Source organism: Kushneria sinocarnis (assembly GCF_003633775.1).
Lineage (GTDB): Bacteria > Pseudomonadota > Gammaproteobacteria > Pseudomonadales > Halomonadaceae > Kushneria > Kushneria sinocarnis.
Map to the genome: position 1 here is coordinate 229,117 of NZ_RBIN01000004.1, position 57,671 is coordinate 286,787.

Genomic DNA, 57,671 nt, shown 5'->3' on the forward strand with positions numbered 1-57,671 from the left:
CGTCAGCCTGCTGGACGCCGAGGAGTTCATCACTTCCAGTCCGGTGGACGGTATCCACTGGGAGGCCGGCATGCATCGCCGGCTGGGCGAGGCGGTAGCCCGGTGGATCAGGGAGGGAGCCTGAGGCCGCAGCGATGACCCCGGCAGCGCCGGGGCCATCGCCCGATCGGTCAGGTACTGTTTCAGCCCTTCAGCCGGCTCAGGGCAAGGCCGGCGATGGCGGTATCCTGAACCCCGGTACCGGTCAGGTCACAAACGGTGATCTGATCGGGCGAGGTGCGCGGCCCCTGATCGGAGGCGATCACCCGGCCCAGCTCGAAGATTTCGAAGGGCGGGGCATGGCCGGCATAGGCCTTGAGCTCGCCGTTGTGCTCGCTCTGGGCGCGGGTATCGGCGACGAAGGCATCGGCCCGCTCCATCACCGAGCTATCCAGCTCGCGCTTGTCAGGGCTGTCCGAGCCCATGGCGGTCACATGAACGCCATTGGGCAGATGGGCACCATCCAGGATCGGCTGTTTCGCCGGCGTGGTGGTCACGATGATGTCGGCATCACGACAGGCCGCAGCGATATCGTCGTGCACATTGACGTTCAGGCCGTAGTCGCGTCGCATGCGCTCGGCGTAGCCCTGTGCCCTGTCACGATCCCGCGCCCAGACATCGAGGGTGTCGATGTCACGCACCAGCTGCAGTGCTGCAACCTGCAGCTCGGCCTGAACGCCGGCCCCCAGCACGGTGACGCGGCGACTGTCGGGCCTGGCGAGATGCTTCGCGGCAATGGCACCCGCCAGTGCGGTACGCACATCGGTCAGATACCCCTCATCGAACAGCACGGCCTCGACCAGTCCGGTCTTCGCCGAGAAGACGATCATCAGGCCGTTGAGGCTGGGCAGCCCCAGCTTCGGGTTGTCGAAGAACCCGGGACTGACCTTGATGGCGAAACTGTCGTTGCCACGGATATGCGCCGTCTTGACATCGACCTCACCGTTGGACTCTTCGATCGGCATCGACAGGATCGGGGGCTGGACCACACTGCCCTCCCCGAGCGCCCGGAAACCGGCCTCGACCGCTGCCAGGGCGTCCTGATCGAGCCGTACCACAGCGCTGATCTGTTCGCGATTGTAGAGTTCCACACTGCCTCCCTGCTGTTCGACGAAAAATGTCAGCCGGCGACCATGGCACGGGCACGCATGAAGGTCTCGGCATCGATGCCGTTGCCGGAAACGATCAGCGCCACCCGCTGGCCGCGAATATCGAGCTGGTGCTCGTCGAGCGCCGCCACGCCGACCGCCGCCGCGCCCTCCACCAGCATCTTCTCCTGTTCGAAAAAGTGCACCATGGCCCGGGCAATGGCCGATTCGGACACCTGAAAGTGGCGGTCCATGACCTCGCGGACCAGCGCAAAGGTCACCCGGTTGTCGAGCCCGATGCCGCCCCCCAGCGAATCCGCCAGACTCTCCTGCTCCTCGACGGCCACCGGATGCCCGACCGCCAGACTCTCGATCATCGCCGCCCCGGCCATCATGCTGATGCCGTTGACCTGCACGCCGGGGTTGATCCCCCGGACCGCCCGGCCGATGCCCCCCAGCAGGCCGCCGCCGGAGAGGCCGATCAGCACCTGATCCAGCTCGGGCAGATCCTCCATCAGCTCCAGCCCGATGGTGCCCTGGCCGGCCGTGATCAGGGGGTCGTCGAACGGCTCGATCAGGGCCATGCCCTCCTCGTCCACCAGGCGCCTCGCCTCGACGAAGGCATCGTCCTGGGAGCGCCCGATCACGCGCGCCTCGGCTCCCAGGGCCTCGATCGCCGCGACCTTGTTGGGCGGTACCAGCTCGGAAACGCAGATGATCGCCCTGGCGCCCAGCCGGGCCGCCGCCCAGGCCACGGCCCGGCCGTGATTGCCGGTCGAGGCGGTAGTGACGCCACGCCCCAGCTGGGCCTGATCGAGCGACGCGATGCAGTTGAGCGCCCCGCGCAGCTTGAAGGCACCGGTGGGCTGCAGCGTCTCGAGCTTGAGATACACCTCGGCCTCGAAGCGCGCCGACAGCGACTGCGAACGGATCAGCGGCGTTCGCGCGGCCTGACCGGCAATCCGGGCACGGGCGAGATAGATATCGTGAAGGGAAACGGGTTCGGACCGCGACATGAGACTCCCCGAACGGTGTCAGATCGGATGGCCACGGGCAGGACAACGGCGCGGAGCCCCGCGATGGCCCGTGCCACCGCGGGGCCCGGATACCCCCTTGCGCCGGCAGCGTCAGCTGCCGCTGCACCCGGGCATGTTGCCCAGACAGTAGTACTTGGTATCCAGATACTCCTCGAGACCGGCATGGCCGCCCTCCCGGCCCAGGCCGGACTGCTTGATGCCGCCGAACGGAATCGGGGCACCGGTCATCTTCATGGTATTGACGCTGACCATGCCATAGTCGAGTCCGCGCATCATCTTCCAGATCCGGCGCACATCGTTGCTGTAGACATAGGCCGCCAGGCCGTATTCGGTATCGTTGGCGGAGCGGATCACCTCATCGTCATCATCGAAGAGGCAGACGCCGGCGACCGGCGAGAAGTTCTCCTCGCGAAAGACCCGCATGTCGGGGATGACGTCGGCCACCAGGGTCGGCATGAAGAAGTTGGCCCCCGGCGCCATGGACTGATCGCCGGCGATCAGCCGGGCGCCCTTGTCCAGCGCATCCTCGACCAGCTCGTTGGCGGTATCCACGGCACGCTTGTGAATCAGCGGGCCGATGTCGACCTCCATCATCCCGTTGCCCACCTTGAGCGCCTTCATGTGCGCTGCAAAGCGTTCGAGGAACCGGTCATGGATGCGCCGGTGAACAAAGATCCGGTTGGCGGCGAGACAGTCCTGCCCGGCCGTCTGGAACTTGGCCGCCACGGCATGGGCCGCCGCCTCGTCGATATCGACATCATCGCAGACGATGAAGGGGGCATTGCCGCCCAGTTCGAGCGAGGTCCGCTTGACGCTGGAAGCGCTCTGGCGCAGCAGCAGCTTGCCGACCCGGGTCGAGCCGGTCAGCGAGATCGAGCGGATGCGGGTGTCGTTGCAGAGAATCTCGGAGACGGTCGCCGGTTCACCGGTGACCACGTTGAAGATCCCGGCGGGAATGCCGGCGCGCTCGGCCAGTTCGGCCAGCGCCAGCGCCGAGAACGGCGTCTCGTTGGCCGGCTTGACGATCACCGGGCAGCCGGCCGCCAGCGCCGCCCCCGCCTTGCGGGTAATCATTGCCAGCGGAAAGTTCCATGGCGTGAACATCACCGACACCCCCACCGGCTCCTTGATGGTGCCCAGCGCCGCATTGGGGATGTGGCTCGGAATGGTCGTGCCATAGGCGCGGCGCGCCTCCTCGGCAAACCACTGGATGAAGCTGGCACCGTAATCGACCTCGCCGCGCGCATCACCGAGCGGCTTGCCCTGCTCGAGCGTCATCAGCTGCGCGAGATCCTCCTTGTGCTCGTGCAGCAGGCGATACCACTCGTTCAGACAGCCGGCCCGCTGATCGACCGTCATCGCCCGCCAGCCGGCGAAGGCGTTATCCGCCGCCGTCACGGCCTCGGTGATCTGTTCCGACTCCAGCAGCGTGCAGTGGCCGATCACCTCGCCGTTGGCGGGATCAAGCACCGGCTCGTCGCTGCCCTGGTGGCCGGCAGTCCACTTGCCGCCCACGTAGGCCAGCTGACGAAACAGACGCGGATCATTGAGCTGCATGATTACCCTCCCGGAGGCAGATTGCCTGATGACCGAATGACTCTCTGCCTCAAGGATGGCGCATCAACGCCACGATTTCTTTTCGAACCTGGCGTGCTGCGGATGCCCTTTTTTTCCTGCAGCGCGGTGCAACCTGGCATTTTTTCGGCTCATGATGGGGCATGGCGCGAGGCGCTGGCCGGCGCCCGAGACGAAAACGGCGCTGCCGGGGATCGGCAACGCCGCAGGGAGGGCCGCCATCCGAAGCCCGACGGCTACCGGTCGTTGGCCTCGGCATGGAAGTGATCATCGAACCACTGCTGCGCCACGCTGGCCGGGTCCGCCTTGTCGACCTCGACCTGACGGTTCATGGCCTGCAGCTCTTCGGTGGTCAGGCGCGCGGAAACCTCATTGAGTGCCTTTCGGATCTCCGGGGTCAGCGCCTCTTCACGCACGATCGGCACGACATTCTGGGCCGGCACTAGGTCCCGGTCATCCTCCAGGATCACCCAGTCGTTCTGTTCAATGGCCCCCTGCGAGGAGAACATCCGCGCCACGTCGATGTCGCCATTGGCGAGCGCTCCGCGGGTCAGCGGGCCACCGGCATCGAGCGAGCGGAAATTGCCGAACGCCACGTCATAGACCCGCTTGAGCCCGGGCATGCCGGCGTCACGGGTGCGGGTCTCGGGCGGCCCGCCCAGCGTCATCTCGCCGGCTACCGGAGCAAGATCGCCGATCGTCTGCAGGTTGTACTTCGAGGCCGTATCACCGGTCACCACCAGCACATCCCGGTCCTGGGCGGGAGAATACTCCAGTGCCGTCAGGGTATCGGGCAACGCCTTGTCGAGCGCGGCACCGACCTCGTCACTGTGTCTGGCATCGCTGTACTGCCCCTGCCGATCGAGATAGGCCAGTACCGCGCCGGTGTACTCCGGCAGCACGTCCACCTCGCCGTTCTGCAGGGCCGGAAAGACCACTTCACGCGACCCCAGATTGAGGCGGGTATTGACGTTCACCCCGCGGTCCTGCAGTACATCAGCATAGATGTTGGCCAGGATCAGCTGTTCGGAGAAATTGGTCGAGCCGATGGTCACGGTGGGCCCACCACCGCTGCCCTGCTCTCCCTGCGTCTGTTGCTGCGGCTCGTCATCTCCGCCGGAGCAGCCTGCCAGAACTGCCATGAGCAGCGTGCCGAGGCCCAGCCCCCGCAGCAGCCGGATGCCTGCCGTTTGACCTGTTCGCATTGCGTTTTTCCCTTGCTCGTTGACTGCATGACCGCCGTTCGCAAACCGGGTTCATTCCTGCCGATTCGCGTTCAATCGTGACGCAAACCCCGGGCCGTGACCAGTCGCTGCAGCCCGGCAAACAGCAGTTCGGTGGCCACCGCCAGGATCGCCACCAGCACCGCCCCCACCAGCACCTGCACCAGATCGCGCACCGCCAGACCATCGATCAGATAGCGCCCCAGGCCGCCGAGCCCGACATAGGCCGCCAGCGTGGCCGTCGACATCACCTGGACCGCGGAAGTCCGCACCCCGGCCATGATCAGCGGCATGGCGATCGGCAGCTCGACCTGCAAAAGCCGCTGCCACGGGGTCATGCCCACTGCCGTGGCCGCCTGGCGGATGGCCGGATCGACCCCCCGCATGCCGACAAAGCTGTTGGTCACCATCGGCGGGATCGCCAGCGCCACCAGCGCCACGATCACCGGAATGACGCCGTAGCCGACCAGCAGGAACACGAAGATGATCACGCCGAACGACGGGACGGCGCGGCCGATGTTGGTCAGGTTGATGGCCAGCAGTCCGCCGCGACCGCTGTGCCCCAGCCCGATCCCGATGGGCAGGGCAATCGCGGCGCCGATCAGGGTCGAGACCATCATGTAGAAGATGTGTTCGAGGCCGCGTTCGAGGACACCGTTGCTGCCCTGCCAGTGTGCCGGGTCGGCCAGCCAGCCGATCAGCCCCTGCAGCAGGGCCGGAAGGGAGTCGTTCATGATGTCCTCCCGCGCTGCCAGGGGGTGAGCCACCAGAGCAGACCGACCAGGGCCAGGTCGACCGCCACCGCCAGCAGTACCGACAGCACGAAGCCGACCACCAGCGGGGTGGTGAAACTCAGCGTGAAGCCGGTAATGAAGAGCTGGCCCAGTCCGCCCTGGCCGATCAGGGCGGTCACCGTGATCAGCCCGATCACGGTGACCGCGGCGATCCGGATGCCGGCCATGATGACCGGCAGAGCGATCGGCAGCTCCACCTGCAAAAGCCGCCGCACGCGCGAATAGCCCAGTGCCCGGGCGGCTTCACACACCACCGGCGAGACACCGCGCAGTCCCTCGACGATGTTGCGAAACAGGATCAGCAGGGTATAGAGCGTCAGGCCGATCAGCGAGGTGGCCATCGACAGCCCGGTCAGCGGCATCAGCAGGATGAACAGCGCCAGCGACGGAATCGAAAACATGACCCCGGTGATCGCCAGTGACGGCGCGTACAGGCGCGGCCAGCGGATTGCCAGCAGCGCGAGCGGGAAGGCGATCAGCAGTCCGAACAGCAGCGACAGCCCCAGCAGCTGCACGTGCTGAATCAGTGCCGCCAGGATGTCATCGGTATGCGAGGCGATCCACTCCGGATTCATGACAGTCGTCTCGTCAGCTGCACCTGGCTGATCACGCCCAGATAGCGGCCATCATCGTCGACCACCGGCATGACATCGCCCGGCGCACTGATCAGGGCATTGAGGGCGCTGCGCAGGTTGGTACGCTCGTGCAGCCGGTGGCGCCAGGGCGTCAGCTCGAGCTGCTCGATCCGGCTGAGGCCATCGGCCTGCCTGAGGCGCTCCCAGTCGAGCCAGCCGAGCGGCCGGTGCGCCTCGTCCAGCACCACCACCCCGCTGCTGCCGGCCTGCTGCAGGCGGGTGCGCGCATCCCCCACGGTCGCACTGCCGGCCACGTGGACGCCGGGGTCGATCTCTTCGGGATCGAGCTGCTGCAGCGCCAGCCGTCGCAGTTCCCGATCGGCACCGATGAAATCGACCACGAATTCATCGGCCGGAGCCGCCAGCAGCCGGGTCGGAGTGTCGAACTGGGCGATGCGGCCGTTCTGATTGAAGATGGCGATCCGGTCGCCCAGTTTCATCGCCTCGTCGATATCATGAGTCACCAGCACGATGGTCTTGCCCATGCGCGCCTGCAACCGCAGCAGCTCATCCTGCAGATGGGTGCGCACGATGGGGTCCACCGCCGCGAAGGGCTCATCCATCAGCAGGATCGGCGGATCGGCGGCCAGCGCCCGGGCCAGTCCGACCCGCTGCTGCTGTCCCCCCGAAAGCTGATGGGGATAGCGCCGGATCAGCCCGGCATCGAGGCCGACCAGTTCCACCAGCTCCTCGACCCGGGCGGTAATGCGTGACTTCGGCCACTTCAGCAGCCGCGGCACGGTGGCAATGTTGTCGGCGATGGTCTGGTGGGGAAACAGCCCCGAGTGCTGCATCACATAGCCGATGTGACGCCGCAGCTGAGTGGCATCGCTTTCCATGACATCCCGGTCACCGATACGGATGCAGCCGCTGCTGAGGGTCTCGAGGCGATTGATCATGCGCAGGGTGGTGGTCTTGCCACAGCCCGAGGGGCCGACCAGCACGGTCAGTTCTCCGGCCGGCAGGGTCAGATCCAGCGCCTCGACGGCGACAGTGCCATCCGGATAACGCTTGGAGACCGTGTCAAAGACAATGGCGTGGCTGTCCTGGGCAGCATGCTGAGTACGCTGGCGAGCGGCGGCAGTCGTCAACGAGCATTCCTCTACGGGTCAGATGGGTCGATACAGCCGGCCGTGAGCGGGCTACTGCTTTACAGTCACGGACCGGCAGGGTGGCCGACCCGAGCCCTCAAGCCTGGCGGAAGCCGGGCGCGGAAACAATCACTACCGCTCAGCGCCAGTACTGCGGCAGGGCGCCCTCCCGCCCCAGCAGCGGATCGGCGGCAGGCCGGCCGACAAAACCGATACGCTGGCGCGCTGCTGCAATGTCATCCTCGCCGCTGCGACACAGGTCCCAGTCCTGCTGATCGGGTGGATAACCCGCGGTCAGGGTGAAATCGCGACTCGCCTCGAGCCGGCAGTGGCCGACCCCGGCCGGCAGCACGATGACATCGCCCGCCTGAACCGTCACCCTTTCTCCGGACTCGCCGCCCAGCATCAGGGTTGCCGAACCCCGGAAGATGCCCAGCACCTCATGGGAGACACTGTGATAGTGGTGAAACCCGAAAACGCCGCCACGCCACTGCACCGGCCACTCGTTGGCGTGAAACAGGGCTTCCAGCTGCTGCGCCAGCGCCTCGCCCTCCTCGAGTGACTGCCCCGGGCGATAGTGCAGCACCGGCAGTACGCTGTTGGGCGTGCGTCCATCGTCGTCGAACTGCCGGGTGGCAGGCGCCTGCGCCTGCCATGGCGTCGCATCGGCCTGAACTGGCATGGCATGCTCCGTTGCTCTTGCCTGTATGCCCGGAGCATAGCAGGCCGGCGGGCTTTCGACCGTACGGCCTAGCGTCCGGCCCCGCCTCGCAGGGCATGCACGGCATACTGAATGCCCTCGAGGTAATCATCCTCGATGCCGAGATCGCGCAGATGCGCGACGGTATTGTCGAGATACTCCTGACAGCTGCCCAGCACTCCCTCACCGGTACTCAGGCGATGGACGATATCGTGCTCCGCGAGCCCTTCGATGTAACGATCGTGCTCGGGATTGGCGACAAAGGCGATGCCGGGGAAACGGCCCTCCGACGTGGTCAGGGTGACCCAGTGCGGCACATAGGCACCAGTCAGCATCTCGCGTCGCCAGACCAGCAGCAATTCGGAGTCGAGATCACGCTCGGCTACCCGCAGCGCGACCCCCTCGCTGAAGCCGCCGGGCTGTAGTGACAGCATCAGGCCGGGCGCCTCCGGCGATCCCCGGCCCTGCTCCATGCTGAGACAGAAGTCGCGATGATAGCCTTCCAGGCGTACGGTCCGGCGTTCGGCCACCTCGATGCACGGATTCCACACCAGTGAGCCATAGCCAAACAGATAGACGCCATCGATGTGCTCGCTGCCCGCCGGCCGCTCGTTCAGCAGCTTCGCAATCGACTCGCGAAAGTCGTCGTTGGTCAACAGGGCCACTTCCGGATGCGTCTTTTCAAAGTGCGTACGGATGCGATCCTGCTTGAGTGCTTCACGGGTCATGGCCACGGGCTGCGGCTCCCGGGCGGTATGGTCACTCATGATGGCGGTCGTCCTGTTGTAATGTGTCTGCGGCAGGCGCCGGTCCCGCCATGGCCGGACCGGAAGCCGCGCTCGCTACTCCCTAGTGGACGACAGCTGATGCCCGCGCCGCAACAGGGCATTCAACAGGAGGGCGGCAAAGGTGGCCGTGCCGATGCCATCGAGCGTGAAGCCGCCCAGGTTCAGCGAAAAGTTGCCGGCCCCCAGCACCAGGGTCACCGCCACCACGATCAGATTGGTGTTATCGCTCAGATCGACGCCGTTCTGCACCCAGATCCGTGCCCCGGCGGCGGCAATCAGGCCGAACACGACAATCGAGGTGCCGCCCAGTACCGGACCGGGAATGGTATGAATCAAAGCGCCGAACTTGGGTGAAAACCCCAGCACCAGTGCCATGATGGCGGCAATCACGAAGATCAGCGTGGAGAAGACCCGGGTAACGGCCATCACGCCGATGTTTTCGGCATAGGTGGTAACCCCGGTGCCGCCCACGCTGCCGGACACGATGGTGGCAAGGCCATCTCCCAGAAAGGCCCGGCCGATCCAGGGGTCCAGGTGACGCCCGCTCATGGCACTGACGGCCTTGACGTGTCCCAGGTTCTCGGCGACCAGAATGACCGCCACCGGCGCGATCAGCACCATCGCATGGGGGCTGAAGGCAGGCGCGGTAAAGGCCGGCACCCCGAACCAGGCCGCCTGCGCCACCGGCGCGAAATCGATCGGCGCGCCCAGCCCGAGGCCATTGGTCAGCAGCATGTAGATCAGATAGGCCGCCAGCAGGCCGAGCAGGATCAGCAGACGCTGCAGCAGCCCCCGGGTCAGAACGGCCGCGCCGCCGATGCAGAGCACCGTCAGCAGTGCCATCCAGCTGTCGAAGCCCGAGGCCGAGACGCTTTCGACCGCCACCGGCGCCAGATTGAGGCCGATCATGGTGACGATGGCCCCGGTCACGACCGGCGGCATCAGCGCCTCGATCCAGCGGGTACCGACAGCCATCACCACCAGACCGATCAGCGCATACACCACGCCGCAGGCAATGATCCCCCCCAGCGCCAGTGCGATATCGGAGTTGGCGCCGCTGCCACCGTAACCGGTGGCCGCGATCACCACGCCGATGAAGGCAAAGCTCGAGCCCAGATAGCTGGGAATGCGCCCGCCGGTAATCACGAAGAACAGCAGGGTACCGATCCCCGACATGAAGATGGCCAGATTGGCATCGAACCCCATCAGCAGGGGGGCCAGCACCGTTGAGCCGAACATGGCCACCACATGCTGGGCCCCCATGGCCAGCATCTGACCGGCTGGCAGACGCTCATCCGGGGCGATGACCTCCCCCGGAACGCCGCTTTTCTTCCGCCACCGGGGAAACCAGGGCTCGGCCATGTCACTCTCCATGCAACGCTTCAATCGGATCGCGCGCATTCTACGCTGTTCACGTCCGGGTCTTCACGTCCCGATTCATCTCACCTCGCCCATCGTCGGGCGGCCATTATCTTCTACCCTGACGGAATCAGCGGTCCATTCGCGACCGAAATCGCATCAGCCAGGGAGGCGTCAATGCGCTACGACTATGATTATCTGATCGTGGGGGCCGGCATGGTATCCGCCAATGCCACGGCCGGCATTCGCGAGCGCGACGAGCGCGGCAGCATCGGCATCGTCGGCAGCGAGCCGAACGGACCGGTCACCCGTCCGGCCCTTTCCAAGAAGCTCTGGACCGACCCCGAATTCGGCTTTGACAAGATCTGGATGAAGCCCGAAGACAAGGGCGCCACCCTGCATGCCGACACCCGGATCGTGTCGCTGGATCGTGACCACCGCACGGTGACCGCCGACAACGGCGATGTCTTCGGCTACGGCCGGCTCTTGATTGCCACCGGCGGTGAGCCGAAGAAGCTCGATCTCGCCCCGAGCGAGCGCGTGCTCTACTTTCGCACCGTCGAGGACTATCGCCGGCTGCGCGAACTGGCGGGTAGCCAGCGCCATATCGCCGTGGTCGGTGGCAGCTACATCGGTACCGAACTGGCCGCAGCGCTGGCCCTGAACGATACCCGGGTCACCCTGATTCACCCCGAACAGGTGCTGGGCGACAGGGTCTTTCCGCCGGATCTGGCCCGGCGCTTCCAGGAGATGTATCACGCACACGGCGTCACCCTGATGGGCGGTCGTCGCCTGGCATCCGGCCGGCAGGATGACGACACGGTCACGCTGACGCTCGACAGCGGTGAAACCGTCGCCGCCGATGCCGTGGCTCTCGGACTGGGCGTCGAGCCGGTCTGCGATTTCGCCGCAGCCGCCGGCCTGGCCGTCGATGACGGCATCATGGTCGACGAGATGCTGCGCACCAGCGACCCGAACATCTTCGCCGCCGGCGACGTGGCCTCCTATCCGGACAATCTGCTGGGCCGCCAGCGCGCCGAGCATGTCGACAACGCCAACCGGATGGGTCAGCAGGCCGGTGCCATCATGGCGGGCAGCGAGGCGCCCTATACTCATACACCCTATTTCTATTCGAACGTCTTCGAGCTGGGCTATCAGGCCGTCGGCACCCTCGACAGTTCACTAAGGACCATCGAGGACTGGCAGGAACCCCAGTCCAGGGGCGTGGTGTACTATCTCGAGGAAGACGTGGTGAAGGGCGTACTGCTGGTCAACCTCAAGGAGCGGCTGGACGCCGCCCGGGAGGTCATCAAGGAGCGTACCCCGGGCGACCGCGAAGCGCTGATCGGCCGGATACGCTGAACCCGACTGCCGGGGGCCTCGGTGGGTCTTCCGGCAGATCTGCAGAGGTACTATCGAACGGCACTCGAGGCTTTCTCGTCATACTGCGCTTGCAGCTCCCCATGAATATGACGATAAAGCCCCCTCAATGCCGGAGACATGTTTTCCACGGCCTGGCGCTGATCAATATAATAGGCTGCCCGTCGTCCACAGATATCGAACATCTCGCTGGCCTGGCGGAAAATCAGCCCGGAACGCGCCAGCAGCCGGGGAAACTTGGGCTCCATGAAGGCCAGCACATGATGTCGTCCTGTCAGACCTACCATGGCAGTTGATGCCAGAAACAGGCTGACACCGATCATCCGATCACCGACCTCGCCGTCCGGATCATGAGGCACCTCTCCGGTGGTTTCCCCGGTTACCTTTCTGCTCCTGAAGCGACGGTGAATGGCCAGCCGGGAAACCTCACACAGGTAACGCCGTGAGAGGTTGCCAATGGAGGAAAGGGAATCCAGCAGGCCGTTACCGCAATGATGCTCGATCGGCAAGTGTTCGAAGCCCTCGCCTTTCTCTTCATCGGGCACGACCAGTCGTACACAACCTACCATGGTGCGAGTCCGGATATGCTCGATAAAGCACAGGTCCGCCACCTCATCATGCTCGTCCTTTTCCAGCTGACGCACCCGATCTTCCGATAACCGATACTCCAGCTCACGATTGAACACCTCGTAGCGCAACGCAAAGACCCTGTCCCGATCCTCTTGCGTGCGAGCCAGTCTGAATCTGTACTCCCGGACAACCCTCTCTATTCCGCTCATGCCACTCCCCGCCTTGCGACGCTGTATCAATGTTGTTATTGGCCCGATTCGAAGCGCCCATCAAGTATCCGTGCAGCTCTCTCGGGCCGCCCCAGATAGTATCCCTGAACATAATCTATGCCATAGGAGGTCAGGATCGGCAGCAGTGCTTCGCGATCGACGAATTCGGCAATGGTGCGCTTGCCGAAGCCCCGGGCAATGTCGGCGATGGCCCTGACGATCAGTCGATTCTCCTCGCTTTCGGGCAGTGAGCGAATGAACGAGCCATCGATCTTGATGTAGTCGGCCGGCAGCTGCCCCAGATAGTGGAAGCTGCTGAAACCGACACCGAAGTCATCAAGGGCAATCCCGCAGCCCAGCGCCCGGATGCCTTCCAGTACCCCGCGAGCCGTGGCGAAATCGGTAACGGCGGCGGTTTCGGTGACCTCGATGATCAACCGACGCGGATCGGCGCCGCTGCGCTCCAGCTCGCCTGCCAGGAAGTCCTTCAGCCCGGCATCATGCAGTGACTGCCCGGAGAGATTGAGCGCCAGACTGACGCCCTCCCCGGCCAGCCGGCTCAACAGCTGCAGGGCGTGGCTCAGCACCCAGCGATCAAGCGCCACGATCTGGCCGCTGCGCTCGGCAACGGGAATGAAGCTGGCCGGCGCAATCAGCTCGCCGTTGTCCTCTCTCAGCCGAACCAGCGTCTCGTAGTGCTGGATACTGCCATCTGCCAGTTTCACGATGGGCTGCAGCATCAGTTCGAAACGATCCTCGATCAGGGCACTGCGCAACCGCTCGACCCAGTAGACCCGTTCCTGCAGCTCATCGCGATCAGGCTGCACCGTCGATAACAGATGCCAGCGTTGTGCGCCATCCTCCTTGGCCTTGTACATGGCGAAGTCCGCGTTGGCCATCAGCTGGTTCGGGCTCTCCCCGTGCAGCGGATAGAGTGCGATACCGATGCTGGCCATGGCCCGGTGGTGGCGCTCCTCGACGGTCAGCACGATCTGATCCAGCGCCAGAGCCAGCGTCTCCGCCATCCGACAGGCCCGGTCACCATCGGCCTCTTCCAGCAGCACGGCGAACTCGTCGCCGCCCAGCCGGGCAATGATCCCGCCCTGCCCGACCTCTTCCATGATGGCCCGGGCCACCAGCCGCAACAGCTGATCGCCCGCCTGGTGTCCGCCCAGTTCGTTGACCTCCTTGAAGCGATCCAGATCCAGATAGAGCACCGCCCCGTGAGCGCCATGTACCACGGCCCGGCTCATGGCGTCCTCGAAGAAGCGCCGGTTGTAGAGCTCGGTCAGCGGATCGCGATGGGCAAGCCAGGTCAGCCGCTGTTCGGCCAGCTTGCGTTCGGTAATGTCCAGTCCGACCGAAATCATCTCCGGTTCACCGCGACCATGCGCGCCGAGAGGGGTGTGATACCAGACAATGGTGCGCGGCTGCCCATCGGCAGCATACATCACCCCCTCCTGCTGTCCGCCATGCTCGAACAGGCGTTCGCCCTGTCTGAGCTCGGGCATCATGACCTCCGTGAAACCACGCCCGAGCAGCTGATCTTCCGCAAGTCCGGTCATCATGCAGCAGTATCGGTTGACCAGTGTGATGCGATCATGACGATCGTGAGTCACGATCAGCACCTGTGCCGTATCCAGCAGGCCACTGACGAAATCGCGTTCGAATGCCAGCTCCCGAACACGCAGCTCCAGCTGCTGTCCCCGCGACTGGACCTCACCTTCCAGGGTTTCCAGCTGGTCGGTCAGATCGCGGGCAGTGCCGGCCAGCACATCGATTTCATCGTGGAACCAGCGTGCGGGCGGAGAGATGTGTCGGCGCACCATGCTGAACTCGCCGCGCGCCAGCCGCGGCAGGATTCGGCTCAACTGACGCAGCCGGGCCATGGGCTGCCACAGGATGCACAGCAGCAGCATTTCGGCGGTCAGCCAGCCGGCCAGCGCAATCAGCAGCACCATGCCCGTGGTCCGGTTGATGCGTACCAGCTGATCGGTGATATCGGAAATCAGCAGGAAATGCGTGCTGTTGGGTACGGCACCATCAACCGCACGGTCCTCCAGCGGGACCGCCGTCAGTTCGTAGTGGCGCCCCCGAAAGGCCAGTCGTTTCGGTTGTTGCCAGTGTGCAACGGGGTCGAGTTCCTGACAGGCAGCCTGTAGTACCGGTAGTACCTTGCGCTCGTGCGTCACCGCCAGCAATGAGGTCTGCCAGTCGGCCAGAAAGCGGGCAGCCCCCGGCGCGCCACCGTGCTGCTCCACCAGCAGGGCAATCTCGCTGCCGGTGCTGAGCTGAATATAGCGGGTCACATCGGCCAGCGAGCGCGACACCATGACCACCCCGACGTTGCTGCCTTCGCCCAGCACCGGTACGGCTGCATACTGGCGGCACTCCTGTCGGCAAAGCAGCACGGTGCGCGGGCGCTCGTTCTGCATGGTGGCCCGTATCCATGCCCTGTCGGGCATCACGGTTCCGCCCGCCTGCAGCTGGCCGTGATGTGCCAGCCGCTCGCCGCTGGCATCGAACACCGTGACATCATCGATTCCGGCATCCAGCTGCAGGGTCGGCCACTGCGGCGCCAGTACCCGATCGGCCGAGACGGCATCATCTGCCTGCAGGGCACTGCCAAGGTTTCCGGACGCCGCCACCACACTGGCCAGCTGCTTGAGGGCATCGGCCGAACGCTGCATGGCCAGCTCGATCTCCTGCTGCTGACGCTCATGCATCATCTGCCGTGAGTGCTGGAACTGCTCGGTCAGGCTGCGGTTGCTGTTCCATGTAATCAGCAGGGCCAGGCCCAGCAGTACCAGACTGGTCAGGGCCAGGGCGCGCCATTTCAGACTCAGTCGCCGGGAGTTGCCAGATCGGGCCATAGCGTTACCGAGTCTCAGAACAGGAAGGAAGTCTGCAGCAGCAGCATGTTCCAGTAGCGGTCGGTATCGTCACGCTCCAGATTGTCCCGCAGTGGCAGCCAGCCGGTGCCATCGACATGGTGCCACTCCGCCTCGAGCAGCCAGCCGGAGCTGATGCGCCACCGGAGGCCGGTCGTGATGTCCCGCGCAAACCGGGAGTGCGCAGGCCCCAGACCGGCTGCTTCATATGTCCGGCCGGAAGGATCGTCCCGATTACTGATCAGGGCGTCATAACGCAGCAACCACTGCCAGTTATCGAGGAAACGATAGGTATACTGCAGATACCAGCTTTCTCCCGTTACATTCGAATTCATGCCGTCCCTGTCGAAGTGATCCAGTTCCAGCCGCCGCCGGGCATACTCTGCCGTAAGACTCCAGTGCTCGCGGTTGTACTGCAGTGACAGTATCCATGGCTGAAAGGAAAAATCACCCGAGCCGGCCATCCGGGTATCAAGATCGGCATTGACCCAGGCAGCACTCAGCGCGGCGATGAAACGTCCACCTGCATGCTCGTAGCGGACCTGACCGATCCACGAAGTACGGCCATCCAGTGAAGGCTGTTTTCCCGCGGTCATCAGGGTATATTCGGCATCGCTATTGAGCCGCGGCTTGCCGACCCCCGCCTGAAAACGCAGGGTCCCACTCGACAGGCGCTCTTCTTCATAAAGCAGCAGACCATCGGATGAAAGTCCCACCGACCGGGTGCGATCGAAATAGATCGACTGCGGCAGCAGCACACCGGGACGCGTTGAGGGGATATCGCGGGTCAGATTGTAGAAACCGAACGGATTCTTGAAGCGTCCGGTCTGGATGCCCATGGTCCTGTTGCCATCAGCCAGCAGCTGATAATCCAGCACCCCATAATCGAGTTCGGGATCGGTAATACTGCTGCCCTGGCCGGCCTTGCGGGCCAGCACCTGGGCGGCCAGCAGCATGTTTTGCGAAGGCCGGGTAGAGACATTGAGTCCCAGCTCGGTATATTCCAGACTGCCGCCCTCTTCGCTGCTAGGGCCGAAGAAATCATTGTGATCGCTGACAATCAGCGCCTGACTCATGAACCCGTGCATCTGGAAGGTATCGGCGATTTCGCTGGCGCTCGCTCCCGGAACCAGCCCCAGTGCCAGTGTGATCATCAGGCCGATCCTTGCCATGTCACTGCTCAGTCTATTCAACGCCAACCACTCGAACCCGATCATTCAATGCCGATCGGTCGACATAACCGATCCCTCCGGGAGTCGCTGCCACCCGATCCACCATGGCCGACTCGTTCGCCACTTCATTCGGTGCCTGACCCGTACCGGAAAAAACCGCCCGATCCCAGGCGAGCCGCAGCTGATGCGGGTAGACGTTCAGCACTTCCTTGGCAAAACGCTCATGGATGGCATTGCTGTCCGGCAGCACAAAGACGTGTGCCGACTGGCCATTGGGAAGCGTACGCTGACGCATGGCAAAGATGGCTCTTGCCGTCTCACGATTCAGGCTGTCCAGTTCCACGCCCGGATGGGTAATGATCACCAGTGCCGAGGGCTCTGCAGCCACGCCTGGCGGCAACATCACGATCATCAGCACCATCAGGGCAATCAGGCGCCGAAACATGACCCGGAGCCTCCTCTGCATGCACCTCTCATCAAATGTCCTCGCCCCGGCAGCAGCGTGGCTGACTCATGGCGAAGCAACGCGCGACGGTTGCAATCGGCAGCTCGGCAATCGTTCATGGCCGACGATACTGACAGAACATCCAGTCTGCGAAGACGGAAGAAGACCCACTTTTATCCTCTTGAACCTGTTATTGATTGTTCCTCAACTCTAATGGACATTGCCGGGCATATCGAACCGGCAGCGTTTTTGCCCATCAGCCGCGGCCGGTTCCCGAACAAAAAAAGCCCCGACACGAATGTCGGGGCATACTGTAGAAGAATGCGCGGCACTACACGTCCAGATAATCGAGAATCCCTTCCGCGGCACTGCGCCCTTCAAAGACGGCGGTCACCACCAGATCGGAGCCACGCACCATGTCACCGCCGGCGAAGACCTTCTCGTTGGAGGTCTGGAAGGCAAAATCGCCCTGCTCCGGCGCCATGATGCGGCCGCGATCGTCGATATCGATACGGTTTTCATCCAGCCAGGCAATCTCGCTGGGCTGGAAACCGAAGGCGATGATCACGGCATCGCACTCGATGACCTCTTCCGAATCCGGCACGATCTCGGCTCGCTGACGACCGGCCTCGTCGGGTTCACCCAGCCGGGTACGTACCAGCTTGACTCCCTCGACACGCTCCTCGCCAAGAATCGCCACCGGCTGGCGATTGAAGAGGAATTCCACGCCTTCCTCCCGGGCATTCTTGACCTCGCGCTTCGAGCCCGGCATGTTGGCTTCGTCACGGCGATAGGCACAGGTGACCTCATCGGCGCCCTGACGCAACGCGGTCCGGTTGCAGTCCATGGCGGTATCGCCACCGCCCAGCACCACCACGCGCTGGCCTTCCAGCGAGGTGAAATCCGAGGGCGATGCCGTATAGCCGAGGTTGTGGTTGACGTTGGCGATCAAAAAATCGAGCGCCTTGTGCACGCCTTCGAGCTGCTCGCCGGGGAAGCCGCCCTCCATGTACTTGTAGGTGCCCATGCCCATGAACACGGCATCATGGCCTTCCAGCAGCTCCTCGAAGGGCAGGTCGCGGCCGATGTCCACGCCCAGCCGGAATTCCACGCCCATCTCCTCGAGCACGCTGCGCCGCCGCTTCATGACATTCTTTTCGAGCTTGAACTCGGGAATGCCGAAGGTCAGCAGACCGCCGATCTCGGGATAGCGGTCGTAGACCACCGGGCGTACCCCGTTGCGCACCAGTACATCGGCACAGGCCAGTCCGGCCGGCCCGGCCCCGATGATCGCCACGCGCTTGTCGGTCCACTCCACGCCGGTCATGTCCGGGCGCCAGCCCATGGCAAAGGCGGTATCGGTAATGTACTTCTCGATCGAACCGATGGTGACGGCCCCGAAGCCATCATTGAGGGTGCAGTCACCCTCGCAGAGCCGATCCTGCGGGCAGACCCGGCCACACACCTCGGGCAGCGAATTGGTGCGGTGCGACAGCTCCGCGGCCTCGAGGATGTTGCCCTCGGTCACCAGCTTGAGCCAGTTGGGAATGTAATTGTGGACCGGGCACTTCCATTCACAGTACGGATTGCCGCAGTGCAGGCAGCGGTGCGCCTGACTGGCCGCCTCGCCGGGACGATACTCGGCATAGATCTCGGCGAATTCGCGCACCCGCAGATGCGCTTCCTTCTTTTCCGGATCGCGACGACCGACATCGATGAACTGGAAATCGTTGGAGAGTTGCTGTGCCATTGATGATTCTCCTCACTCGGCCGACGCCGGCTTATTCCGGCTGCCGCCGTGACTGGGCCAGCAGCCCGTTGAGACTTGCGGCCTTGGGCTTGACCAGCCAGAAGTGACGCACATAGTCGGAAAAGTCGCTGAGCAGCTCCTGGCCCCAGGCAGACCGGGTCTGGGCGACATAATCCTGCAGTATCTCGCGCAGATAGCGACGATAGGCTTCCATGTGTTCGGTACTGACGCGGTGGATCTCGACCAGCTCATGGTTGTAGCGGTCGACGAAGTCCCGTTCCAGATCAAGCACGAAGGCGAACCCGCCGGTCATGCCGGCCCCGAAATTGAGACCGGTTCTGCCCAGCACCGTGACCACCCCGCCGGTCATGTACTCGCAGCAGTGATCCCCGGCGCCCTCGATGACCGCATGGCAGCCGGAATTGCGCACCGCGAAGCGCTCCCCGGCCTGTCCGGCGGCGTAGAGCTGACCACCGGTGGCGCCATACAGGCAGGTGTTGCCGATGATCGCGGTATGGTGGCTCTCGAAGCGGCTCGCCTTCGGCGGTGTAATCACCAGCCGGCCACCGTTCATGCCCTTGCCGACATAGTCGTTGGCATCGCCTTCGAGATACATGTTGAGTCCGTGGGCATTCCACACGCCGAAGCTCTGTCCGGCGACCCCCGTCAGCCGCAGGGTGATCGGGGCCTCTTCCAGCCCGGCCTCGCCGTAGCGCCTGGCGATTGCCCCCGAGAGGGTCGCTCCGATCGAGCGGTCGCAGTTGGTGACGTCAAACGCATACTCGCCGCCACTGCGCTGTTCCAGCGCCTCACTGACCGCGGCCAGGATCTGCTGGTTCTTCGCCCCCGGGTCATGCGGCTCGTTGCGGTGCACCTGACAGAACTGCGGTGCATCCGCCGGCACCCAGTCGTTGTGCAGCAGCGAGCGGAACTCCAGCTGACGCTGGGCGCGCGTTTCACCCTCGATCTGCTCGAGCAGGTCCACCCGTCCGATCAGATCGGTCAGTCGGCGCACGCCCAGCATGGCCATGATTTCCCGCACTTCCTCGGTGATGAAGCGGAAGTAGTTCTTGACCATGTCGACGGTGCCGCGGAAGTGCTCATCCCGCAGCGACTGGTGCTGGGTCGCCACGCCGGTGGCACAGTTGTTGAGATGACAGATGCGCAGGTACTTGCAGCCCAGCGCCACCATCGGTGCGGTGCCGAAGCCGAAGCTCTCGGCACCGAAGATCGCCGCCTTGACGACATCCAGCCCGGTCTTCAAGCCGCCATCGGTCTGCAGCCGGATCTTGTCGCGCATGCCGTTGATCCGCAGCGCCTGATGCACCTCGGGCAGCCCCAGCTCCCACGGTGAGCCGGCGTGCTTGATCGAGGTCAGCGGACTCGCCGCGGTACCACCGTCATAGCCGGAGACGGTGATCAGATCGGCGTAGGCCTTGGCCACGCCGGTGGCGATGGTGCCGATGCCGGGCTCGGAAACCAGCTTGACCGATACCTGGGCCTCGGGGTTGACCTGCTTGAGATCGAAGATCAGCTGCGCCAGATCCTCGATCGAATAGATGTCATGGTGCGGCGGCGGCGAGATCAGGGTCACTCCGGGCACGGCATAGCGCAGCCGGGCGATCAGCTCGTTGACCTTGCCGCCCGGCAGCTGGCCGCCCTCACCGGGCTTGGCCCCCTGGGCGACCTTGATCTGCAGTACCTCGGCACTGGCCAGATAGGCGGGCGTCACCCCGAAGCGGCCGGAGGCAATCTGCTTGATCTTCGAGTTCTTGATCGTGCCGTAGCGCGCCGGGTCCTCGCCCCCTTCACCGGAGTTCGAGCGGCCGCCGGTCTCGTTCATCGCCTGGGCCAGCGACTCGTGTGCCTCGGGCGAGAGCGCGCCCAGACTCATGCCGGCACTGTCAAAGCGCGGCAGCAGCGACTCGACCGGTTCCACCTCACTGATATCCACCGGCTCCTCGCCTTCACGGAGCTTCAACAGATCGCGCAGGGTCGCCACCGGACGCTCGTTGACCAGCCGGGCAAACTTCTGCCACTTGCCGTAATCGCGCTCCTGCACCGACTCCTGCAGCAGCTTGATCACGTCCGGGTTGTAGGCGTGGTACTCGTGGTCGTGCACGTAGCGGTAGAGCCCGCCCTGACGAATCGGCTTGCGCCGCTTCCAGGCTTCCCGCGCCAGCAGCTCCTGCGCCATCTGCAGCTCGGCAAAGCCGGCGCCCTCGATGCGGGACGCCATGTCGGGAAAGCACATGTCCCGCACCTCGGAGGCCAGCCCCACGGCCTCGAACAGCTGCGAGCCGCGATAGGAGGCAATGTGCGAAATGCCCATCTTGGAGAGGATCTTGTAGAGCCCCTTCTGCAGCCCCCGTCGATAGTTCTCGCGCCCTTCGGCGGGATCGCCGCTCAGCTCGCCGGTGCGGTACATGTCCGCCATCACCTGATAGGCCAGCCAAGGGTAGATCGCCGTGGCTCCCACGCCGAACAGCACCGCCATCTGGTGGGCATCACGTGCCCAGGCGGTTTCGACCACCAGGTTGACCCGCGGCCGCAGGGTCAGGCGACCGAGGTGATGATGCACGGCACCGACCGCCAGTACCGGATGAATCGGCAGCTGCCCGCGTTCGAGTCCGGCATCGCTGAGCACCAGAATCACGCTGCCCCGCCGGGCGGCCTGTTCGGCACGCTGGCAGAGCTCATGCAGCGCCTGGCGCAGCGAGAGGTTCTCGCCATCGTAGTTCAGCGACAGCGTCTCGCTGACGAAGGCCGGGTCGTCCTGGCTGGTCAGCGCGGTAAACTTGCGTGGCGACAGGATCGGCGTGGTCAGGATCAGCCGATGAGCATGTTCGGGAGTCGCCCGGAAGACGTTGAGCTCGGCCCCCATGCAGGTCTCCAGCGACATCACGATCGCCTCGCGCAGCGGATCGATCGGCGGATTGGTGACCTGGGCAAACTTCTGCCGGAAGAAGTCGGTCAGCGCCCGCGGCTGACGTGACAGCACCGCCATGGGGGTATCGTCCCCCATCGAACCAACGGCCTCCTGGCCGCTTTCGGCCAGCGGGCGCAGGATCTGATCACGCTCCTCGTTGGTGACGAGGAACATCTTCTCCTGCACCGCCAGCGTCTCGGCATCCATCGGCTGGAAGCGGGCCAGCTCGGTCAGCGCCGACTCCAGATACTGGGCGTTGTCCTTCAGCCAGCGCTTGTAGGGATAGGCCGACTTGAGCTGATCATCGACATCGCTGGTATGCAGCACCTCGCCGGTATGGGTATCCACCGAGAGAATCTGGCCGGGGCCGACCCGCCCCTTGGCCACCACCGATTCCGGGGCGTAATCCCACACCCCGATTTCCGAGGAGAGCGTGATGTAGCCGTTGTCGGTGATGACCCAGCGCGCCGGGCGCAGGCCGTTGCGATCGAGCATGCACACGGCATGGCGGCCATCGGTCAGCACGATGCCGGCCGGCCCGTCCCAGGCCTCCATGTGCATCGAGTTGTACTCGTAGAAGGCGCGCAGGTCGGCATCCATGGTTTCGACGTTCTGCCACGCCGGCGGCACCATCATGCGCACGGCGCGATAGAGTTCCATGCCACCGGTCAGCAGCACTTCGAGCATGTTGTCCATGCTCGAGGAGTCGGAGCCGGTGGTATTGACGATCTCGTCGAGCTCTTCGATGTCACTCAGATGTTCGCTGGCGAAGTTCGCGCGCCGGGCATTGGCCCAGCTGCGATTGGCCTCGATGGTGTTGATCTCGCCGTTGTGCGCCAGAAAGCGAAACGGCTGCGCCAGCGGCCAGCGCGGCGCGGTGTTGGTGGAGAAGCGCTGGTGAAAGACACAGATCGAGGTTTCGAGCCGCTCGTCGCCGAGATCATCATAGAAGGTCGGCAGATCGGCGGGCATCATCAGCCCCTTGTAGGAAACCACCTTTGAGGAGAGCGAGCAGACATAGAACGCCTCGTCATCCCGCAGCTGCTGTTCGGCCAGCCGGCGTCCCATGAACAGATCGACGTTGAACGCCATGTCCTCGTGGCGGCCCTCGGCCGGCTCGACGAAGATCTGGCGAATGCGGGGCATGCACTCCCTGGCGATCGGCCCGCAGACTTCCGGATGCACCGGTACATCACGCCAGCCGCGCACGTTCAGGCCGCGCCCGGCGAGCTGCTCTTCCAGTACTGCCCGGCCATGCTGTTCACGGGCATCATCATCGGCAAAGAAGACCACGCCCACGGCGAAGTTGTCGCCCAGCTCGGCATCCAGGGCCTCGCGGGCCCTGATGCGCATGAATCCGTCAGGCATGGCAAACAGCAGACCGCAGCCATCACCGGTCTTGCCATCGGCATTGATGCCACCGCGGTGGGTCATGCAGGTCAGGGACTCGATCGCGGTCGACAGCAGGTCATGACTCGCCTGCCCTTCCATGTGGGCGATCAGGCCAAAGCCACAGTTGTCACGGTACTCTCCGGGATGGTGGAGACCTCTGGTCATGGACGTGCCTCTAACAGGAATGTGTCTGCACCGACGCCACTCGGTCAAACCGAAGGGGGTTGTCGTCGTCTTGAAAGCCGGTTATATTTTTCGGTTATTCTTGTTATGGCCGCGCCATATGGGTCCTGCTGGCGGGTTCGGGAGAGGCATCGAGCATATCGACAAGGCCAGCCCGGCGCAAATTTCACTCCTCCACTTTCGCGACAAAATCATCGCAAAATCGCGTAATTACCCACCACGGCAAACAAAATTGCACAGCTTCTCAACGAGATAAAGAAAAAACGCACGCTCCTGCGGCAGAAGCGCAGTGAATCACACTATGACTTATCTCCATGCCGATCATGCATGGGCCATGCTGTTTTGTCAGCGTGCCAGCGCTGCCGGCTGGCTCCGGCGCACGGCATTCGGACATGAAAAACCCGGGACGAACCCGGGTAGCCAGCACATCGCGTTTCGCAGGACAGCGTCAATTCAATAGAGCCCGAACAGATAACCGACCAGCATCATGATCAGGCTGAACCCCCACAGGTAGAAAAAGGCATAACGGATGTAGCGCCCCATTTCAATACCGGCCAGCCCCAGCGCCAGCCAGACCGCGGGCGAAAAGGGGCTGATGTAGGTGCCCACGATGCTGCCGATGGCCATGGCATGGGCCACCTCGAGCGGTCCCACCGCGGCACCGCCGGTGATCTGCTGAATGACCGGCAGCAGCGCGAAGTAATAGGCATCGGTACTGGTCAGCAGCTCAAGCGGTACGCCCAGCACCCCGACGAGGACATGCAGCATGCCGATCGCCTGATGCGGCAGCAGCTGGGTCACATCCAGCGCAATCGACTCCAGCATGCCGCTGCCCTCCAGCACCCCGAGGAAGGCCCCGGCAGCGGCAATGATCGCCCCCATGTTGAAGGCCTGGGGCGCATGATGGGCGATGAAGCGGGACTGTTTCGGAATGCCGGGATAGTTGAGCAGCAGGCCGACGCCCAGCGCCAGCATGAACACATAGGCAGGCGCCAGCACTCCGCTGGCCAGGGCCGCAATGGTGATCAGCGTCAGGACGGCATTGATCCAGTAGAAGCGTGGCAGACCGGCAGTACGCTCCTCCTCGCTCTCTTCCTCGCGGAGCTGCTCTGCATTGCTGCCGGCCGACGCGCGATCGGCGTTGCTGCCCGGCGGGTAATGGGCAGCAACAGCCGCCTCAACGCCCCCCAGCCGGCGGATGCGGCGGCGCTCCCGACTGCCCAGCAGCATGGCGCCGATAACGGAAAACACTACCCCGATCAGCTGAACCGGGATCAGGGCATGCCACATCTCGACGGGAGAGACATCGGTGACCGCCGCTGCCCGGCCGATGGGCCCGCCCCAGGGCACCATGTTGAGCAGGCCCATGCTGGTCGCCAGGATGGTCAGCATCAGGTAGGGGCTCATGCCCAGCCGGCGATAGAGCGGAATCAGCGCCGGAATCAGGATCAGGAAGGTCGCGGCTCCCGTACCGTCCAGGTGGACAAGGGCCGCTACCAGAGCGGTCATCGCGGCCACTGCCACCACATTGCCGCGGGTCACCCTGACCAGCCCGTTGATCAGCGGTTCGAACAGGCCGCGCTCCCGCATCAGGCTGAAGAAGAGGATCGCAAACATGAACATGAAGGCGACCCCGGCAACCTGAGTGACACCCTCCTCGAAAAAGCCGGAAATTTCCCCGACGCTGAAGCCGGCGAGCAGCGCGCCGATGAAGGGGATGGCGCTGAGCGCGATGATCGGGATCATCTTCTCGAACAGCAGCAGCACCACAATGGTCACGATGATGGCGAGGCCGATGAGGGTCAGCATGGTCATGCTCCGAATCAGGTCCGCAAGGGTCCTCGGCCGTCCCCGAAAGGGGCGATGAGCCGAACGAACCGTTGAGACTAGAGCGGGCACGGGCGTGCCATCAAAACTTACAGGACTGAAAGTCCGGGATTTTTTAACGAAGGAACCACGCTGCAATTAGACTCTGGTCGCAGCACCGGGGGCGTGAAAAAGAGTCATTCTCATCCGAACGCCGGAAACGACGACTTTCCTTGCAGATCGGAAAGATTCCGGGTCACGCTACAAGCTACCAAAGTCGTAGACACAAATTGCCCGTCAGCCTGCCTCCAGTGCCGGATGAAGACAGGCTGGGCCCCTGCCCTACTGCCGGGGCCAGCCGACCAGCAGCTCACGCACCTGGGTGTCGGCGACCTCATCGGTCACACAGGCACGCCCCAGCGCCTGCAGCAGCACCAGGCGCAGCCGATCATCCAGCACCTTCTTGTCCAGCCGCATCAGCTCCAGCAGACGTTCGGCCTCCACCCCGGCCGGCGCATGCCGCGGCAGCCCGGCGGCCGCGATGATCCGCTCGGTCCGCTGCAGGGCCGTCTCGCTGATCCAGCCCAGCCGCGCCGAGAGCGCCGCCGCCATGACCATGCCGGCGCCTACCGCTTCGCCGTGCAGCCAGCTGCCGTAGCCCATGGCCGCTTCGATGGCGTGTCCGAAGGTATGACCGAGATTGAGATGCGCCCGCACCCCCTGCTCGGTTTCATCCGCCACCACCACTTCGGCCTTGAGCTCGCAGCTGCGACGCACGGCATGACTCAGCGCCTCGTCATCCAGCGCTCGCAGGCGGCTCATGTTCGTCTCCAGCCAGCCGAGAAAGGCCTCGTCCCGGATCAGACCGTACTTGATCACTTCGGCCAGCCCGGCCGACAGCTCCCGAGCGGGCAGGGTAGCCAGCGTCGCGGTATCATTGATGACCACCTTCGGCTGCCAGAAGGCGCCGATCATGTTCTTGCCGCGGGGATGATTGACACCGGTCTTGCCGCCCACCGAGGAGTCCACCTGAGCCAGCAGCGTGGTCGGCACCTGAATGAAGGCAACCCCGCGCTGGTAGCAGGCGGCCGCATACCCGGTCATGTCGCCGATCACCCCCCCGCCGAGGGCAATCAGCGTACAGCGGCGGTTGAAACCGTGCGCCAGCAGGGCATCCCAGATCCGCTCCACCGAGGCCAGCGTCTTGGTGGCCTCGCCATCGGGCAGGATGACCTCGGCCACGGTGTAATCGGCAAGACCTGCCTTCAGTCGTTCGAGATAGCGGGGCGCCACGGTCTCGTTGGTCACGATCATCACCTGCCGCCCGGCGATGTGCGGCGTCAGCAGCTCACCGCGCTCCAGCAGCCCCGGTCCGATGTGAATGGGATACTGGCGCTCGGGCAGTTCGACACTCAGCGTTTGCATGCAATCCTGTCCTGTTGAAGGCAGCGGAAATTCGTCAGGCATCCTGCTCGAGCGGATTCTGCAGGCGCCTGACGCGGCGCTTGATCTCGCGGACCACGGCCCGGGGGCTGCGCCGATCGGTACTGACCACCAGATCCGCGGTGGACAGATAGAGCGGCTCGCGCTCGGCCATCAGCTGACGCAGCCGCTCCCGCCGATCGGTGCCCTGCAGCAGCGGCCGATTGCGATCGCGGGCGGTACGCCTGAGCTGCTGCTCGAGCGTGGTCGACAGATAGACCACCACCCCCCGCTCGCGCAGGTACTGACGGCTGGTGCTGCTGGTGACGGCGCCGCCTCCGGTGGCCAGCACGATCTCCTCGAGCGAGGTCAGGCGATCGATCACCTCGGCCTCGCGCACGCGAAAGCCGGACTCGCCCTCGACATCGAAGATCCATGGAATACCGCAGCCGCAGCGGTGTTCGATCTCGTGATCGCTGTCGTGAAACGGACGACGCAGTTCGGCCGCCAGCAGGCGGCCGATGGTACTCTTGCCGGTCCCCATCGGACCGATCAGAAAAATGTTGGGCAGGGCCTGCATCAGTTCACCGCTGGTGTATCCTCGATGATCTTCGGGGTAATGAATACCAGCAACTCTACCTTTTCATTGGAGCGTTCGGAATAGCGAAACAGTCGACCAATGCCGGGCAGATCGCCCAGAAACGGGGTTTTGGAGAGATTGTTGAGCTGCTCGGTCGACAGGATACCGCCGAGCACCACCGTTTCACCATTGCTGACCAGCACCCGGGTCTGAATCTGGTTGGTATCGATGGCCGGCTGACCGCTGTATTGCGTACTGGAGACATCATCATTGTTCACCACCAGATCCATGATGATGCGATTATCGGGGGTGATCTGTGGTGTCACCTCCAGTGACAGTACTGCTTCCTTGAACTCGATCGAGGAGCCGGTCAGTGTATCCCCCTGATTCTCCTGATAGGGAATCTCCTGGCCCTGCTTGATCAGTGCCGTATGCCGGTTGGCGGTAATCACCCGGGGCTGGGAGATGGTCTGGCTCTTGCCCTCGGATTCCAGCGCGTTGAGCTCGAGCCCCAGCAGCACATCACCGGTCAGGTAACCGATGCCGACGCTGGTGCCCGGGGCCGTGTTATCACCATAGTCCACCGCGAGCCCGCCGTAGGCGCGCCCGCTGCCGCTGGAGCTGTCGGTCACGCTGACGCTGTCCGCGTCGAGCTGATTGGTGGAGGAGAGCCCCCAGCGAACCCCGATCTGATGGGCCACCCGATCCCGGGCGATCACGATCCGGGCCTCGATCTGGACCTGACGTACCGGTACATCAAGCTGATCGACCGTGTTTCTGATCTGTTCGATGTTCTCGCGCGTATCCTGCACCAGCAGCGTATTGGTCCGCGGGTCGACCGAAATCCGGCCCCGGGAGGAGAGCAGCCCGAGGCCGTTGTCACCCCGCAGCAGGGTGGCCATGTCGGCCGCATCGGCATAGCGCATCTGCAGATACTGCGTGGTCAGGGTGGCACTGTCGCTGACACTGCGATCGGCTTCCGCCACCCGGCGGGCCATCTCGGCCAGGTCACTGCCAGGCGCCACCAGCAGCACGCTGCCGCGCCGCTGGCTGGCCAGACCCTGCGTGCGCAGGATCAGATCGAGCGCCTGATCCCAGGGGACATCGCTGAGGTTGAGGGTCACGTCGCCGCCGACACTGTCACTGACCACCAGATTGAGCCCGACCTCCTCGGCCAGGATCGACAGCACGGAGCGTACTGCAATGCTCTGGAAGTTCAGGGAGACCCGTCTGCCATCGAACGGGAAGCGCTGATCGCGCAGACGGGCAGCCCGTGAGTCCGGAGCCGACACGGTGATTGCCACATCCTGCCCCTGCTGGCTGGCGACTGCTGCCGCACCCGGCGTGATGCTCAGGGCCAACCGGGTACCTGCTGCGGTCTGCTCGGGGACCACACGCGTCACGGGCGTGGCGAAATCGCTGACATCCAGGGTCTGCCGCCAGTCCGGGGGCAGTGTCACACCGGGCAGCAGAACCTCGACCCGATCACTGCGCGTTTCGAGCTGCGGCGTGATGTCACTGCGATCAAGATGGACGCGCAACTCGCCGGCACCTTCCGGCAGCTTGTGAAAATCGAATCCGGTGATGGCCGGCGCGGCGCTCTCCGGCGATGCGGTGCTGGCAACCCGGCTCACCATACCGTCATCGGCTGCCCTGTCGGAGGCCCCTGTGGTGACGCTGTCGAGCTGATCCAGAAAGGTACCGCGCCCGGAGGCCGCGGCCTGGGTACTGCTCCCGCCCAGCAGCAGCCGCAGTTGATTGCCATGACGCTCGAGCTGCCAGCCCAGTGACCGCTGCAGCGCGATCACCAGCCGCAGCCGCTGCTCATCACTCAGCGCCGTGATACTTCGCACACCGCCGCGCGCCACGCTGAGCCGGCGTTCGGCAAGACCGCTGACGGCCTCCGGCACATCCATCACCAGCCGCGCCGGCTGATCCGTCAGCCACGCCCGGGGCTCGGCCGGGGCCGTATCGAACCCGAACTCGATGGCCAGCCTGCCATCATCCAGCAACCGGGTATCAATGCTGCCCAGCGTCGCCGCCTCGGCACGACCTGCCAGAAGGCTCAGCGCCAGCAGCAGAAGGAGAAGTCTTGCAATCATGGCATCATCCTGTCGTCCATCATGGCGTACGCTGCGCACCGGTAGCCGAAAGGGTCAGCTGGCGCCGTTCGGTAGTGAATCCCCCCCGGCCATCGGCGATCAGCTCGACAATCACCAGCCGACCGCTGTCGATCGTCTCGACCCGGCCGTCGTGCTCGCCCAGATGCTCACCGGGACGCAGACGTACCACCTCGCCATCGGGTGTCTGGATCAGCGCCATGGTGCGGCCATGGATGGTGAAGGTGCCGGCCAGACGCAGCGTATCGAGTGCAAAGCTTTCCAGCGGATCACGGGGGCGCTGTGGATCCGGCCGGATGGTGCTGTCATCGGCTCCCGCGCGGGCCGCCGGGAGCCATGGCGTGAAGGGCGCGCGTCGCTCTCCCGGCTCATAATCGATCGAGTGGTAGAGCGGCTGTTCGGGCAGGGCCTCGACATGCCCCGTCGGCCGCTCGCGCAGCGCCTGCAGGTGGGCATCCAGAGCGTCGATATCGGGATGCTGACAGCCGCCCAGCAGCAACCCCAGCAACAGTGCTGCCACCCGCACCCGGCAACCGCTCATGGCGTCCCGTCCCGGTTGTCATCCCGCGCGACATAACGATAGGTGCGTGCCTGCAGCGACAGCTTGAGCGCCCCGCCACCCTCGCTGTCGGCGACCGGCTGCAGGGTGAAATCATGCAGTGTCACGATGCGTGGCAGTGCCGCCATGCCGGCCATGAAGGCACCCAGATGGTGGTAATCGCCGCGCACCCGGATCGCCAGCGGCTGCTCGATATAGAAATCGTGCGACACGGTGGGCTCGAGCTTCAGCAGCTCGATCTCCAGCTGTGCGCGGCGGGCCAGTTCACTGATGCCATCCAGCAGTGAAGGCACTTCGGTATCGGTCGGCAGCATGGCAATCAGCTGTTCCATGCGCCGGTCGAGCGTGCCCATCTGCGCCTGCAGCAGGGGCAGATTGGCAGCCTGCCAGGCCCGGGTACCGTACTCGTCCAGCAGTCGCTGCTCCTCGTCCTGCGCATCCGCCAGCGCCTGCTGACCCGGGGTGACCAGCAACCACTGGGCAGCAGCGATACCAGCGGCCATGACCAGCGCGCAGCACAAAAGCTGCAGCGGCTTCGGCCAGCTACCGGCCTCGGCCGGATCCAGACTGCGCCACTCCACCTCGCGGAAGCGCCGCCACTCGGTGTGCCAGTCGGACCGATGCTTCAGGAATCGACGCATCATGACGACGCTTCCTCCCCTGCCCGGATGGCAGGCTCACCGGTATTGACGGGGAGCATGAGGTTGAAGCGTCGCATTCGTGGCGTCTTGTCATCGGCACGCACATCCTGCAGCTGCGGCTCGCCGAAGATATCGCTGCCGGCCAGCCGCCGCAGCTGTTCGGAAACCTGACGATTGCTGCCTGCCAGGCCACTGATCTCGAGCTGTTCCCCGTGACGCGCCACGCGATCGAAATGCACCCCGTCCACCAGGGTCGCGGTCAGCGCGTTGTAGATCATCACCGTATAGGGCCGGCTGAACTCGAGGCGGCGAATCAGCGCAATGCGACCCTGCAGCTGTTCGCGACGTGCCTGTAGCGACTGCACCGAGGCGATGTCCTGCTGCAGCCGGGTCATGCTGTCGCGAATGTGCGCCAGCCGTGCCTGCTCAAGCTGCAGCTGATGACCGACCAGTGCCGCCCTGCCCCAGCCGATGCCGCCCCCCAGCAGCGCACAGGCCACCACCACGAGCAGAAAGATGCGGTTGTGGCGTTCCCGCTGACGCGCCCGCCAGGGCAGCAGATTGATGCTGATGCCCAGCAGCTCATGCGCCGCCCCGACGTCATCGCTACGCTTCACAGTGCCACCCGCATGGCCAGACCACAGGCCGTCAGCATCGCCGGGGCATCGCGGGTCAGCGCAGCCCGATCGATGGCCCCGTTGAGCGGCATGCTGTCAAAGGGATTGGCGCCCACTACCGGCAGTCGGCTGTCGCGTGCCAGCTGCTCCTTCAGCCCCGGCAGCAGGCTGGTGCCGCCACCGAGCACGATTCGATCAATCTCGCGGGCGCCGGCCGTGGTGTAATAGAGTCGCAGCAGCCGCATGATCTGTTGCACCAGGCCGTTCCGGAACGGCCCCAGCAGTTTCGCTTCATAATCGGGCAGATCGCCGCGCTTCTTGGCCAACCCTGCTTCCTCGAAGGTCAGGCGATAGTGCTGACGGGTCTCATCGGTCAGCTGCCGGCCACCGATGTTGCTGTCGCGGGAGTGCACGATGCGGCCTTCGTGGACGATATGAAAGGCCGTCATGGTGGCGCCGATATCGATTACGGCACAGCAGGCGCCACCCTCGGGGTCCGTCTGCAGCATCAGCTGACGACAGGCTCTTTCCATGGCAAAGGATTCGACATCCACGGCCATGAGTTTCAGCCCGACCCGCTCCAGGGCGTCGGTCAAAAGCTGGGCATCCGTGCGGCGACAGGCCACCAGCAGAACATTCTCCTGATCGGCATGGCGGGCACTGACCCCAAGCCGATGGAAGTCAAAGGCCACTTCATTGAACGGAAAGGGGATGTGCCTGTCAGATTCCAGAGCGATCCGGGTTTCGATATCGTCATCGCTCATGCCACGGGGGAGTGACAGCACCTTGGTAATGGCAGCACTCGAGGGAATGGCCACGGCTGCCCGGCGCGCACGCGGCCGGGCCTGTTCGAGCGCCCGACCGAGCGCCACCACCACCGACTCCATGTCGCGAATGCGCCGTTCGACCACAGCGCCCTCTGCCAGTGGCTGCACTGCCCAGGATTCGATACGAAAACGATCTCCCTGATGCACCAGTTCCAGAAGCTTGACGGTTGCCGACGTGATATCGACCCCGATCAGCCCCCCTGTCGATATCCCCCAGGCCAGCACTCGCGGCTCTCCCGTATTGCCCCGCGTCTGCGCGGGCTGCATGATCCCGATCGCATCACGAACGGCATGTCGGCACTGGACGTCATACGGGATCAGGCGAAATACTTATCCCTTTTATGCTGGTCGCCCCAGTGTCGGCTACTTATAATGCCCGACTCGTGAACGACCCCATCCAGCGCGGCAACAGCGCCCGCCCATTCGACGGATCGCGTGTTACATGACGTTCATCAAGCGCCTTGTGTTCCATATCTTCTGGTTTCTGGTGTCATTAACGGCAGGCACTGTCATGGCTGTAGCCGGCGCCGCCATCTACTTCGGCCCCGGCCTGCCCGATGTCCACCAGTTACAGCACTATCAGCTCTCCATGCCGCTGCGGGTCTATACCAATGATCACAAGCTGATCGGTGAATTCGGTGCCCAGCGCCGCAAGCTGGTCAAGGGTCAGAACATCCCGCCCGAAATGACGCATGCGCTGATGGCCGCCGAGGATGCCAATTTCTACGACCATATCGGCGTCTCGCCCAAGGGACTGGCACGCGCCGCCGTCGAACTGGCCTCCAGCGGGGCCATCCAGTCCGGCGGCAGTACCATCACCATGCAGGTGGCGCGCAACTATCTGCTGACCCTGGATCAGACCTTCACGCGCAAGATCCGCGAAATCCTGCTGTCACTGCAGATGGAACAGATCCTCGGCAAGCAGCAGATCCTCGAGCTCTACGTCAACAAGATCTATCTCGGCCAGGGCGCCTATGGCATCGGTGCCGCCGCCGAGACCTATTTCGACAAGCCGCTCGACCAGCTCAGCCTGCCGCAGATGGCTACCCTGGCCGGCCTGCCCAAGGCGCCCTCGAGCCTCAATCCGATTGCCAACCCCGAACGCTCGCTGATCCGGCGCAACTGGGTACTGCTGCGCATGCAGCAGCTGGGCTATATCGACAACCGGACCTATCAGCAGGCGGTCCAGGCACCGATCGGCGTGCAGCGTCACCACAGCGCCCCCGAGGTGCAGGCGCCATGGGTCGCGGAGATGGCGCGCCAGTTCGCGCTCGAGCGCTTCGGTGACGAGGCCTATACCGGCAACTATCGCGTTACCACCACCATCGACAGCCAGCTGCAGCAGAATGCCCGCAGCGCCCTGGTGCAGGGGCTGATCGAATATGACACCCGGCATGGCTGGCGGGGACCGGAGCAGCAGGATATTCCCCCGGGGCTGGCCGAGGCGCAGGACAGGGCCAGTCATCAGGGACTCGAGCAGGAACTCTCCGAATCGCCGGAGGTGGCCCAGACCGCCCGCCAGGCCGCGGAGCGCAGCCGGACCACGGTCAGCGGTGTCGAGGGTGATGTCAGCAACTGGGTCCAGGTGCTGGATCGCACTCCCCGGCTCGGCCCGCTGCAGCCGGCCATCGTGGTTGCCGACAACGGGCAGCAAATGAAGGTACTGCTCAAGAACGATCAGGTCGTGACCCTCGACTGGGATGGCCTGAAATGGGCTCGGGAATGGAAGAGCCCGAAATGGCGCGGTCCGGTCCCCGATACAGCGGCCGATATCGCCCGGCGCGGCGACATGGTCCGGGTCATGCAGCAGGAGGATGGCGACTGGCGACTGGCCCAGCTACCCGATGCCGAGGCCGCCATCGTGGTACTCGACCCGCAGACCGGCGCCCTGCGCGCCCTCCAGGGCGGCTTCAGCTTTCAGCGCAGTCAGTACAACCGGGCCACCCAGGCCCAGCGACAGCCGGGCTCCAACTTCAAGCCATTCATCTATCTGGCAGCGCTGGAGAACGGCATGACCCCGGCCACCATCATCAATGATGCGCCGATCGTGCAGGAAGGAGTGGGCAGCCAGGACGACTGGCGTCCCGAGAACGCCGAGCGCAGCTTTGGCGGCCCGACCCGGCTGCGGGTGGGACTCTACCGCTCGCTCAATCTGGTCACGATCCGCGTGCTGCGCTCGATCGGGCTCGATCAGACCCTGGATTTCCTGCAGCGCATGGGCTTTGATCGGGAACGCCTGCCGCACGGCCTCTCGCTGGCCCTGGGCAGCGCCAACCTGACCCCGCTGGAGATCGCGCGCGGCTATGCCGAAATCGCCAACGGCGGCTTCCGGGTCCAGCCCTGGTTCATCTCGTCCGTCCACAAGGGCGACAGCGATGACAACCTGCTCAGCGCTCCCAGCTCGCCCGCGGCCTGTCGCAGCTGTGATCCGCTCGATTCGACCGTGACCATTGATGGCCGCACCTATCCCATCGCCGAGCGCATCGCCAGTCCGGAGTCGGTCTACCTGCTCCACAGCATCATGCGCGATGTCATCGAAAAGGGAACTGGTCAGGCCGCCCGTGCCCTGAATCGCAGCGATATCGTCGGCAAGACCGGTACCACCAATGATCAGCGCGATGCCTGGTTCTCCGGTTTCAACGATTCGCTGGTCACCACCGTCTGGGTCGGCAAGGACTCCAACAAGACGATTGCCGAATACGGCTCCCAGGCAGCCCTGCCGATCTGGATGAAGTTCATGGGGCCGGCGCTCGAGGGAACACCCGAGGCGACTCCGCCGCAACCGGAGGATATCGTGCGGGTTCGCATCGACCCGGATACCGGCAAGCGGCTGCGCGACGGAGAGCAGGGTGGCATCACCGAGCTCTTCCGCAAGGACAACCTGCCGCCCTATCAGAAGCGCTCGGTCCAACCGGAGCTGGAGGATGAAAGCGGCTCTCAGGGCACCGGCAGCTATGATGCCATTTTCTGATGGCCACCCAGCCCACTGACGTTTACAACCCCGGCCACGTCCCGTCACCGTCTGGTGACGGGAACATGACATCAGTATCCGACATGAACGCTCTCTGCACTGCATGCAAGCGGCATGCACTAACGCCCGCTGCCCTGCCGGCACTGTTGCTGACCTTCTATAGCCTCGGCCCCGGAGCATCTCACGCCCGTGCCGAATCGGAGGCCGAATCGCTGTTCTACGCCCCGCCGCCGGCCTCCGATCAGAACAGCGGTTTCAGCGGCCATGCCGAGCTCGGCTATACCGCACTCTCCGGTAACACCAATACCGAGACCCTGCTGGCCAAGGGACGCCTCTCCTGGTACAGCGAAAAGTGGACACACACCTTTCGCATGGAGACCAAGAGCGTGCGTGACAGTGGCAACACCAGTGCCGAGCAGTATCTGGTCGGTCAGCGCGAGCGCTACAACCTGGGCGACTCGAACTACCTGTTCGAGCTGGGCCGCTGGGAGAAGGAGCGCTTTTCCGGTTACGACAACCAGTTCACCACCATCGCCGGCTACGGCCGCCAGCTGCTCGACACCGACCACCAGCAGCTGTCGATCGAAGGGGGCCCGGGGTATCGGTTCGATGATTTCGAGGGCGGCGGCAGCAAGCACAACGCCGTTGGCTATGGCGCCTTCGACTACGACTTTCAGCTGACCGATACGGCCAGCTTTACCCAGCAGGCCTCGATCGAGGCCGCCTCCGACAACATTACCGCCCGCTCCTACACCGCCATCTCCGTGGCGCTGAATTCGAGCCTGTCACTGCGGGTTTCACACGAGCTCAAGAGCAACTCCAACCCGCCGGATGAAGCCGAAGCGCATACCGACCGCACCACCGCGGCCTCGGTTGTCTACAATTTCTGACATCGATCGGACGCGGCCTTTGCACCGTAGCCGACCGGGATAATCGGCCACCCTGCGGAACCGGATAAAAAAGGCCCCTCTTCAGAGGGGCCCGCGGTGCTCAAGCCGGCCTCAGCCCGGCGAGTTGCCGTAGATCTCATCGACCCCCTTCAGCGGATAGTGCTCCGGGTAGCCCCGGCCCGCTACTCCCGCCTCGATGGCGGCCTGCGCCACCGCCCCGGAGACCCGCTCCAGCAGGCGCGAATCCACCGGGGTGGGAATGATGTAGCCCCGGCCGAACTCGAGACGTTCGATCTCGTAGGCCTGCAGCACTTCCTGCGTCACCGGCTCGCGGGCCAGAGCGCTGAGCGCATGCACCGCGGCCACCTTCATGCCTTCGGTAATCTCGCTGGCGCGCACATCCAGCGCGCCGCGGAAGATGAACGGAAAGCCCAGCACATTGTTCACCTGGTTGGGGTAATCCGACCGTCCGGTCGCCATGATGACGTCGTCACGCGCGGCATGCGCCTCATCGGGATGAATCTCGGGATCGGGATTGGAGCAGGCAAACACGATCGGGTTGTCGGCCATGCGCCTGAGCTGCTCGGCGCTCAGCAGATCCGGTCCGGAGAGGCCGATGAAGACATCGGCGTCCTCGATGGCATCATCGAGCGTGCGGTGCTCGGTCTCGGTGGCGAACTGCGCCTTGTACGGGTTGAGATCGCTGCGCCCGGCATGAATCACGCCCTTGCTGTCGAGCATGGCGATCCGTTCGTTGCACGCCCCCATTTCAATCAGCAGCTTCATGCAGGCGATCGCGGCAGAGCCGGCCCCGAGGCAGACGATCCGCGCCGACTCGAGCGACTTGCCGGCAATGTCCAGCGCATTGAGCAGCCCGGCAGCGGTGACGATCGCCGTGCCGTGCTGATCATCGTGAAAGACGGGAATGTTGCAGCGCTGCTTGAGGGCATGCTCGATCTCGAAGCACTCCGGCGCCTTGATATCCTCCAGATTGATGCCGCCCCAGCTGCCGGCGATATTGGCCACGGTGTCGATGAAGGCCTGCGGCTCGGCGACATCCACCTCGATATCCACGGCATTGATGCCGGCAAACCGCTTGAACAGCACGCCCTTGCCTTCCATGACCGGCTTGCTGGCCAGCGCCCCGAGGTTGCCCAGACCCAGAATGGCACTACCGTTGGAGATCACGGCCACCAGATTGCCCTTGCCGGTATAGCGATAGGCGTTTTCGGGATCGCGGGCAATCTCCCGCACCGGCTCGGCCACGCCGGGGCTGTAGGCGAGCGCCAGATGCTTCTGACTGTGCGTGGGCTTGGTGAGCTCGACCGACAGTTTTCCCGGAATGGGCCTGGCGTGATAGTCCAGAGCTTCCTGTCTGCGTGAATCGGACATGAGTATCAGGCACTCCTGACGAGAGATAATCCGATCAGCCTATAGAAAACGGGCATTCCCGACAACTTCCTCAAGTCACTGTCATGCAAGGATTTAGTTTAAACCTTTGTCGATATTCGGTAGATCTTATGGCTGATCTTTTCGCCATAAACCAGGGGTTATCTTCCCCGCTTTGCAACAGCCGATGTAGCGCTCATCCGAGGCTCCGGACGCGCATGCCCCCGAGGCAACGTCAAACACGTCACCTTCGTGCTTGCCAGTCGCCGCCCCGACACCGAAGATGGGCAACCCGCGACCCGGCCCGACCGTGTCGTGCCGTTTCACCCTGCCTGAGGCAGCTGCGGGAGACTCGCCTTGCCCCCTGATCAAGCCCCGGACAGCCCGACTGCCGACCCGGCCATCGTGGTGGTGGCCGTGCCCACCCCGCTGCGCCGCTGCTTCGACTATCTCCCCGGCAATGAACAACCCGCGGGCGGCTGGTGCTGCGGGGTGCGCGTACGGGTCACGCTGGGGCGCCGCCAGGTCGTGGGCATCGTGGTCGATTTTCGCGCTCACAGCGATGTCGAACGCCACCGCCTCAAGCCGATCGAGGCCCTGCTCGACCAGACTCCGCTGCCGGCCGACTGGCTCTGGCTGTGCCGCTTCACTGCGCGCTACTACCAGCACTCGCTGGGCGATACGCTCGCCAACGCCATGCCGGTACTGCTGCGCCAGGGGCGCCCGCTGGAAGCGCGCACGCGCACCCGCTGGTTTGCCACCGAACAGGGGCTGGCCACCACCGCCGAACAGCTGGGGCGCGCCCGCCGCCAGGCCGAGCTGCTCGGCGTACTCAGTCAGCACCGCCACGGCCTGGTGGCCTCGGCCATTACCGCCCAGGGGTTCGACCAGGCCCAGCTGCGCGGTCTGCACGACAAGGGCCTGATCGACTCTACCCGCGAGTGGCTGGCAGCGCCGGAGCGCCGCAGCGGACCGGTACTCGCCGAACCGTCACTGACCCTCAACCACGAGCAGAGCGCAGCGCTGGCGGCAATGCACGAAGGGCTGGATCGCTTTCATCCGGTGCTGCTGCATGGCGTCACCGGCAGCGGCAAGACCGAGGTCTATCTGCAGCTGATCGAGGCCGTGCTCGACCGGGGGCGCCAGGCGCTGATCCTGGTGCCGGAAATCGCCCTGACGCCCCAGACGCTGGAACGCTTCCGGCGCCGCTTCAGCGTTGCCGTGGTCGCACTGCACTCGGGACTCAACGACAATGAACGGCTGGATGCCTGGGAGGCCGCCCGCGCCGGGCGGGCGCGCATCATCATCGGCACCCGCTCGGCGATCTTCACGCCGCTGGCGGCGCCGGGCGTGATCATCATCGACGAGGAGCACGATTCCTCCTTCAAGCAGCACGAGGGGCTGCGCTATCACGCCCGCGATCTGGCCGTGGTCCGCGCCCAGCATCACGCCATCCCGATCGTGATGGGCAGTGCCACACCGGCGCTGGAGACGCTGCGCCACGCCCATCAGGGGGTCTATCGCCACCTGCGCCTGACCCAGCGCGCCGGCCACGCCCGACCGGCCGACATGCGGCTGGTCGATCTGCGCGGCCGGCCGCTGCGGGGCGGTCTGGGCCCCCAGGCAATGAAGGCGATCGGCGAGCAGCTCGACGCCGGCCGCCAGGTGCTGATCTTCATCAATCGACGCGGCTTTGCACCCAGCCTGAGCTGCCACGAGTGCGGCTGGATCGGCGAGTGTCGCCACTGCGATGCGCGCCTGACCCTGCACCGGCAGCCGCATCAGCTGATCTGTCACCACTGCGATACCCGCCTGCCGGTCCCGGACGCCTGCCCGAGCTGCGGCAGTGCCGACCTGCGTCCCCAGGGCGCCGGCACCGAGCGCACCGAAGAGACGCTGAGCGAAGCCTTTCCCGACACACCGGTACTGCGCGTCGATCGCGACACCACCCGCCGCCGCGATGCACTCGAGCAGACCCTGACCCGGGTGCGCCGGGGAGAGCCCTGCCTGCTGGTCGGCACCCAGATGCTGGCCAAGGGGCACCACTTCCCGCACGTGACGCTGGTGGTGGTGGTCAATGCCGATGGCGGGCTCTACAGTGCCGACTTTCGCGCCATGGAACACAGCGCTGCACTGCTCACCCAGGTAGCCGGCCGCGCCGGGCGGGCCAGCCATCCGGGCCAGGTGCTGATCCAGACCCATCATCCGGATGACCCCGGGCTGCGGCTGCTCATCGAGCAGGGCTTCGATGCACTGGCCGAGCAGCTGCTTGAGGAGCGCCGCATGGCCCGCCTGCCGCCATGGCGCCACATGGTGCTGATCCGGGCGGAGGGTCAGGATGCCTCGATGCTGCACAGCGTGCTGGAGGAAGGGGGCAATGCGCTGCGCGTCTGGCTCGGCGAGCAGGGACTGGCGGTCGACTGCCTGGGCCCGGTACCGGCGCCCATGGAACGCCGCCAGACCCGCTGGCATGTCCAGCTGATGCTGAGTGCCGAGCGGCGCAGCGCCCTGCACCGCGCTACCGCCTGGCTCGACGAGTGGCTGGCCGCGCACCCCGGCAGTCGCCGGCTGCGCTATTCGGTCGATGTCGACCCCCAGGAGATGACCTGAGTGCCCGGCGTCGATTTTGACACCGGGGCTGGTTGAACGATAATGGCGGGCCCGAATCGGCCCGGCACAAGCAGGCGCCCCGGCCGATCACCGAATACACGCATGACTGTCCCCGCCCCGTGTGGGCCCGACCGAGCCGCCACCGGAATGCCAGATCAATGAAAGACACCATTACCGCACTGCTGGAGACCGCACTCGAGGCGCTCAAGGCCGACGGCACCCTGCCCGCCGAGAGCCATCCGGCCATTCGCATCGATGCCACCCGCGATCGTGAACACGGCGACTACGCCACCAATCTGGCCATGACGCTGGCCAAAAGCGCCGGCATGAAACCGCGCGAGCTGGCCGAACGGCTGGTCGCTGCCCTGCCGGAGAGCCCGGTGCTGCACGACATCGAGATCGCCGGCCCCGGTTTCATCAACTTCTTCGTCGATACCGGCTCGGCTGCCGAGGTGCTGATGACGATCATCGACGCCGGTGACAGCTATGGTCACAGCGATGTCGGTGGCGGCAGCCCGGTACAGGTCGAATTCGTCTCTGCCAACCCCACCGGTCCGCTGCATGTCGGCCACGGCCGGGGCGCCGCGATCGGCGACACGCTCTGTCGCCTGCTGGAAGCGACCGGCCATCGGGTCACCCGCGAGTTCTATTACAACGACGCCGGGGCCCAGATCGACAACCTCACCCTCTCGGTGGCCGCCCGGGTGCGCGGCATCGAGCCGAGTGACCCGAGCTGGCCGGCGGATGGCTATCGCGGTGACTACATCCGCGATGTGGCCGAGAGCTACATGCGCGGCGAAACCGTGGTCGCCGACGATCGCCGGGTTACCGCGAAGGCCGACCCCGACGATCAGCAGGCCATTCGCGAGTTTGCCGTGGCCTATCTGCGTCACGAGCAGGATCTTGATCTGCGCGCCTTCGGTGTCGGCTTTGATGTCTACTTCCTCGAATCCTCGCTCTACCAGCAGGGCAAGGTCGAGGCCACCGTCGAACGCCTGATCGAGGGCGGTCACACCTACGAGGCTGACGGGGCGCTGTGGCTGCGCACCACCGACTTCGGGGATGACAAGGATCGGGTGATGCGCAAGCGTGAAGGCGGCTACACCTACTTCCTGCCGGATGTCGCCTACCATCTCGACAAGTGGCAGCGCGGCTTCACCACCGTCATCAATGAACAGGGCGCCGATCACCACTCCACTGTCACCCGGGTGCGTGCCGGGCTGCAGGCGCTGGATGCCGGCATTCCCGAGGGGTATCCCGACTACGTGCTCCACCAGATGGTACTGGTGACCCGCTCGGGGGTTGAGGTCAAGCTCTCCAAGCGGGCCGGCAGCTACGTCACCCTGCGTGATCTGATCGAGGAAGTCGGCCGCGATGCAACCCGCTACTTCCTGGTGGCACGTCCGGCCACCTCGCAGATGACCTTCGATATCGACCTGGCCCGCTCGCAGTCCAACGACAACCCGGTCTACTACGCCCAGTACGCCCACGCCCGGATGTGTAGTGTCATGGCTCGTGCCGAGCGCGATGGCCACCCCTTTGACGCCGAGCTGGCCCGGGCCAGTCTCGATCGCCTGGCCGAACCCCGCGAGCGCGACCTGATCACCCGGCTGCAGCTCTTTCCGGAGACGGTCGCCCGGGCCGCGCTGGCGCGCGAGCCGCACCAGATTGCCGTCTACCTGCAGGAGCTGGCCGCGGAATTCCACGGCTGTTACAACGCGGTCAGGGTGATGGTCGACGATGATGCCCTGCGCAACGCTCGCCTCGCCCTGGGCCTGGCGGTACGTCAGGTCATGCACAACGGACTCGGACTGCTGGGTGTCAGCGCTCCGGAGGAGATGTAAATGGCAGGCGGTCGCTCCAGCTCCCGCAACGGCTCAGCCAATCAGCGCGGCAACGGTCGCGGCGGCGCCACTTCGAAGCGCAACACGACACGCAACCGTCAGGGCGGCGACGGATTTCACGTGCCGGGCTGGCTGTGGGGGATCGTCGGGCTGATCGCCGGCTTTGCCGCCGCGCAGTATTTTCACTCCTCGGCGCCCCCGCAGGGACGTGAGCAGGTAGCCGCCGTGGTCGCCCGCCAGTCCGGCGGCAACAGCGAGTCGGCGCAGCAGCAATCCTCGCAGGAAGAGCAGCCGTCCGCCCGGCAGGAGAAGATGCCGACCTTCGAGTTCTACACCCTGCTGCCCGAATCGGAGGTGGTGGCGCCGTCAGTGGATGCCTACAAGTCCACGCCCCGCCCGGGTACCCAGGCCGCTGCCGATCAGAAGGCGCGGCAGATCATGCAGAACAACAACGCCAGCGGGCAGAACAGTGCCAGTGACACCCAGGGCAGTGACAATGCCGACAGCGGCAATACGGGCACGCCCTCGAGCTATGTGCTGCAGGCGGCCTCGTTCCGCAGCAACGATGACGCCCGGAAGATGGCCCGCAAGCTCAAGGATCTCAGCCTGAAGGCCCGGGTCAGCGAGGTCACCACCGCCGACGGCACCCACTGGTATCGCGTCCAGGTCGGCCCCTATCAGGACACCCGGGAGATTTCACGCGCCCGGGATCTGATGGAAACCCAGCAGATCGAGCCGATGCTGATCCGCCTGCAGGGCTGACCGCCCGGGATCGCAGCGGGAACAGGGCCCCCGCTGCGCCCTCCTGCCATCGCTTCAGCGCAAGCCGTTGGCCGCTGCGACTTGATTTCCCTGCGCGGCGTCCGCATCTAATTCTCCCATCAGACAGTGGCGCCCGGCGTCGCAATGTTCCCCGGGGAGCTTCATCCCCCGTTTACTGGAGACCCGTTCATGACCACGATCGTATCCGTGCGCCGTGGCGAGCAGGTAGCCCTGGCCGGCGATGGCCAGGTTTCGCTGGGCAATACGGTAATGAAGGGCAACGCCAGCAAGGTACGCCGCTTTCACCGCGGCCAGGTACTGGCCGGCTTCGCGGGCGGCACGGCGGATGCCTTTACCCTGTTCGAGCGCTTTGAAGCCCAGCTCGAGAAGTATCAGGGTCATCTCGCCAAGGCCGCTGTCGAACTGGCCAAGGAGTGGCGCACCGACCGCGCCTTGCGCCGGCTCGAGGCCATGCTGGCGGTGGCCGACCGGCATTCGTCGCTGATCATCACCGGCACCGGCGATGTGCTCGAGCCGGAATACGGCATCATCACCATCGGCTCCGGAGGGCAGTATGCCAATGCCGCAGCCCGGGCCCTGCTGGACAACACCGAGCTGTCCGCGCGCGAGATCACCGAAAAGAGTCTGAACATCGCCGCCGACATCTGCGTCTATACCAATCACACCGTGACACTCGAGGCACTGGATTGATCATGACCCAGTCTCAGACTTCGCAATCATTAACTACCGAGGCGACCTCGCAGCAGTCGCAGATGACGCCGCGCGAGATCGTTCATGCGCTCGATCAGTACATCGTCGGTCAGGCCGACGCCAAGCGCGCCGTGGCCATCGCCCTGCGCAACCGCTGGCGGCGCATGCAGCTCGACGACGAGCTGCGCCCCGAGGTCACCCCCAAGAACATCCTCATGATCGGCCCCACCGGGGTCGGCAAGACCGAGATTGCCCGGCGCCTGGCCAAGCTGGCGGGAGCGCCCTTTGTCAAGGTCGAGGCGACCAAGTTCACCGAGGTCGGCTATGTCGGCCGCGATGTGGAGTCGATCATTCGCGATCTTGTCGAGATGGCGATGAAGATGGTGCGCGAGGACGCCAAGGCGGCGATGCAGCACAAGGCCGAAGAGGCCGCCGAGGAGCGCGTGCTCGACGCCCTGCTGCCGCCGGCCCGGGGCAGCGAGTATGACAGTGGTCGCAATCGTGACAGCTCCACCCGGCAGACCTTCCGCAAGCAGCTGCGCGAGGGCAAGCTCGACGATCGCGAGATCGACATCGAGCTCACCCCCGCCAGTCAGGGCATGGACTTCCAGGCCCCGCCGGGCATGGAAGAGATGACCAGCCAGCTGCAGAACATGTTTTCCAGCTTCGGCAAGCAGAAGAGCGAGAGCCGTCGCATCACCGTCGCCGAAGCGATGCGGCTGGTGCGCGACGAGGAAGCCGCCAAGCTGGTCAGCGAGGAAGAGATCAAGCAGCGGGCCATCGAAGCGGTCGAGCAGAACGGAATCGTCTTCGTGGATGAGATCGACAAGGTCGCCAAGCGGGCCGAGTCGGGCAGCGGCGGCGATGTCTCCCGTGAGGGCGTGCAGCGCGACCTGCTGCCGCTGATCGAGGGCTCGACCGTCTCCACCAAGCACGGCATGGTGCGTACCGATCACATCCTGTTCATCGCCTCCGGGGCGTTTCATCTCTCCAAGCCGTCCGACCTGATCCCCGAGCTGCAGGGCCGCCTGCCGATCCGGGTTGAACTGACGGCCCTGTCGCCGAACGAGTTCAAGCGCATCCTTACCGAGCCCTCGGCGTCGCTCACCCGGCAGTACGAAGCCCTGCTGGCGACCGAGGACCTGGAAGTCCGCTTCACCGACGATGGCATCGAGCGCATCGCCCGGACCGCCTGGCAGGTCAACGAGGGGACCGAGAACATCGGCGCACGCCGGCTGCACACCATGATGGAGCGGCTGCTGGAGAAGGCGCTCTACGAGGGCAGCGACATGCAGTCGCCGCTGGTCATCGATGCCGCCTATGTCGATGAGCAGCTCGGTGAACTGGCGAAGGATGAGGATCTGTCGCGCTATATCCTGTAGGACCATTACGGGCGGGGACGCTCGGCTGGCACCCGCCTGTTTCAGCGCGTATTCTGGAGACGGCGCCGTTTTCGGCGCCGTTTTTTCCTTCTACCGGCGATACCCTGCCAGAATGGTATTGCGGAGGTTTCATGAGCGCGCCGATCCCCGTAAACGTGCACTATCACAAATACGATCGCGATCTCGAGCTGAGTTATGATATCGATGGCCGGCGCCAGAGCTTTCGCCTCGCCGCCGAGCTGCTCAGGGTCTTCTCTCCTTCCGCGGAGGTCCGCGGCCACTCTCCCGAGCAGGCCGTGCTGCAGACCGGCAAGAAGGATGTCGGGCTCCTGAACATCGAGCCGGTCGGCAACTACGCCCTGAAGCTGCACTTCGACGACGGCCACAACAGCGGTCTCTACAGCTGGGAATACCTGTGGGAGATGTGTCAGCATCGCGAGCAGTGGTGGCAGGACTACCTGCACCGGCTGGAAGCGGCCGGCGCCTCGCGCGAGCCGCTGGGCATTCCGGTACGTCAGGTCCACTAGGCCGGGAACGGCTGGTGCCATGCGCCGTCCGGGACAATCTTCCGGTGCGACGCTACAATGCGGTGCCGCCGCATTACTGTCGGCTCCCCGGCACAGCGACAATCGAATCAGGGACACGGATATGAACAGCAGAACCACGCATTTCGGTTATCAGGAAGTGCCCCTCGAGGAGAAGGCCGGCCGGGTCTCCGAGGTCTTCGACAGCGTTGCTGCCCGCTATGACCTGATGAACGATCTGATGTCACTCGGCATTCACCGCCTCTGGAAGCGGGTCACGCTGGAGCGCTCCGGTGTCCGTCGCGGCCATCAGGTCCTTGATATTGCCGGTGGCACCGGCGATCTCACCGAACAGTTCGTGCGTCGGGTCGGTCCGAAGGGGCGCGTGGTACTGGCCGACATCAATGCCTCGATGCTGCAGGTGGGCCGCGACCGCCTGCTCGACAGGGGCGCCGGTGCCCGGGTCGAGGTCGTTCAGGCCAATGCCGAAACACTGCCCTTTCCCGACAACACCTTCGACTGCATTACCATTGCCTTCGGCCTGCGCAACGTGACCGACCAGGCACGCGCACTGGCCTCGATGACCCGCGTGCTCAAGCCGGGTGGGCGACTGCTGGTTCTGGAATTTTCCAAACCCACCCACCCCGTGTTCGAACGCGTCTATGATCAGTACTCCTTTCATGTCCTGCCGCGCCTGGGCAGGCTGGTGGCCAATGATGCCGATTCCTACCGCTATCTGGCAGAGTCGATTCGCATGCATCCCGACCAGTCCACCCTCAAGGGCATGATGGAAGCTGCCGGACTGGAGCGGGTCGAGTACACCAACATGACCGGGGGCGTTGTCGCCCTGCATCGCGGCCTCAAGTTCTGAGTCGCCGCCATGCCGGGCCTTCAGCATGCCGGGCGACGCAGGCCGTACGCCGCTGCCCGCAGGCCTCCGATGTTACGAATTATCTCAGGTTGACGACTCTCATGGACAAGCAGCCTCTGATGCCGCAGACCGGCCTGAACGCCCGAACGGGGTCGTGGTGCTGATGTCACTGATGACGCCTTTGCTGCTCGCCAGCGCCGAACGCACGCTCAATCATCTGCTGGCGCGCGACCCCGCTGCGCCGGCCCGTCTGGCCGGCCTGGCCGGCAAGCGACTGCTGCTGCGGATTACCGCGCCGGCGTTCGAGGTGCTGATCACCTTTCACAATGGCGGGCTGGCACTCACCCGCCTGCCGGACGCCTCGCCGGGCGATGCCGACGCCTGCGTCGAGATCGACGCCGATACCCTGGGCGCCCTCATGGGGGGTGCTTCCATCGAATCGTGCATGACCGCCAACCGGCTGATCGTGCATGGCGAGCTGGGGCTGCTGGCCGCCACCCGCGCCCTGCTGATGGATCTCGATGTCGACTGGGAAGGCGCCCTGGCAGAGTGGTTCGGCGATGTCCCGGCGCACAGCCTCGCCACCGGACTGCGTCGGGTCGGCCGCTTCGGCATCCGCTCCAGCCACTCGCTGGAAGAGGACCTGCGCGAATATATCCTCGAGGAGGGCCGCTGGCTGGCCGGCCGCAATCAGCTCGACATCGCCCGCGAACACCTGACCGAGCTGGAAATTGCCACCGACCGCCTTGAAGCGCGTCTGGAACGTCTCGGACGCCGGCTGCGGGGAGGATCCGGTTCTTGAATCTGCTGTGGCGCCTGATACGCATCGGCTGGGTCATTACCCGCTATCGCCTCGATACGCTGGTGCCGCTCGAACGGCTGCCGGGCTACGCCCGGCTGCTGATGAAGATGGCGCCGATCCGGCTGTTTCCGACCCGGCAACGCAGCAATGGCGAGCGGCTGCGACTGGCACTGGAGAATCTCGGTCCGATCTTCGTCAAGTTCGGCCAGATGCTCTCCACCCGACGCGATCTGATGCCACCGGACATAGCGGTCGAACTCAAGCGGCTGCAGGATCAGGTACCGCCCTTCTCCAGCGATCAGGCGCTGCGCAGTGTCGAGGAGGCCCTCGGCACCACGGTCGAGGAGTGTTTCGCCCATTTCGATACCGATCCGCTGGCCTCGGCCTCGATCGCCCAGGTGCATGCCGCGCAGCTCCACTCCGGCGAGCGGGTGGTGGTCAAGATCATCCGACCGGGCATCGATCGCGTGATGCGCAGCGACATCGCCCTGCTGTACACCTTTGCCCGACTGCTGCTGAAGGTATGGCCCGATGCCCGACGGCTGCGTCCGGTAGAGGTGGTCACGGATTACGAGGCAACCCTGTTCGACGAGCTCGACCTGCAGAAGGAAGCCGCCAACACCTCCCAGCTCAAGCGCAACTTCCAGCATTCGCCGCTGTTGTATGTGCCCGCCATTCACTGGCCGCTGACCCGACGCAGCGTCATGGTCCAGGAGCGGATCAGCGGTATTCCGGTAGCCGATACCGATGCCCTGATCGAGCATGGCGTCGATCTGCGCCTGCTGGCGGAGCGCGGGGTCGAGATCTTCTTCACCCAGGTATTCCGCGACAACTTCTTTCACGCCGACATGCATCCCGGCAACATCTTCGTGAATGCCGACAACCCCCTCGATCCCAGCTACATTGCCATCGATTGCGGCATCGTCGGCAGCCTGACCCGCGAGGACCAGGATTACCTGGCGCGTAACATCATTGCCTTCTTCCGTCAGGATTATTATGAAGTGGCGATGTTGCACATCGAGTCCGGCTGGGTGGGCGAAGGGACCCGCGCCAACGAGTTTGCCGCGGCCATCCGCTCGGTCTGCGAACCGATTCTGGAGAAGCCGCTCAAGGATATCTCCTTCGGCCAGGTGCTGATGGGACTGTTCCAGACCGCCCGCCGCTTCAACATGGAGGTCCAGCCGCAGCTGGTGCTGCTGCAGAAGACCCTCTTGAACATCGAGGGCCTGGGACGAACGCTCTACCCCGAGCTCGATCTCTGGCACACTGCCAAGCCCTACCTGGAGCGCTGGATGCATGAGCGTGCCGGACCGAAGGGGTTCTGGGAGGAGCTGAAGAAGCAGGCCCCCGAGCTGGTCCAGCGAGTCCCGCAACTGCCGGTCATGGCCCACCAGGCGATGTCACAGGTCGAGGTCGAACGCCGCCAGCGCCGCGAACAGACCGCCGCCCTCGGCACCCTGCGCGATACGCTCAACGGCCTGAACCGGGGCACCCACCGGTTGCGTCTGGGACTGCTGCTGGTGGCTCTGGCCCTGGCCTGGCAGCCGCTCTGGGCGTGGCTGACCCAGCAGCCCTGGCCGGTTCTGGCCGCGGCCGCCATCGGCGTGGCACTGATCGTCTGGCGCTAGCGCGGCGCTTGCAGGCAACCACGATGAAGCCTGCGAAGTGCATCGACAGCCGGCCGAACGGGGTGTTATAAGCGATTCAACGACGCCACACCGGCGTCAGGGGAAGATACAGCATGAGCAGCAGCGATACTCTCGATCAGCTGGCCGAAGTCCTCGCCAGCCGACGCCACGGTGATCCGGACAGCTCCTATGTGGCCGGACTGCATCAGCGTGGCCTCAACAGGATTCTCGAAAAGGTAGGCGAGGAATCCACCGAAACCCTGCTGGCCGCGCGCGACGCCGAACACGGCGGCGAAGCCGAGCGCCGGGCACTGATCAGTGAAACCGCCGACCTGTGGTTTCACAGCCTGGTCATGCTGTCACATCTCGATCTCGATCACCGGGCTGTCCTCGAGGAACTGGCTCGCCGCTCCGGCGTCTCCGGGCTCGATGAAAAGGCCGCCCGCAACACGACCTGATCGCGCTTCCCGGCCGGGAGCACGCTCATTCGACTGGTAATGGAGTACGCTTATGTTGGGTGGTATCAGTATCTGGCAGCTTCTGATCGTACTGGGCATCATCATACTGATCTTCGGCACCAAGAAACTGCGCAATCTGGGTGGCGATCTGGGCGGTGCCATCAAGGGCTTCAAGCAGGCCGTCAATGATGGCGAGGAAGAGGCCGACAAGCAGCAGCCCCACCAGACCCGCCAGGTCGAGGATCAGCAGGATTCGCGCAACCAGACCTACGAGAATCCGGCGGAGAAGCGCGAAAACGCGACGTCCTCCTCTGCCGGTGAGCACGACAAAGAGACCCGGAACCAGTAGGCGATGTTCGATGTCAGCTTTCTGGAACTGGCAGTCATCGCGGTCATTGCCCTGATCGTGCTGGGTCCCGAACGGCTGCCCACTGCCGCTCGGGCAGCCGGGCTGTGGATCGGCCGCATCCGGCGCACCATCGGCAATGTGCAGCGCGAGATTTCCAGCCAGCTCGAAACCGAAGAGTTGCAGCGCCAGATGAAACACAAGCGCGACCGGGTTGATCAGGGGCTGTCGAAGATGCGCCAGGACGTCGAGGGACTGGGTGACACGCCCCGCAACCGGTCTGACAGCGAGCGCCCCCCGGCCGACGACGAAACGCCGGGCGCCGGATCGGCTGGCCGCGAGCCGGCAGCGGATGACACTGCAGCACCCGCCGACAACAGCCGCCACACGACCTCCTCCGACGCTGACAGGAACGACGCCCCCCGATGAGCCAGTCGCAGGATCCCGATAGCCAGCAGACGCCCCTGGTCGAGCATCTGATCGAGCTGCGCTCGCGCCTGCTCAAGGCGATCATCGCCGTGGTCATCGTCTTCGCAGCGCTGTATGCCTTTTCCAATCAGCTCTACGAGTTCATCGCCCGGCCACTGATGGCACTGCTGCCCGAAGGCTCGCAGATGATCGCCACCGAGGTGGCCTCACCCTTTCTGGCGCCATTCAAGCTGACCCTGATCGTGGCGCTGTTCGTGGCCATTCCGTTCGTGCTCTATCAGGCCTGGGCGTTCATCGCCCCCGGCCTCTATGTGCATGAAAAACGGCTGGCGATTCCGATCCTGGCCTCCAGCGTGGCGCTGTTCTACTGTGGCGCGGCGTTCGCCTACTATGTGGTCTTCCCGCTGCTGTTCCAGTTCTTTACCAGCACGGCGCCCCAGGGCGTGCAGGTCATGACCGACATCAACGCCTATCTCTCCTTCGTGCTGAAGCTGTTCTTTGCCTTCGGCCTGGCGTTCGAGATTCCGGTGGCCACCTTTCTGCTGATCCTGACCGGCGCGGTCACGGTGCAGTCCCTCTCCGCCAAACGGCCGTACGTGGTCATCGGCTGCTTCGTGGTCGGCATGCTGCTGACGCCGCCCGATATCGTCTCGCAGACGCTGCTGGCCGGGCCGATGTGGCTGCTGTTCGAGATCGGCATCCTGTTCGGGCGGCTGGTACGCCACCCGCGCGGCGGCCGTGACGAAGCCGATCGGGAGAGCGACAGCTCCTGACCACAGCTGCCGACCCGTGCCGGCCGGCATGGGTCAGTGGTAGCGCTCCCCCCCGGCCATTTCGAGCACGAAGCCGCCCTTTCGTACGCCCGCAGCCGGCCATGATCAAGGCGATCGGCTTGTTCCATGGCGTTGTCTCGCCGGCGTTCAGGGCGGGCAGCCGGGTCATCGCCCGCCAGCCATCATGCCGCTCACGCCACCGTTGTGGCGGAACTGTTATACTGCTGCTGACCTGTCAATATCGCTCAAGTGGAGAGTGTTCGTGCCACAGACGACCTTTCGCCAGTTTCCTGCTACCCGCATGCGGCGGATGCGCAAGGATGACTTTTCGCGTCGCATGATGCGCGAAACCACCCTGACCGTGGACGATCTGATTCTGCCGGTGTTTGTCCAGGAAGGCGAACAGCAACGCGATGCCATCCCTTCCATGCCGGGCGTCGAACGGCTGTCTCTCGATCTGCTGCTGGAAGAGGCTGGCGAGCTGAGTGCGCTGGGCATTCCCGCCATCGCCCTGTTTCCGGTGGTCGGTCCCGAGCTCAAGAGCCTGCATGCCGAAGAGGCCTACAACGCCAACGGGCTGATTCAGCGCAGCGTGCGTGCGCTCAAGCAGGCGCATCCCGAGCTGGGGATCATTACCGACGTGGCCCTGGACCCCTATACCAGTCACGGCCAGGACGGGATTCTCGATGACCAGGGTTATGTGCTCAACGAGCGCACCGTGGAGACCCTGATCAAGCAGGGGCTGTCGCATGCCGAAGCCGGCGCCGACTTCATCGCGCCCTCCGACATGATGGATGGCCGTATCGGCTCGATCCGTGAAATGCTCGAACGCGAGGGGCTGATCAATACCCGGATCATGGCCTACTCGGCCAAGTATGCATCACGCTACTACGGTCCCTTCCGCGATGCCGTGGGCTCCACTGCCAGTCTCGGCGCGGCGGACAAGTCCACCTACCAGATGGACCCCGCCAACAGCGATGAAGCGATTCACGAGGTGGCGCTGGATATCAGCGAAGGGGCCGATGCCGTCATGATCAAGCCCGGCATGCCCTATCTCGACGTGATGCGGCGGGTGCGCGACGAGCTGCGGGTGCCCACCTTCGTCTACCAGGTCAGCGGTGAGTATGCCATGCACATGGCAGCCTTCGAACGCGGCTGGCTCGATGAGCGCCAGGTGGTCATGGAGTCGCTGGCCTGCTTCAAGCGTGCCGGTGCCGACGGCATCCTGACCTATTTTGCCAAGCGCGCCGCCCAGTGGCTGGCCGAGGAGCGCGCAGGCTGAAGAGACCGTCGCGGTGTCATTGAACCGTCACGTGATTGCGGCACCCTGACGGCAAGATCGTGCCCGGTACCCGATCGGGCACGAACAGTGCGCTGCAACAGGGGGACCAGGAGCATGGCCGCCAGATCGGAGAGTGAAACCGATTCGCAGGGTGAAGCCGTTGAGGGCTCCACGACGGCGCTGCGGGTCAATCGCAGCAAGACCGGCGTCCGCGCCCCGATCCCCTCCGACAGCATCCCCGAGCTCGATGATCCGCGGCTTTACTTCAATCGCGAACTCTCCACCCTGCAGTTTCACATTCGCGTGCTCGAGCAGGCCCTCGACGAGAGCCACCCCCTGCTCGATCGACTGATGTTCCTGCTGATCTTCTCGTCCAATCTCGATGAGTTCTTCGAGATCCGGGTCGCCGGGCTCAAGCACCGTATAGCCTTCGGGCACGAGGACCCCAGTGCCGATGGTCACTCGCCCTCCTCGGTCTTTGCCGAGATCTCGCGGCTGGCGCACGAACAGGTCGAGCGCCAGTATCACATCCTCAACGACCATCTGATCCCGGCACTCGCCAGCCAGGGCATTCACTTCCTGCGACGCAGCCAGTGGACCCGGGATCAGCAAAAGTGGGTCCACGAATACTTCGATGAGGAGATCATGCCGGTCATCAGCCCGATCGGGCTGGATCCCTCGCACCCGTTCCCGCGCCTGGTCAACAAGAGCCTCAACTTCATCGTCGAGCTCGAAGGCCAGGATGCCTTCGGCCGCACCGGCGGCATGGCCATCATCCCGGCGCCCCGGTCACTGCCGCGCCTGATTCGGGTACCCGAATCACTCGGCCAGCCCGGGTGTCAGGAATACCTCTTCCTTTCATCGATGATTCATGCCCATGCCGGCCAGCTGTTCCCCGGCATGACCATCCGCGGCTGCTATCAGTTCCGGCTGACGCGCAACGCCGATCTCAGCGTGGATACCGAGGATGTCTCCGATCTGGCCTCGGCGCTCAAGGGCGAACTGCTGGCACGACGCTACGGCGACGGCGTACGCCTCGAGGTCGCCAACAACTGTCCCGAGCATCTCAGCGATTTTCTGCTCTCCCAGTTCCGGCTGGATCGACGCGACCTCTACCTGGTCGATGGTCCGGTCAATCTCAGCCGACTGATGGCGATGATTGGCGACAGCCACCGCAGTGACCTGCGCTACGCGCCCTTCACCCCGGGGCTGCCGAAGGTGCTCAGGAACGACGAGAGCCTGTTCGCCATCATCGCCCGGGAGGATGTGCTGCTGCTGCATCCGTGGGAGTCGTTCAGCGTGATCGAGAACTGGCTGGCCGAGGCCGCCCGCGATGCCAATGTGCTGGCCATCAAGCAGACGCTCTATCGGACCGGCGCCGATTCCGGCGTGGTCAATGCCCTGGTCGAGGCCGCCCGCAACGGCAAGGAAGTCACCGTGGTGATCGAGCTGCGCGCCCGCTTCGACGAGGCCGACAACATTGCGCTGGCGTCGCGACTGCAGGAAGCCGGCGCCAATGTCATCTATGGCGTGATGGCCTACAAGACCCACGCCAAGATGCTGCATATCGTGCGCCGCGAGGCCGGTCGCATCCGCCACTATGCCCACATGGGCACCGGCAACTACCACGCCGGAACGGCACGCCTGTATACCGACTACAGCCTGCTGACCGCTCGCGAAAGCCTCTGCGAGGACGTTCATCACGTCTTCCAGCAGCTCTCGGGGATGGGAGAGCCACGCCATACCGAGCATGTCCTGCACGCTCCCTTCATCCTGCACAGCCGCCTGCTGGACATGATCGACCGCGAGGCACGCAATGCCCGCAAGGGACGCAAGAGCCATCTCATCATCAAGTGCAACTCGCTGACCGAGCCGCAGCTGATCCGGGCGCTCTACCGCGCGTCACAGGCCGGCGTGAAGTGCGACCTGATCATCCGCGGCACCTGCTGTCTGCGCCCCGGGGTGGCCGGCGTGTCGGACCACATCACGGTACGCTCGATCGTGGGCCGCTTTCTCGAACATACCCGGGTCTATCATTTCCACAATGCCGGCAAGCCGGAAACCTGGTGTTCGAGTGCCGATTTCATGGAGCGCAACATGTTCAATCGGGTCGAAACCTGCTTTCCGCTGCTGGATCGCCATATCGCCAAGCGCGTCCGCAAGGATCTCGACACCTATCTGCTGGACAACTGTCAGAGCTGGCAGCTGCACAGCGACGGCCACTACGAAAAGCGTCAGCCGGGCGACGGGGAAGCCGCCATCAGTGCGCAGGAGACGCTGCTCTACGCCTACTCGGCCCGCGCCTGAAGGAATTCGCCAGCGCGAGTTGACATGAAGGCCGCGCGCCCGGCCTGCCGCAGTCATGGCCGCAGGCCGGGGCCGCATCAGCCGGGGTCAGACACCGATCGCGCCGCCGCCCTCCTTCTGGATCACCACCGTGGCCGCCCGCGGACGAACCTGCCCTTCGCTCGCCCGGGTCGCATCATCGCCGGCCGGCCAGTTGCCCGGGTGCTGGATGTTGATGAACAGTGCCGAGCGATCCGGTGTTGCGAAAATGCCGGTGACCTCACAGGCATTCGGCCCCACGGCAAAGCGCCTGAGCTGCTGCCCGGTCCGGCGGGTGTCGCCGCGCCCCATGGCCTCCGGCACGACCGCCAGCACCTGATCGTTGGTCGCCCGGGCCACGGCATTGTCACGCCCCTTGTCGATCCCATTGTCGGTTTCGATCCAGAGGATGCCCTCGCCGCTCTCTCCCCGCTGATCGAACCAGAGGCCATCGGGGCTGGCGAACTCGCTGGCCTCGGTCAGCCCCGAGCGGTTGATGTCGTCATCGGCGCCGGCCGGGGCCCCGAACAGGAAGACTTCCCACGCGAAGCGATGCGGCTCGTCTTCCTCGCGCCAGCGCATGACCTGGCCGAAATCGTTGTCGGGCCGTGGGTTGGCGGCATTGACCGGCGCCGTATCGAACCCGGCGCCGAGAGCACCAATGCCCGCCGCACCGTCGGTAAAGGTCGGCTCGGTGCCTTCGGCCGTGCGATCGGAGTTGTTGGTCAGCGACATGTAGACCTCGCCGGAGCCCGGATCGACCGTGCCCCACTCCGGCCGATCCATGGGCGTGGCTCCCATCAGATCGGCGGCATCGCAGGTATTGATGATGATGCCGGCCTGGTCGCCGAACACCTCCCCCAGGGTGCGCTCGCCCGCGGGGCCGCCACCGGGGATTTCACTTTCCGGCGTCAGTGCCAGCCAATCGCCGCTGCCATCGGCGTTGAAACGCGCCGCGTAGAGCGTGCCCTCATCCAGATAGCGGGCGCCGATCGCCTGGCGGTCGTAGCGTTCACCGGGACGGTTGGCATCACGGGGATCCCAGCGCTTGTCCGAGACGAACTTGTAGATGTACTCGTTGCGGGCATCATGGCCGGTATAGAAGGTCAGCGGCTCGCCCTCGACCACCCTGCCGGGCCAGCAGCCCTCGTGGCGAAAGCGCCCCAGCGCCGTTCGCTTGAAGGCGCTGCTCTCGCTGTCATAGGGATCGATCTCCACCACATAGCCGAACGCGCGCGCCTCGTTGCGATAATCCTCCCGTGCACTGGCCGCCCGGGGAGTATTGTCGAAACGCGCAAACTCCCCCTCGCTGCCGCCCCGGGCGGTTTCCCAGCCGTAGCGGCCCCGCCCGGCAGGCATGCCGAGGCGCTGCTGGTCGGGCGTCTGGGTACCGCGATTGATGAAGACCTCGGGCCAGTTCTCTTCACAGCTCAGGTAGGTGCCCCAGGGCGTGTAGCCGCAGGCGCAATTGTTGTTGGTGCCCCGCACCCGGGTACCGTCCGGCGACCAGGCGGTATGAACCCGATCGCTGCCACGCACCGGTCCGGCCAGCTCCATGGGCGTGGCCGAGGTGAAGCGCCGGTTGTGAGGATCCCCGGCGACGACCGTCCAGTGCCCGCTGTCATCGCGCCGGACACGCACCACGCACACGCCATGCGCGTTGATCTCGGTACGTACCTCATCCGCCGGGCGCGCTCCCTCATCGGCATGGGCAGGGCCACCGCTCGGCGCCCAGAGCGCCTGCTGATCGATGTACTCGTGATTGAGCACCAGCAGGAAATCGCGGGAGGCCTGCGCCGGATCGAGCGGAAAGTGATACATGCCATCGTGATGCATGCCCAGCGCGCGCGCCTGCAGCTCGGGCGTCAGCGCCAGCTCGTCGGACCACCGGGGGCCATCGGCATCGAGCGGCGTTCCCCAGGGCGCCAGTACCTGGGCACGATACCCCGGCGGCACCACCACGGCATCGGTCAGCGAACCCGGTACCGAATCGAATCCCAGCCGCAGCGAGCCCTCACCGGCAGCCGCCGTGGCGGCCCGCACCGCTCCGGGCAGGCCGAAACCGGCAAACAGGGTCGCTGCTGCCACGCCGAGCCCACCCTGCATGACCCGGCGGCGGGAGATGTGGCGCTCGAGGATGGTCGAAAACGGCGTATTCCGGCTGTGATTGTGGTTATCGTGATTTTCGATCTCGGCACTCATGCTCACTTCCCGTCAGCTGCGTGGATGAAAACGACCTGGTCCTCATCCACGCTAGGCGCAGGACGTGACACTCTGGTGACACCCACCCGCCGGACACAAGCCCCGCCCGGCGGGATATCTGCTCAGAGGGAGATTTCGGCACCGGCCGACGCCATCGACGGCGCCCGGGCGAGGCGCTCGGCGGCTGCCAGCAGCAGGCTGCGGGTCTGCGCCCAGTCCAGACAGCCATCGGTGATCGATACCCCATGCTGCAGCTCGCCGCCCATGGGCTGGCGCCCGCCTTCCAGATGGCTTTCGATCATCACCCCGGTGAGGGCCTGCTGCCCTGCCAGACGCTGCTCGATGACCTGCTCGAATACCTCGGGCTGTCGAAAGGGATCCTTGCCACTGTTGGCGTGCGAGCAGTCCACCATCAGCGAGGGCGGGTGACCGGCATGTTCGAGTGCCCGGCAGGCCGCCTCGATGCTCCCCGGGTCGCAGTTGGGGCCCTGATGGCCACCACGCAGTACCAGCTGCGTATCCGGATTGCCGGCGGTTTCGATCACCGCCGGTCCGCCCTGCTCATCAACGCCGAAGAAGCGATGACCGTGGGCGCTGGCCGCCATGGCATCCAGCGCCACCCCGATCCCGCCATCGGTGCCGTTCTTGAACCCCACCGGGGCCGGAAAACCGCTGGCCAGCTCGCGATGAATCTGGGATTCGGTGGTACGCGCCCCGATCGCCGCCCAGCTCACCAGATCATCGATATAGGGCGCCGTCATCGGCTGGAGCAGCTCGGTCGCCACCGGCACCCCGAGCGCGACGATGTCGCGCATCAGCCGACGGGCACGCCACAGCCCGCCCGCCATGTCATCGCGACCATCGAGATCGGGATCATAGGCAAAACCCTTCCAGCCCACGGTGGTACGCGGTTTCTCGATGTAGACACGCATCACCGGCAGCAGCTGTTCACCGACCCGGGCCGCCAGCTCCTGCAGATGCCGGGCGTACTCCATGGCGGCGTGTTCATCGTGAATCGAACAGGGGCCGGTCACGACCAGCAGGCGATCATCCCTGCCATGGATGATATCGCGGATGGCGCTGCGCTGATGGGCAATGGTACGGGTCAGCTCGTCGGCAAGCGGCAGCTCGCGCTTCAGTTCGGCACTGCTCGGCAGCGCACAGCGGGTCCGGCGCGCGGGCAGCTCGGATGCAGCGGTGGTAGCGGGCGTGGTTTCGGAAATCGACATCAGGGGCGCTCCAGGGTTCGGGCGCCGTCATGCGTCAGCACAACGGCGCGGATGTTCGTGGGTGCAGATGACAGGCACGGCCCGTACGGCGGGCTGCCGACCGCCAGTGAAAGGGAAAGCCGGAAAAGTAGCTGTAATAACGCATGCGAATGCTCCTGCCGGGCCCGATCAGGGCGTGATAAAAAAAACCCCCGGTGGCGGCTGCCGACCGGGGGTTTCCTTGGGGCGGGCAGCCTGATCGCTCTCAGGCACGCCCGAATGACTCAGGCGTGCCTGATACCAAACCAATAGCTGCCGAAATGACCGACATGATCCATGCACGGCGCCAGCCCTTCGCCACTGCAGGCGAAGCATCCGGAATGGTTGACTGACGCTACAGGCATCATCATGCGTCTCCTTCGTTACTCGTCTTCATCTTCCT

The 57,671-nt window shown here is 64.7% G+C and carries 46 protein-coding genes (1 of these 46 running past the window's edge); 19 read left to right on the forward strand and 27 right to left on the reverse strand.

What is annotated here, in order from left to right; genetic code table 11:
- Positions 1-124 carry the final stretch of an SGNH/GDSL hydrolase family protein gene (locus C7446_RS07860; protein WP_170150028.1) on the forward strand. Its footprint begins 515 nt before the window's first position, so only the last 124 of its 639 coding nucleotides appear in the window; its start codon lies off the left edge, out of view; its stop codon occupies positions 122-124.
- 58 nt (positions 125-182) lie between these two features.
- Here C7446_RS07860 and C7446_RS07865 read toward each other — a convergent pair whose 3' ends face one another.
- From C7446_RS07865 to C7446_RS07910, 10 genes are all read right to left on the reverse strand, one after another.
- Positions 183-1,130, reverse strand: a complete 948-nt coding sequence (locus C7446_RS07865) for a cyclodeaminase (protein WP_121172539.1) — start codon at positions 1,128-1,130, stop codon at positions 183-185.
- 29 nt (positions 1,131-1,159) lie between these two features.
- Complete coding sequence (gene eutB, locus C7446_RS07870; protein WP_121172540.1) at positions 1,160-2,143, reverse strand: hydroxyectoine utilization dehydratase EutB; 984 nt, start codon at positions 2,141-2,143, stop codon at positions 1,160-1,162.
- 111 nt (positions 2,144-2,254) lie between these two features.
- A complete protein-coding gene (locus tag C7446_RS07875; protein WP_121172541.1) occupies positions 2,255-3,721 on the reverse strand; it encodes an NAD-dependent succinate-semialdehyde dehydrogenase in 1,467 nt (488 codons plus the stop codon).
- Positions 3,722-3,975: 254 nt separating this feature from the next.
- Complete coding sequence (locus tag C7446_RS07880) at positions 3,976-4,944, reverse strand: ABC transporter substrate-binding protein (RefSeq protein ID WP_121172542.1); 969 nt, start codon at positions 4,942-4,944, stop codon at positions 3,976-3,978.
- Between the two features lie 71 nt (positions 4,945-5,015).
- Entirely contained in the window at positions 5,016-5,696 is a 681-nt protein-coding gene (locus tag C7446_RS07885; protein WP_121172543.1) for an ABC transporter permease, read from the reverse strand.
- Positions 5,693-6,331 carry an ABC transporter permease gene (locus tag C7446_RS07890; RefSeq protein ID WP_121172544.1) on the reverse strand — a complete coding sequence of 213 codons (639 nt, stop codon included), beginning with the start codon at positions 6,329-6,331 and terminating at the stop codon, positions 5,693-5,695. The genes C7446_RS07885 and C7446_RS07890 overlap by 4 nt, the downstream gene beginning before the upstream one ends.
- Positions 6,328-7,482, reverse strand: coding sequence for an ATP-binding cassette domain-containing protein (locus C7446_RS07895; protein ID WP_211327898.1), 1,155 nt, complete (start codon positions 7,480-7,482; stop codon positions 6,328-6,330). The genes C7446_RS07890 and C7446_RS07895 overlap by 4 nt, the downstream gene beginning before the upstream one ends.
- A 139-nt stretch (positions 7,483-7,621) precedes the next feature.
- Entirely contained in the window at positions 7,622-8,164 is a 543-nt protein-coding gene (locus C7446_RS07900; protein ID WP_121172545.1) for a cupin domain-containing protein, read from the reverse strand.
- Between the two features lie 68 nt (positions 8,165-8,232).
- Positions 8,233-8,949 carry a gamma-glutamylcyclotransferase gene (locus C7446_RS07905; protein ID WP_121172546.1) on the reverse strand — a complete coding sequence of 239 codons (717 nt, stop codon included), beginning with the start codon at positions 8,947-8,949 and terminating at the stop codon, positions 8,233-8,235.
- A 75-nt stretch (positions 8,950-9,024) separates the two neighbouring features.
- The gene (locus C7446_RS07910; protein ID WP_121172547.1) at positions 9,025-10,332 is read right to left on the reverse strand and encodes a solute carrier family 23 protein; all 1,308 of its coding nucleotides are present in this window, start codon (positions 10,330-10,332) and stop codon (positions 9,025-9,027) included.
- A gap of 174 nt (positions 10,333-10,506) precedes the next feature.
- Here C7446_RS07910 and C7446_RS07915 point away from each other — a divergent pair, with 174 nt between their 5' ends.
- Positions 10,507-11,691, forward strand: a complete 1,185-nt coding sequence (locus tag C7446_RS07915) for an NAD(P)/FAD-dependent oxidoreductase (RefSeq protein ID WP_121172548.1) — start codon at positions 10,507-10,509, stop codon at positions 11,689-11,691.
- Between the two features lie 50 nt (positions 11,692-11,741).
- Here the strand turns inward: C7446_RS07915 and C7446_RS07920 are convergent, their stop codons facing one another.
- The 14 genes from C7446_RS07920 to pilM form a co-directional block, all read right to left on the reverse strand.
- Entirely contained in the window at positions 11,742-12,488 is a 747-nt protein-coding gene (locus tag C7446_RS07920; RefSeq protein WP_121172549.1) for a PEP-CTERM/exosortase system-associated acyltransferase, read from the reverse strand.
- Between the two features lie 35 nt (positions 12,489-12,523).
- A complete protein-coding gene (locus C7446_RS07925; RefSeq protein WP_121172550.1) occupies positions 12,524-15,361 on the reverse strand; it encodes a bifunctional diguanylate cyclase/phosphodiesterase in 2,838 nt (945 codons plus the stop codon).
- Positions 15,362-15,375: 14 nt separating this feature from the next.
- Positions 15,376-16,551 carry a hypothetical protein gene (locus tag C7446_RS07930; protein WP_245977763.1) on the reverse strand — a complete coding sequence of 392 codons (1,176 nt, stop codon included), beginning with the start codon at positions 16,549-16,551 and terminating at the stop codon, positions 15,376-15,378.
- A 13-nt stretch (positions 16,552-16,564) separates the two neighbouring features.
- Entirely contained in the window at positions 16,565-16,996 is a 432-nt protein-coding gene (locus C7446_RS07935; protein WP_245977764.1) for a type 2 periplasmic-binding domain-containing protein, read from the reverse strand.
- Positions 16,997-17,327: 331 nt separating this feature from the next.
- Positions 17,328-18,746: an FAD-dependent oxidoreductase gene (locus tag C7446_RS07940; protein ID WP_121172552.1), complete on the reverse strand. Its 1,419-nt coding sequence runs from the start codon at positions 18,744-18,746 to the stop codon at positions 17,328-17,330.
- Positions 18,747-18,777: 31 nt separating this feature from the next.
- Positions 18,778-23,232 carry a glutamate synthase large subunit gene (gene gltB, locus C7446_RS07945; protein WP_121172553.1) on the reverse strand — a complete coding sequence of 1,485 codons (4,455 nt, stop codon included), beginning with the start codon at positions 23,230-23,232 and terminating at the stop codon, positions 18,778-18,780.
- A gap of 471 nt (positions 23,233-23,703) precedes the next feature.
- Positions 23,704-25,065: a CitMHS family transporter gene (locus C7446_RS07950; RefSeq protein WP_342768358.1), complete on the reverse strand. Its 1,362-nt coding sequence runs from the start codon at positions 25,063-25,065 to the stop codon at positions 23,704-23,706.
- Positions 25,066-25,398: 333 nt separating this feature from the next.
- Positions 25,399-26,481: a 3-dehydroquinate synthase gene (gene aroB / locus C7446_RS07955; RefSeq protein ID WP_121172554.1), complete on the reverse strand. Its 1,083-nt coding sequence runs from the start codon at positions 26,479-26,481 to the stop codon at positions 25,399-25,401.
- 34 nt (positions 26,482-26,515) lie between these two features.
- Entirely contained in the window at positions 26,516-27,058 is a 543-nt protein-coding gene (aroK, locus tag C7446_RS07960; protein ID WP_121172555.1) for a shikimate kinase AroK, read from the reverse strand.
- Positions 27,058-29,160 carry a type IV pilus secretin PilQ gene (locus tag C7446_RS07965; RefSeq protein WP_121172556.1) on the reverse strand — a complete coding sequence of 701 codons (2,103 nt, stop codon included), beginning with the start codon at positions 29,158-29,160 and terminating at the stop codon, positions 27,058-27,060. The genes aroK and C7446_RS07965 overlap by 1 nt, the downstream gene beginning before the upstream one ends.
- Before the next feature lie 19 nt (positions 29,161-29,179).
- Entirely contained in the window at positions 29,180-29,719 is a 540-nt protein-coding gene (locus tag C7446_RS07970) for a pilus assembly protein PilP (protein ID WP_121172557.1), read from the reverse strand.
- The gene (locus C7446_RS07975) at positions 29,716-30,381 is read right to left on the reverse strand and encodes a type IV pilus inner membrane component PilO (RefSeq protein WP_245977765.1); all 666 of its coding nucleotides are present in this window, start codon (positions 30,379-30,381) and stop codon (positions 29,716-29,718) included. Before C7446_RS07975 ends, C7446_RS07970 begins: the two co-directional genes overlap by 4 nt.
- The gene (locus C7446_RS07980) at positions 30,378-30,995 is read right to left on the reverse strand and encodes a PilN domain-containing protein (RefSeq protein ID WP_121172558.1); all 618 of its coding nucleotides are present in this window, start codon (positions 30,993-30,995) and stop codon (positions 30,378-30,380) included. Before C7446_RS07980 ends, C7446_RS07975 begins: the two co-directional genes overlap by 4 nt.
- Entirely contained in the window at positions 30,992-32,089 is a 1,098-nt protein-coding gene (gene pilM / locus C7446_RS07985) for a type IV pilus assembly protein PilM (protein WP_121172559.1), read from the reverse strand. The genes C7446_RS07980 and pilM overlap by 4 nt, the downstream gene beginning before the upstream one ends.
- A gap of 175 nt (positions 32,090-32,264) precedes the next feature.
- Between pilM and C7446_RS07990 the strand changes: the two genes are divergently transcribed.
- Both C7446_RS07990 and C7446_RS07995 read left to right on the forward strand, forming a co-directional pair.
- Positions 32,265-34,793: a penicillin-binding protein 1A gene (locus C7446_RS07990; protein ID WP_121172560.1), complete on the forward strand. Its 2,529-nt coding sequence runs from the start codon at positions 32,265-32,267 to the stop codon at positions 34,791-34,793.
- A gap of 65 nt (positions 34,794-34,858) precedes the next feature.
- Entirely contained in the window at positions 34,859-35,683 is an 825-nt protein-coding gene (locus C7446_RS07995) for a DUF481 domain-containing protein (protein ID WP_245977766.1), read from the forward strand.
- Positions 35,684-35,794: 111 nt separating this feature from the next.
- Here C7446_RS07995 and C7446_RS08000 read toward each other — a convergent pair whose 3' ends face one another.
- Entirely contained in the window at positions 35,795-37,075 is a 1,281-nt protein-coding gene (locus tag C7446_RS08000) for a malic enzyme-like NAD(P)-binding protein (RefSeq protein WP_121172562.1), read from the reverse strand.
- Between the two features lie 354 nt (positions 37,076-37,429).
- Between C7446_RS08000 and C7446_RS08005 the strand changes: the two genes are divergently transcribed.
- The 15 genes from C7446_RS08005 to ppk1 all read left to right on the forward strand — a co-directional run bounded on the left by C7446_RS08005 (position 37,430) and on the right by ppk1 (position 53,801).
- On the forward strand, positions 37,430-39,682 hold the full coding sequence (locus C7446_RS08005) for a primosomal protein N' (protein ID WP_245977768.1): 2,253 nt from the start codon (positions 37,430-37,432) through the stop codon (positions 39,680-39,682).
- Between the two features lie 158 nt (positions 39,683-39,840).
- The gene (argS, locus tag C7446_RS08010) at positions 39,841-41,526 is read left to right on the forward strand and encodes an arginine--tRNA ligase (RefSeq protein WP_121172563.1); all 1,686 of its coding nucleotides are present in this window, start codon (positions 39,841-39,843) and stop codon (positions 41,524-41,526) included.
- Positions 41,527-42,288, forward strand: a complete 762-nt coding sequence (locus tag C7446_RS08015; protein WP_121172564.1) for an SPOR domain-containing protein — start codon at positions 41,527-41,529, stop codon at positions 42,286-42,288.
- A 189-nt stretch (positions 42,289-42,477) separates the two neighbouring features.
- Positions 42,478-42,999, forward strand: a complete 522-nt coding sequence (hslV, locus tag C7446_RS08020) for an ATP-dependent protease subunit HslV (RefSeq protein WP_070978505.1) — start codon at positions 42,478-42,480, stop codon at positions 42,997-42,999.
- Between the two features lie 2 nt (positions 43,000-43,001).
- Positions 43,002-44,381, forward strand: a complete 1,380-nt coding sequence (gene hslU, locus C7446_RS08025) for an ATP-dependent protease ATPase subunit HslU (protein ID WP_121172565.1) — start codon at positions 43,002-43,004, stop codon at positions 44,379-44,381.
- Positions 44,382-44,512: 131 nt separating this feature from the next.
- A complete protein-coding gene (locus tag C7446_RS08030; RefSeq protein ID WP_121172566.1) occupies positions 44,513-44,908 on the forward strand; it encodes a gamma-butyrobetaine hydroxylase family protein in 396 nt (131 codons plus the stop codon).
- A gap of 121 nt (positions 44,909-45,029) precedes the next feature.
- Positions 45,030-45,776, forward strand: coding sequence for a bifunctional demethylmenaquinone methyltransferase/2-methoxy-6-polyprenyl-1,4-benzoquinol methylase UbiE (gene ubiE, locus C7446_RS08035; protein WP_121172567.1), 747 nt, complete (start codon positions 45,030-45,032; stop codon positions 45,774-45,776).
- Positions 45,777-45,948: 172 nt separating this feature from the next.
- Positions 45,949-46,578: a ubiquinone biosynthesis accessory factor UbiJ gene (locus C7446_RS08040; RefSeq protein ID WP_342768359.1), complete on the forward strand. Its 630-nt coding sequence runs from the start codon at positions 45,949-45,951 to the stop codon at positions 46,576-46,578.
- Between the two features lie 2 nt (positions 46,579-46,580).
- A complete protein-coding gene (gene ubiB, locus C7446_RS08045; RefSeq protein WP_121172715.1) occupies positions 46,581-48,206 on the forward strand; it encodes a ubiquinone biosynthesis regulatory protein kinase UbiB in 1,626 nt (541 codons plus the stop codon).
- Positions 48,207-48,319: 113 nt separating this feature from the next.
- Positions 48,320-48,664 carry a phosphoribosyl-ATP diphosphatase gene (locus tag C7446_RS08050; protein WP_121172568.1) on the forward strand — a complete coding sequence of 115 codons (345 nt, stop codon included), beginning with the start codon at positions 48,320-48,322 and terminating at the stop codon, positions 48,662-48,664.
- 52 nt (positions 48,665-48,716) lie between these two features.
- On the forward strand, positions 48,717-49,013 hold the full coding sequence (tatA, locus tag C7446_RS08055; protein ID WP_121172569.1) for a Sec-independent protein translocase subunit TatA: 297 nt from the start codon (positions 48,717-48,719) through the stop codon (positions 49,011-49,013).
- 3 nt (positions 49,014-49,016) lie between these two features.
- Positions 49,017-49,439, forward strand: coding sequence for a Sec-independent protein translocase protein TatB (gene tatB / locus C7446_RS08060; protein ID WP_121172570.1), 423 nt, complete (start codon positions 49,017-49,019; stop codon positions 49,437-49,439).
- On the forward strand, positions 49,436-50,212 hold the full coding sequence (gene tatC / locus C7446_RS08065; protein ID WP_121172571.1) for a twin-arginine translocase subunit TatC: 777 nt from the start codon (positions 49,436-49,438) through the stop codon (positions 50,210-50,212). The genes tatB and tatC overlap by 4 nt, the downstream gene beginning before the upstream one ends.
- Positions 50,213-50,474: 262 nt before the next feature.
- Positions 50,475-51,494, forward strand: a complete 1,020-nt coding sequence (gene hemB, locus C7446_RS08070; protein WP_121172572.1) for a porphobilinogen synthase — start codon at positions 50,475-50,477, stop codon at positions 51,492-51,494.
- Positions 51,495-51,608: 114 nt separating this feature from the next.
- The gene (gene ppk1 / locus C7446_RS08075; RefSeq protein ID WP_121172573.1) at positions 51,609-53,801 is read left to right on the forward strand and encodes a polyphosphate kinase 1; all 2,193 of its coding nucleotides are present in this window, start codon (positions 51,609-51,611) and stop codon (positions 53,799-53,801) included.
- Between the two features lie 87 nt (positions 53,802-53,888).
- On the opposite strand, the gene C7446_RS08080 is transcribed toward ppk1, so the two are convergent.
- Both C7446_RS08080 and C7446_RS08085 read right to left on the reverse strand, forming a co-directional pair.
- Positions 53,889-56,021 (reverse strand): PhoX family protein, encoded by a 2,133-nt coding sequence (locus tag C7446_RS08080; protein ID WP_121172574.1) that lies wholly within the window; start codon positions 56,019-56,021, stop codon positions 53,889-53,891.
- Between the two features lie 122 nt (positions 56,022-56,143).
- On the reverse strand, positions 56,144-57,250 hold the full coding sequence (locus C7446_RS08085) for a 3-deoxy-7-phosphoheptulonate synthase (RefSeq protein WP_121172575.1): 1,107 nt from the start codon (positions 57,248-57,250) through the stop codon (positions 56,144-56,146).
- Between the last annotated feature and the right edge of the window lie 421 nt (positions 57,251-57,671).

Coding starts and splice junctions, on each gene's coding strand:
- eutB (WP_121172540.1), bottom strand. CDS start 2,143: ATGTCGCGGTCCGAACCCGTTTCCCTTCACGATATCTATCTCGCCCGT.
- C7446_RS07875 (WP_121172541.1), bottom strand. CDS start 3,721: ATGCAGCTCAATGATCCGCGTCTGTTTCGTCAGCTGGCCTACGTGGGC.
- C7446_RS07880 (WP_121172542.1), bottom strand. CDS start 4,944: ATGCGAACAGGTCAAACGGCAGGCATCCGGCTGCTGCGGGGGCTGGGC.
- C7446_RS07885 (WP_121172543.1), bottom strand. CDS start 5,696: ATGAACGACTCCCTTCCGGCCCTGCTGCAGGGGCTGATCGGCTGGCTG.
- C7446_RS07890 (WP_121172544.1), bottom strand. CDS start 6,331: ATGAATCCGGAGTGGATCGCCTCGCATACCGATGACATCCTGGCGGCA.
- C7446_RS07900 (WP_121172545.1), bottom strand. CDS start 8,164: ATGCCAGTTCAGGCCGATGCGACGCCATGGCAGGCGCAGGCGCCTGCC.
- C7446_RS07905 (WP_121172546.1), bottom strand. CDS start 8,949: ATGAGTGACCATACCGCCCGGGAGCCGCAGCCCGTGGCCATGACCCGT.
- C7446_RS07910 (WP_121172547.1), bottom strand. CDS start 10,332: ATGGCCGAGCCCTGGTTTCCCCGGTGGCGGAAGAAAAGCGGCGTTCCG.
- C7446_RS07915 (WP_121172548.1), top strand. CDS start 10,507: ATGCGCTACGACTATGATTATCTGATCGTGGGGGCCGGCATGGTATCC.
- C7446_RS07920 (WP_121172549.1), bottom strand. CDS start 12,488: ATGAGCGGAATAGAGAGGGTTGTCCGGGAGTACAGATTCAGACTGGCT.
- C7446_RS07925 (WP_121172550.1), bottom strand. CDS start 15,361: ATGGCCCGATCTGGCAACTCCCGGCGACTGAGTCTGAAATGGCGCGCC.
- C7446_RS07930 (WP_245977763.1), bottom strand. CDS start 16,551: ATGGCAAGGATCGGCCTGATGATCACACTGGCACTGGGGCTGGTTCCG.
- C7446_RS07935 (WP_245977764.1), bottom strand. CDS start 16,996: ATGTTTCGGCGCCTGATTGCCCTGATGGTGCTGATGATCGTGATGTTG.
- C7446_RS07940 (WP_121172552.1), bottom strand. CDS start 18,746: ATGGCACAGCAACTCTCCAACGATTTCCAGTTCATCGATGTCGGTCGT.
- gltB (WP_121172553.1), bottom strand. CDS start 23,232: ATGACCAGAGGTCTCCACCATCCCGGAGAGTACCGTGACAACTGTGGC.
- C7446_RS07950 (WP_342768358.1), bottom strand. CDS start 25,065: ATGACCATGCTGACCCTCATCGGCCTCGCCATCATCGTGACCATTGTG.
- aroB (WP_121172554.1), bottom strand. CDS start 26,481: ATGCAAACGCTGAGTGTCGAACTGCCCGAGCGCCAGTATCCCATTCAC.
- aroK (WP_121172555.1), bottom strand. CDS start 27,058: ATGCAGGCCCTGCCCAACATTTTTCTGATCGGTCCGATGGGGACCGGC.
- C7446_RS07965 (WP_121172556.1), bottom strand. CDS start 29,160: ATGATTGCAAGACTTCTCCTTCTGCTGCTGGCGCTGAGCCTTCTGGCA.
- C7446_RS07970 (WP_121172557.1), bottom strand. CDS start 29,719: ATGAGCGGTTGCCGGGTGCGGGTGGCAGCACTGTTGCTGGGGTTGCTG.
- C7446_RS07975 (WP_245977765.1), bottom strand. CDS start 30,381: ATGATGCGTCGATTCCTGAAGCATCGGTCCGACTGGCACACCGAGTGG.
- pilM (WP_121172559.1), bottom strand. CDS start 32,089: ATGCAGCCCGCGCAGACGCGGGGCAATACGGGAGAGCCGCGAGTGCTG.
- C7446_RS07990 (WP_121172560.1), top strand. CDS start 32,265: ATGACGTTCATCAAGCGCCTTGTGTTCCATATCTTCTGGTTTCTGGTG.
- C7446_RS07995 (WP_245977766.1), top strand. CDS start 34,859: ATGACATCAGTATCCGACATGAACGCTCTCTGCACTGCATGCAAGCGG.
- C7446_RS08000 (WP_121172562.1), bottom strand. CDS start 37,075: ATGTCCGATTCACGCAGACAGGAAGCTCTGGACTATCACGCCAGGCCC.
- argS (WP_121172563.1), top strand. CDS start 39,841: ATGAAAGACACCATTACCGCACTGCTGGAGACCGCACTCGAGGCGCTC.
- C7446_RS08015 (WP_121172564.1), top strand. CDS start 41,527: ATGGCAGGCGGTCGCTCCAGCTCCCGCAACGGCTCAGCCAATCAGCGC.
- hslV (WP_070978505.1), top strand. CDS start 42,478: ATGACCACGATCGTATCCGTGCGCCGTGGCGAGCAGGTAGCCCTGGCC.
- hslU (WP_121172565.1), top strand. CDS start 43,002: ATGACCCAGTCTCAGACTTCGCAATCATTAACTACCGAGGCGACCTCG.
- C7446_RS08030 (WP_121172566.1), top strand. CDS start 44,513: ATGAGCGCGCCGATCCCCGTAAACGTGCACTATCACAAATACGATCGC.
- ubiE (WP_121172567.1), top strand. CDS start 45,030: ATGAACAGCAGAACCACGCATTTCGGTTATCAGGAAGTGCCCCTCGAG.
- C7446_RS08040 (WP_342768359.1), top strand. CDS start 45,949: ATGACGCCTTTGCTGCTCGCCAGCGCCGAACGCACGCTCAATCATCTG.
- C7446_RS08050 (WP_121172568.1), top strand. CDS start 48,320: ATGAGCAGCAGCGATACTCTCGATCAGCTGGCCGAAGTCCTCGCCAGC.
- tatA (WP_121172569.1), top strand. CDS start 48,717: ATGTTGGGTGGTATCAGTATCTGGCAGCTTCTGATCGTACTGGGCATC.
- tatB (WP_121172570.1), top strand. CDS start 49,017: ATGTTCGATGTCAGCTTTCTGGAACTGGCAGTCATCGCGGTCATTGCC.
- tatC (WP_121172571.1), top strand. CDS start 49,436: ATGAGCCAGTCGCAGGATCCCGATAGCCAGCAGACGCCCCTGGTCGAG.
- ppk1 (WP_121172573.1), top strand. CDS start 51,609: ATGGCCGCCAGATCGGAGAGTGAAACCGATTCGCAGGGTGAAGCCGTT.
- C7446_RS08080 (WP_121172574.1), bottom strand. CDS start 56,021: ATGAGTGCCGAGATCGAAAATCACGATAACCACAATCACAGCCGGAAT.
- C7446_RS08085 (WP_121172575.1), bottom strand. CDS start 57,250: ATGTCGATTTCCGAAACCACGCCCGCTACCACCGCTGCATCCGAGCTG.